Annotated in this window: 41 protein-coding genes, 1 rRNA gene, 1 other RNA gene and 2 riboswitches; of the genes, 29 read left to right on the top strand and 14 right to left on the bottom strand. The window is 52.0% G+C overall.

The genetic code is table 11. The annotated features are described in order from the left end of the window. Positions 1–235: 235 nt before the first annotated feature. On the top strand, positions 236–1,321 hold the full coding sequence (locus tag KI367_RS23520) for a DUF6612 family protein (protein ID WP_212952380.1): 1,086 nt from the start codon (positions 236–238) through the stop codon (positions 1,319–1,321). A gap of 147 nt (positions 1,322–1,468) precedes the next feature. Here the strand turns inward: KI367_RS23520 and tadA are convergent, their stop codons facing one another. Continuing rightward, positions 1,469–1,933, bottom strand: a complete 465-nt coding sequence (tadA, locus tag KI367_RS23515; RefSeq protein ID WP_281422529.1) for a tRNA adenosine(34) deaminase TadA — start codon at positions 1,931–1,933, stop codon at positions 1,469–1,471. Between the two features lie 671 nt (positions 1,934–2,604). Here tadA and KI367_RS23510 point away from each other — a divergent pair. Both KI367_RS23510 and rluF read left to right on the top strand, forming a co-directional pair. Then, positions 2,605–4,926, top strand: coding sequence for a PAS domain S-box protein (locus KI367_RS23510; RefSeq protein WP_212952379.1), 2,322 nt, complete (start codon positions 2,605–2,607; stop codon positions 4,924–4,926). Next, complete coding sequence (gene rluF / locus KI367_RS23505) at positions 4,916–5,620, top strand: 23S rRNA pseudouridine(2604) synthase RluF (RefSeq protein WP_212952378.1); 705 nt, start codon at positions 4,916–4,918, stop codon at positions 5,618–5,620. Before KI367_RS23510 ends, rluF begins: the two co-directional genes overlap by 11 nt. Before the next feature lie 81 nt (positions 5,621–5,701). Here rluF and motB read toward each other — a convergent pair whose 3' ends face one another. Further along, the gene (gene motB, locus KI367_RS23500; protein WP_212952377.1) at positions 5,702–6,511 is read right to left on the bottom strand and encodes a flagellar motor protein MotB; all 810 of its coding nucleotides are present in this window, start codon (positions 6,509–6,511) and stop codon (positions 5,702–5,704) included. Then, on the bottom strand, positions 6,495–7,295 hold the full coding sequence (gene motA / locus KI367_RS23495; protein WP_212952376.1) for a flagellar motor stator protein MotA: 801 nt from the start codon (positions 7,293–7,295) through the stop codon (positions 6,495–6,497). Before motA ends, motB begins: the two co-directional genes overlap by 17 nt. A 336-nt stretch (positions 7,296–7,631) precedes the next feature. Between motA and KI367_RS23490 the strand changes: the two genes are divergently transcribed. Further along, positions 7,632–7,925, top strand: coding sequence for a hypothetical protein (locus KI367_RS23490; protein ID WP_212952375.1), 294 nt, complete (start codon positions 7,632–7,634; stop codon positions 7,923–7,925). Between the two features lie 189 nt (positions 7,926–8,114). Then, the gene (locus KI367_RS23485; RefSeq protein WP_036714747.1) at positions 8,115–8,420 is read left to right on the top strand and encodes a 4a-hydroxytetrahydrobiopterin dehydratase; all 306 of its coding nucleotides are present in this window, start codon (positions 8,115–8,117) and stop codon (positions 8,418–8,420) included. Between the two features lie 93 nt (positions 8,421–8,513). Here the strand turns inward: KI367_RS23485 and KI367_RS23480 are convergent, their stop codons facing one another. The 6 genes from KI367_RS23480 to KI367_RS23455 form a co-directional block, all read right to left on the bottom strand. Beyond that, entirely contained in the window at positions 8,514–8,873 is a 360-nt protein-coding gene (locus KI367_RS23480; protein ID WP_036714745.1) for a c-type cytochrome, read from the bottom strand. Between the two features lie 157 nt (positions 8,874–9,030). After that, on the bottom strand, positions 9,031–9,486 hold the full coding sequence (locus tag KI367_RS23475; protein ID WP_052147348.1) for a GNAT family N-acetyltransferase: 456 nt from the start codon (positions 9,484–9,486) through the stop codon (positions 9,031–9,033). A gap of 205 nt (positions 9,487–9,691) precedes the next feature. Beyond that, positions 9,692–10,183, bottom strand: a complete 492-nt coding sequence (locus KI367_RS23470) for a C40 family peptidase (RefSeq protein WP_212952374.1) — start codon at positions 10,181–10,183, stop codon at positions 9,692–9,694. Positions 10,184–10,186: 3 nt separating this feature from the next. Then, positions 10,187–10,325: riboswitch (cyclic di-AMP (ydaO/yuaA leader) on the bottom strand. A gap of 420 nt (positions 10,326–10,745) precedes the next feature. Further along, complete coding sequence (locus KI367_RS23465) at positions 10,746–11,210, bottom strand: C40 family peptidase (protein ID WP_212952373.1); 465 nt, start codon at positions 11,208–11,210, stop codon at positions 10,746–10,748. A 6-nt stretch (positions 11,211–11,216) separates the two neighbouring features. Then, positions 11,217–11,356: riboswitch (cyclic di-AMP (ydaO/yuaA leader) on the bottom strand. 261 nt (positions 11,357–11,617) lie between these two features. Further along, a complete protein-coding gene (locus KI367_RS23460; RefSeq protein WP_212952372.1) occupies positions 11,618–12,451 on the bottom strand; it encodes a hypothetical protein in 834 nt (277 codons plus the stop codon). An 11-nt stretch (positions 12,452–12,462) separates the two neighbouring features. Continuing rightward, positions 12,463–14,454 carry a M1 family metallopeptidase gene (locus tag KI367_RS23455; protein ID WP_212952371.1) on the bottom strand — a complete coding sequence of 664 codons (1,992 nt, stop codon included), beginning with the start codon at positions 14,452–14,454 and terminating at the stop codon, positions 12,463–12,465. Positions 14,455–14,616: 162 nt separating this feature from the next. On the opposite strand from KI367_RS23455, the gene KI367_RS23450 reads away from it, so the two are divergent. Then, positions 14,617–15,126 (top strand): YwhD family protein, encoded by a 510-nt coding sequence (locus KI367_RS23450; RefSeq protein WP_212952370.1) that lies wholly within the window; start codon positions 14,617–14,619, stop codon positions 15,124–15,126. Positions 15,127–15,243: 117 nt separating this feature from the next. Here the strand turns inward: KI367_RS23450 and KI367_RS23445 are convergent, their stop codons facing one another. The 3 genes from KI367_RS23445 to KI367_RS23435 form a co-directional block, all read right to left on the bottom strand. Further along, positions 15,244–15,888 carry a DNA-3-methyladenine glycosylase gene (locus tag KI367_RS23445; RefSeq protein ID WP_212952369.1) on the bottom strand — a complete coding sequence of 215 codons (645 nt, stop codon included), beginning with the start codon at positions 15,886–15,888 and terminating at the stop codon, positions 15,244–15,246. A 15-nt stretch (positions 15,889–15,903) separates the two neighbouring features. Beyond that, the gene (locus KI367_RS23440) at positions 15,904–16,965 is read right to left on the bottom strand and encodes an endonuclease/exonuclease/phosphatase family protein (RefSeq protein WP_212952368.1); all 1,062 of its coding nucleotides are present in this window, start codon (positions 16,963–16,965) and stop codon (positions 15,904–15,906) included. 157 nt (positions 16,966–17,122) lie between these two features. Then, entirely contained in the window at positions 17,123–19,174 is a 2,052-nt protein-coding gene (locus KI367_RS23435) for a transglycosylase domain-containing protein (protein ID WP_212952367.1), read from the bottom strand. A gap of 327 nt (positions 19,175–19,501) precedes the next feature. Here KI367_RS23435 and speE point away from each other — a divergent pair, with 327 nt between their 5' ends. The 3 genes from speE (at position 19,502) to KI367_RS23420 (ending at position 22,621) form a co-directional block, all read left to right on the top strand. Further along, the gene (gene speE / locus KI367_RS23430) at positions 19,502–20,329 is read left to right on the top strand and encodes a polyamine aminopropyltransferase (protein ID WP_036714870.1); all 828 of its coding nucleotides are present in this window, start codon (positions 19,502–19,504) and stop codon (positions 20,327–20,329) included. A gap of 17 nt (positions 20,330–20,346) precedes the next feature. After that, positions 20,347–21,216: an agmatinase gene (gene speB / locus KI367_RS23425; RefSeq protein ID WP_036714871.1), complete on the top strand. Its 870-nt coding sequence runs from the start codon at positions 20,347–20,349 to the stop codon at positions 21,214–21,216. 214 nt (positions 21,217–21,430) lie between these two features. Beyond that, positions 21,431–22,621 carry a WD40/YVTN/BNR-like repeat-containing protein gene (locus tag KI367_RS23420; protein WP_212952366.1) on the top strand — a complete coding sequence of 397 codons (1,191 nt, stop codon included), beginning with the start codon at positions 21,431–21,433 and terminating at the stop codon, positions 22,619–22,621. A 31-nt stretch (positions 22,622–22,652) separates the two neighbouring features. On the opposite strand, the gene KI367_RS23415 is transcribed toward KI367_RS23420, so the two are convergent. After that, positions 22,653–23,204 (bottom strand): GNAT family N-acetyltransferase, encoded by a 552-nt coding sequence (locus tag KI367_RS23415; RefSeq protein ID WP_212952381.1) that lies wholly within the window; start codon positions 23,202–23,204, stop codon positions 22,653–22,655. Positions 23,205–23,492: 288 nt separating this feature from the next. On the opposite strand from KI367_RS23415, the gene KI367_RS23410 reads away from it, so the two are divergent. The 5 genes from KI367_RS23410 to KI367_RS23390 all read left to right on the top strand — a co-directional run bounded on the left by KI367_RS23410 (position 23,493) and on the right by KI367_RS23390 (position 29,069). Then, on the top strand, positions 23,493–23,918 hold the full coding sequence (locus KI367_RS23410; RefSeq protein WP_212952365.1) for a YwiB family protein: 426 nt from the start codon (positions 23,493–23,495) through the stop codon (positions 23,916–23,918). Next, the gene (gene argS, locus KI367_RS23405) at positions 23,915–25,594 is read left to right on the top strand and encodes an arginine--tRNA ligase (protein WP_212952364.1); all 1,680 of its coding nucleotides are present in this window, start codon (positions 23,915–23,917) and stop codon (positions 25,592–25,594) included. Before KI367_RS23410 ends, argS begins: the two co-directional genes overlap by 4 nt. Positions 25,595–25,841: 247 nt before the next feature. Then, complete coding sequence (locus tag KI367_RS23400; protein ID WP_212952363.1) at positions 25,842–26,507, top strand: response regulator transcription factor; 666 nt, start codon at positions 25,842–25,844, stop codon at positions 26,505–26,507. Continuing rightward, the gene (locus KI367_RS23395; protein ID WP_212952362.1) at positions 26,504–27,904 is read left to right on the top strand and encodes a sensor histidine kinase; all 1,401 of its coding nucleotides are present in this window, start codon (positions 26,504–26,506) and stop codon (positions 27,902–27,904) included. Before KI367_RS23400 ends, KI367_RS23395 begins: the two co-directional genes overlap by 4 nt. A 58-nt stretch (positions 27,905–27,962) precedes the next feature. Beyond that, the gene (locus tag KI367_RS23390; RefSeq protein WP_212952361.1) at positions 27,963–29,069 is read left to right on the top strand and encodes an MmcQ/YjbR family DNA-binding protein; all 1,107 of its coding nucleotides are present in this window, start codon (positions 27,963–27,965) and stop codon (positions 29,067–29,069) included. 114 nt (positions 29,070–29,183) lie between these two features. Here the strand turns inward: KI367_RS23390 and KI367_RS23385 are convergent, their stop codons facing one another. Further along, positions 29,184–30,344: a S8 family peptidase gene (locus KI367_RS23385; RefSeq protein WP_212952360.1), complete on the bottom strand. Its 1,161-nt coding sequence runs from the start codon at positions 30,342–30,344 to the stop codon at positions 29,184–29,186. A 522-nt stretch (positions 30,345–30,866) separates the two neighbouring features. Between KI367_RS23385 and rpoE the strand changes: the two genes are divergently transcribed. The 15 genes from rpoE to KI367_RS23310 all read left to right on the top strand — a co-directional run. Beyond that, positions 30,867–31,424 carry a DNA-directed RNA polymerase subunit delta gene (rpoE, locus tag KI367_RS23380; protein WP_212952359.1) on the top strand — a complete coding sequence of 186 codons (558 nt, stop codon included), beginning with the start codon at positions 30,867–30,869 and terminating at the stop codon, positions 31,422–31,424. A 386-nt stretch (positions 31,425–31,810) separates the two neighbouring features. Further along, positions 31,811–33,415, top strand: a complete 1,605-nt coding sequence (gene pyrG, locus KI367_RS23375; protein WP_036714880.1) for a CTP synthase — start codon at positions 31,811–31,813, stop codon at positions 33,413–33,415. A 178-nt stretch (positions 33,416–33,593) separates the two neighbouring features. After that, the gene (locus KI367_RS23370) at positions 33,594–33,977 is read left to right on the top strand and encodes a response regulator (protein ID WP_212952358.1); all 384 of its coding nucleotides are present in this window, start codon (positions 33,594–33,596) and stop codon (positions 33,975–33,977) included. Positions 33,978–34,153: 176 nt separating this feature from the next. Beyond that, complete coding sequence (gene fba, locus KI367_RS23365) at positions 34,154–35,008, top strand: class II fructose-1,6-bisphosphate aldolase (RefSeq protein WP_036714881.1); 855 nt, start codon at positions 34,154–34,156, stop codon at positions 35,006–35,008. A gap of 211 nt (positions 35,009–35,219) precedes the next feature. Next, on the top strand, positions 35,220–36,473 hold the full coding sequence (murA, locus tag KI367_RS23360) for a UDP-N-acetylglucosamine 1-carboxyvinyltransferase (protein WP_036714882.1): 1,254 nt from the start codon (positions 35,220–35,222) through the stop codon (positions 36,471–36,473). Between the two features lie 179 nt (positions 36,474–36,652). Next, the gene (gene rho, locus KI367_RS23355) at positions 36,653–37,987 is read left to right on the top strand and encodes a transcription termination factor Rho (protein ID WP_036714884.1); all 1,335 of its coding nucleotides are present in this window, start codon (positions 36,653–36,655) and stop codon (positions 37,985–37,987) included. 29 nt (positions 37,988–38,016) lie between these two features. Next, on the top strand, positions 38,017–39,297 hold the full coding sequence (locus tag KI367_RS23350) for a radical SAM family protein (protein WP_212952357.1): 1,281 nt from the start codon (positions 38,017–38,019) through the stop codon (positions 39,295–39,297). A gap of 110 nt (positions 39,298–39,407) precedes the next feature. Next, positions 39,408–39,605, top strand: a complete 198-nt coding sequence (gene rpmE / locus KI367_RS23345) for a 50S ribosomal protein L31 (RefSeq protein ID WP_036714885.1) — start codon at positions 39,408–39,410, stop codon at positions 39,603–39,605. A gap of 206 nt (positions 39,606–39,811) precedes the next feature. Further along, an RNA gene (ffs, locus tag KI367_RS23340) (signal recognition particle sRNA large type) lies at positions 39,812–40,079 on the top strand. 203 nt (positions 40,080–40,282) lie between these two features. After that, positions 40,283–42,025, top strand: coding sequence for a DNA polymerase III subunit gamma/tau (gene dnaX / locus KI367_RS23335; protein WP_212952356.1), 1,743 nt, complete (start codon positions 40,283–40,285; stop codon positions 42,023–42,025). Between the two features lie 54 nt (positions 42,026–42,079). Next, entirely contained in the window at positions 42,080–42,391 is a 312-nt protein-coding gene (locus KI367_RS23330; protein WP_036714889.1) for a YbaB/EbfC family nucleoid-associated protein, read from the top strand. A gap of 28 nt (positions 42,392–42,419) precedes the next feature. Further along, positions 42,420–43,016 (top strand): recombination mediator RecR, encoded by a 597-nt coding sequence (recR, locus tag KI367_RS23325; RefSeq protein WP_036714891.1) that lies wholly within the window; start codon positions 42,420–42,422, stop codon positions 43,014–43,016. Between the two features lie 154 nt (positions 43,017–43,170). After that, positions 43,171–43,455 (top strand): DUF2508 family protein, encoded by a 285-nt coding sequence (locus KI367_RS23320; protein WP_036714892.1) that lies wholly within the window; start codon positions 43,171–43,173, stop codon positions 43,453–43,455. 65 nt (positions 43,456–43,520) lie between these two features. Next, positions 43,521–43,787, top strand: coding sequence for a pro-sigmaK processing inhibitor BofA family protein (locus KI367_RS23315; protein ID WP_036714894.1), 267 nt, complete (start codon positions 43,521–43,523; stop codon positions 43,785–43,787). A 333-nt stretch (positions 43,788–44,120) separates the two neighbouring features. Further along, positions 44,121–44,202 (top strand): 16S ribosomal RNA (locus KI367_RS23310); the annotation flags it as partial.

Genomic DNA, 44,202 nt, shown 5'->3' with positions numbered 1-44,202 from the left:
CACTTTCGCTCACTCCATCTGCAAGGTTTTTTACCGATTTTCCGTGTTTTCTTTGCAGATGAATTCGACAATAGTGCCTCTAAACCCTTGTGAGATAAGGATTTTTTGATTATTCAGCAAGCCCTAATTATTTTCCAATCATAAAATTTCCAAAAAACTGTTCACGTTATCCTGAAAGTGGTTTATGATGAAAAGGTGTGCTATTTTGCCCTAGAGAAAGAGAGGAGAGAAATTAATGAACAAGAAGTTTGCAGTCCTGATGCTTACGCTGATCATGTCCTTGACATTGGTACTTGCGGGATGCAGCACAAGCAAGCAGGACCCGAAAGACGCCATGAAGAGCGCCACCGGGAATGCAATGAAAATGACTTCGTACGAAATGAAGAGCAAGGTGGTTATCAAAGATCTGCAGGTATCCAGCAAGGAAACTGCCGACAATGAAGCTGCCAGCCAAGTCATGAGCATGCTCAAAAACGCCGAATTGACAATCGATGGGGTATATCAAAACGATCCAATGCAAACCGAGATGACCATGGGAATCAATCTGAAGGGCGATATGTCGATGAACTTCAGCATTCCGATGGTAATGACCAAAGAGAAATTGTACGTCAAAATTCCAAGCATTCCGATGCTGCCGCTTCCGGAAGACGTGGTGAACAAATACCTCGTGCTGGACATGAAGGAATTGGCGGAACAAGGCGGAACGACGTTCAATCCGGATTCCCTGGATCAGAAAAAAGCTCAGCAGCTGTCCAATGAAGTGTTGAACGCGTTGTTCGAGGAATACGACGGCAAAAAATACTTCAAAGACATTAACACGAAAGACGCGAACCTGCCTGAAGGCGTAGAAGCAAAACAAGTCGTGCAGTTCAGCGTATCGGACGAAAACGTAAAAGAAGCAGCGGAAATTTTCGTCAACAAAGCACTTCCTAAAATTCTCGACATTATCGCAAAAGACGAATACCGCGAAATGGTTGGCCTGACGAAAGAAGAAATCGAAGAGGCCAAAAAGGATCTGACCTCGGCAAACAAAGACGAAGTGAGCAAAGGTCTGAACGAACTGAAGAACTATCTGAAAATCAACCAGTTCAACATCAACACGGCGATCGACAAGAAGGATTTCCCTTCCTACCAGAACGCTGCCATCAATGTTGAAATGAACGATCCTGAGACAAAAGAAAACATGAAACTGTCGATGGAATTGACGAATCAGTACAGCAAGATCAACGAAAAACAAACGTTCAAAATCGGTATTCCAAAAGAAGGCGACATCATTACGATGGAGCAATTGCAAGAAAAAATGGGCGGAGCCGCATACTAAGCTTCACAAACAAAACCACCCGGTCGGGAACACTTCCCGAACCGGGTGGTTTTTTGCTGTTAGATGGCGGTTTTGCGGAGACGACATGTTTGGAAAGTTAGTGGTATCGTTAGCGTAAGTTAAAAGCGCCTTCGGGCTATTGGTATTTTAAGCCTTCCCCCGCAGTTTGCGGAAAAATTGCGTCAGCATGGTTGCGCATTCCTCCTGCAACACTCCGACCGTGAGCTCCGTGCGGTGATTGAACCGGGGCTCCTGCAATAAATTCATCAGCGTGCCGGCGCAGCCTGCCTTGGGGTCTCCGGTTCCGTAAATGACATGCGGAATGCGGGATTGAACGATCGCCCCGGCGCACATCGGGCAAGGCTCGAGCGTCACATAAAGACGGCAGTCCAGCAATCGCCAAGCGCCGATCGCCTGGCTTGCCTGGCGGATAGCGACGATTTCGGCATGCGCGGTCGCATCTTGGGACGTTTCGCGAAGGTTGTAGCCGCGGCCGATAATTTCATCGCCCCGGACGATGATCGCGCCGATCGGCACTTCTCCGATGGCCTCAGCCTTCTTGGCCTCCGCGATGGCTTCTTTCATCCACCGTTCATGCACAGCTTTATCCACAGATTCATCCACAGAAAGAGGATGATTCAAATGTTCTTCCAAAATATAAATCCCCCTTAAATTCCAATCGCGGTTTATTCAGCGAACAGGCATTCGTTTGTTAACATGCTGTGCATATAATTGTGGATAACTTTTTAATTGCACACAGATTTATCCACAAATTGTTCTTAAACAAATGTGAATATGTGCATAACGTGCATAAGTTATTCATTAGCAGCATGCTCAAGAAAAACTTTCGTTAAAAGTGGTCTGTCTTCTAAGAAGAGCTGCAATAGACTTTTTTCTTAAGATGAAGGAAAGATAACGCTGCAAGAGCCTGCTGCCCTTCATCTCAAGAAAAACTTCAATTAAAAGTGGTGTGTCTTCTAAGAAGTACTGCAATAGACATTTTTCTTAAGATGAAGGAAAGATAACGCTGCAAGAGCCTGCTGCCCTTCATCTCAAGAAAAACTTCAACTAAAGGTGGTCTGTCTTCTAAGAAATACTGCAATAGACGTTTTTCTTATTGTAGTGAACGAGACGCCAAAGATCAATTCCAGGGAGAACGGAAGGGCCGTTGAAGAAAGAAAATACATAAGTTATCCGTCTTTTCAAATGCAAGGGTTTGGGGTTATGATGATAGAGTATTGTCATTTTTCACCAAAGTTTGCTAACTGCCAAGAGGTGATCCTTTGTCCATCAAGTATAAATTAACGCTGGTCATGTCTGGCTCTTTGCTGTTGATATTGCTTCTATATATTCTCCTCAGCTTCTACACGACCCAAGACAATTTGAAAAGGGACAGCGAAAGCAAAATGCTGATTGCCGCCAGGCAAATCGCAGCCTCCATCGAGCAAAGCCAATACAGTTCGAAATACGTGGAGGAGGAAGCCGGAGAGCTGCTTCGCATGGCGTCCATCCTCGCGGCCAAGGAGCTGCCGGCTGATTACCGCAAAATTGAAAACAGCCAGCTCCGGAAACTGAGCAAGGAAATCGGCGTGACCCACATATCCCTTTTGGCCAGGACCGCGGATGACATTGTCGTCGTCAAATCGTCGGATCCGAGCGAGCTTGGGCTATCCACGCGGGATTGGGGTTACTGGTTCACTGCGTTCCAGCAGCTCTTTAATATGCAGAAGGTGACTGTTTCGCAAGGGATGTCCCTGGACAATTTCTGGACGGGCCCATTTGAATATTCGACATCGAACCCTGAATTTATCGATAAATGGGGCTACTATTATGACGGAAAACGCAACTATTTGATCGACCCCTTCATTCGAAGCGACGTCATCAACGATTACGCGAAGTTGGTGAGCCCGGAATCGATCCTCGAAAAAACGAAGCAGGTAAACCAAAATATTCTTGAGATCACATGTATCAATCCCCGTACTTTTGGCAACAAGAATATGACAACCACCGGTTTTGACGGGTATAATATAAAATTGCGCAACCGTCCCATCCAGTATGGGACCTACAACTATGGGGATGTGACAAAAGACAAGGAAGCGGTGTCCAAGGCTGTGGGGACCGGCTCCAATGTCATGTTCGAGGCCAAGATCCACGGCAAAAAGGTGCTGAAAAGCTTTATTCCGGTGTTTAGCCCGGAACAATCAGTGTACATTATTAGCATCGTGATGGACTATGAGATGATTTCGAGCGTATTAAACGATCAGTTGGTGAGTTATATCGCCATTTCTGCTTCGCTCCTTGTCATCATCATTCTTGGAAGCTATGTGCTGGCGGGTTACATCATCCGTCCGATGGAATCGATCCTTGCCAAGGTAAAGGACGTCACGGAGGGGCGGTTTGATACGCCGCTTGCCATTAACAGCAAAGACGAGCTTGGGCTCTTGTCCGACAGGATCAATACCATGACCTCAAGCCTCCATGATTATACGAATCAGCTGAAGCAGGCGGCCGAGGAAAACAAATCGGTCAAAGACCATCTCGAGTCCATTATCCAGCAAATTGCCGATGCGATTCATACGGTAGACTGGTCCGGACGGGTGATCCAGGTCAATAAGGCATTCGAGGATTTGTACGGCTGGAAGAGCCATGAGGTCGTCGGCAAAAGGCTTCAGATCGTCCCCGACTTTTTGGAGGAAGAGGAGACCAAAAACGTTCAGGCGCTCCGAAAAGGGGAACAGCTGCCGCCGACCGAAACCTTGCGCCTCCGAAAGGACGGCTCCCTGGTCGAGGTCAGCATCAGCACGGCACCCGTCAAAGACGAAGATGGGCATATTACGTCCTTTATTAGCGTCTCCCGCGACATGACCGAAAGAAACAAAATGGAGGAGCTTCTGCGGCGTTCCGAAAAGCTGACGACCGTCGGGCAGCTGGCCGCGGGCGTGGCGCATGAAATACGGAACCCGCTGACGACGCTGCGCGGATTTCTGCAGCTTCAGCGCGAAACCAATCAAGTGTCGCCGCAGCATAACGAGATTATGCTGTCGGAGCTCGACCGCATCAATTTGATAGTGAGCGAGTTTTTGATTTTGGCCAAGCCGCAGGCGACCCAGTTCCAGGTGAAAAGCATCCGGAGCATCCTGAGCGACGTCGTGAACCTTCTCGACAGCCAGGCCCATTTGTACGACATCGAATTCAAATTCGAGTTCGAGCCGGAAGACTACAAGGTCCACTGCGAAGAAAACCAGATGAAGCAGGTTTTTATCAATATCATCAAAAACGCGATCGAAGCAATGGAAGACGGCGGCATCATCCGGATCGAATTGTTCCGATTAAGCCGGGAAGAAATCGGGATCACGATCACCGACCAAGGGATCGGCATTCCGAGCCATATCCTGCCTAAGCTCGGCGAGCCGTTTTTTACGAGCAAGGAGAATGGAACGGGCCTCGGCTTGATGATCAGCCAAGGTATTATTGAAGGCCATAAGGGCATGATGGAAATATTCAGCAAGCCGGGAAAAGGCACGCGGGTGGACATCGTGTTGCCTATTGCATGGGAGACGCAAACAGACATAAACCATGAGGGGGAAGAACCCATTGCGAATTAACAAGTTTATCAGCGAAACGGGGTTTTGCTCCCGGCGTGAAGCGGACAAGCTGGTAGAGAGCGGCAAAGTGACGATTAACGGCGAGGTCGCGGTCTTGGGAAGCCAGGCTGAAGAAGGGGACGACGTGCGAATTAACGGACGGCCGCTCGAGGCCAAAAAGAAGCGCCACGTCTATATCGCCTTGCATAAGCCCGTAGGCATCACCAGCACGACAGAGAAGCATATCAAAGGCAACATCGTCGATTTCGTCGGCCATCCGGAACGGATTTTTCCGATCGGAAGATTGGACAAGGATTCGGAAGGACTTATTTTGATGACAAGCGACGGGGATATCGTCAACAAAATTTTGCGCTCTGAAGGCAAACATGAAAAGGAATATATCGTTACGGTAGACAAGCCGGTGACGACCTCGTTTCTGACGGGGATGGCGGGCGGAGTGAAAATATTGGGCGAAATGACGCTGCCCTGCAAAGTGACGCGAATTTCCGACCGGGTATTCAAAATTATTCTGACCGAGGGGAAAAATCGGCAAATCCGCAGAATGTGCAGCAGCTTCGGTTATTCCGTGCGCAAGCTGCAGCGAATCCGGATCATGAACATTCATCTGGGCTCTCTGCCAAAGGGCAAATGGCGCGATTTGACCGAAGCCGAAAAAAAAGAGCTTGGCCGGCTCCTTCATTACGAGCTTCAATAGGCGGCATGCCGCAAATAAACGCAAAAAAGCTGTATGATCGTTATTCAACGAAAATACAGCTTTAGCTTTTTGATGGGCATTCTATGGGTTGGGAACCTGCATTTGCTGCGACTGATCCGTATATTTGCGGATGATCGAAACTTCGACCCGGCGGTTCATCGCCCGGCCCGCAGCCGTATCGTTGGAAGCGATCGGGTGGTATTCCCCGAAGGCTTTCGACGTGAACATGGCCGGATTCAGCTTCGGATTGTTCAGCAAAATTTTCATGAAGTGAAGCGCCCGGTCCGAGCTCAAATCCCAGTTCGAGGCATATTCGCTGTTGGAGATCGGCATATTATCGGTATGCCCCGAGACGATGACGTTATAGCTTGGGAACTGCTGCAGCATATTGCTGATCGCCAATGCCAGTTGCCGCGATTCGGGCTTCACGGCGGCGCTGCCCGAGGCGAAAAGCGCATTGTCGCTGATGGTAATGGTCAGTTCCGATTGATTGAGCTTCGTGTTTAGCAGGTTCGTCAGGCCGTTGTTTTTAATATACTGATCCAGCTGCTTTTTCAACTTCTCCATGTCTTCTTGTTCCTGTTTTGCAAGCTGGGCTTTTCGTCTTTTGCCATCTTCGGTGCTGACGGCGCTGGCTTGGCTGTCCTTTTTGCCTTTGTCCAGGTTTTTGTCGGAAGGCAGCGCCGAGCTGAAATTGAGTACCCCGGTGCCGGTGCTGAGAGCGGTATTAAACGCCTTGCTCATTTCCTCGAACTTTTTGTTGTCCGTCGCGCTCATCGCGTACATGACGATAAACAGGGCGAGCAGCAGGGTCAAAAGGTCGGAGTACGGCAGGAGCCACGATTCGTCGGCATGTTCTTCATGAGGTTCATGTCTAGTCTTTTTGCTCACCTGTAGCATCCTCCTTCTCATTCATTTGAGCACGCTCGGAAGGGGTCAGGAAGACGGAAAGCTTTTGACTGATCGCAATCGTGGATACGCCGGATTGAATGGACAAAAGCCCTTCGATCATCATCAGTTTCAATTCGATTTCCTTTTTGGACAATCGTTTCAGCTTGTTGGCAATCGGATGCCATAATACATAACCCGTGAAAATACCCAGGAGCGTCGCAATAAAGGCAGCGCCGATCGCGTGAGCGAGTTCGCCCATGTTCTCCATCTTGGTCAGGGCCGCGATCAAACCGACGACCGCGCCAAGCACCCCGAGCGACGGAGCGTACATGCCGGCTTGGGAGAATAGCAAAGCGCCGGCCCGATGCCGTTCTTCCGTTGCCGCGATATCTTCCATTAATACGTCGCGCACGAAGTCCTGGTCGTTGCCGTCGATGATCATCCGCATGCCGTTGCGTAGAAACTGGTCGTCAATCTCTTCGACTTTCGTTTCCAGGGCCAGCAGCCCCTCGCGGCGGGTAATGGAGGCCCATTCCATGAACATGGCAATGAGTTCGCGGCGTTCGACCAGCTTTTGCTTAGCGAACACCATTTTGATCAGCTTAGGGAATTTTTTAATCTCTGACATCGGGAAACCAATAAATAACGTAGCAGCCGTGCCCCCGAGAATGATGACGTAAGCGGCGGGGGTAAGAAGGGATACCAAAGGCGCACCTTTGAGTACCATACCGAATAGGACCGCGACCAACCCGAGTATTAGGCCGATAAGTGTTGAAATTTCCATTGCGCACCTCATCCATGAGAAATAAAATTGAATCCTTTCGCGCACCAAGGCTGCATCCTTGCAAGCATGGTGTCTCACCAAAAACGTAATTATAATATTTATCGTCAGGAACGGCTTTTTTTTTAAGGGGGTTTTTCCGTTATAATGAAACATAAGGGTTCATCGGACCTATCCTGGCATGGGAGAATCGTACAGTTGGCAGCGCGGGCCCTACATACAATGAACTAAGAAAAAAGAAAAAGCCGTCCTTCGGAGCCGGTAAAGACGGCGGAGCCGATCCATGGTTCGCCCGATTCGATTCGTTTAGACGACATAGACCAGATGGAGGTAAAGCCGATGGGAGTCAAACATGGGCGTGAATATGACGAAATATTGAAGGATTTAACGGAGGCGGTGGGAGGCATCCCGGACAGCTACCTGTTTTTTGAGATGGATGGCGGCGAATGGCTGCTGCTGAGTCCCGAGGAGAAACTGGAGGTTCATGAGGCGCTTGCGGAAGACCTGTTTTATGCCTTGGGTACCGAGCCGGTCATTGAGGTAGGGGGCGGCGTCGTCATGTACGACAAGGCCAACCACCGGATCAATCTGCTGATCGGGGACGAGGAACTGACTGTAGTCCCACTCATCTAGTCCAAGCGCCGAATGGATTTTTGAATGTCCGCCATGGTAAGATATAACAAGTTCTGGGCCAAGGCGGCCATATTCATATTTATTCAACGATCGGAATACAATGGGAAAAGTCAACAAGAGCATGGATAAGCAGCATCCTTTTTTAAATTTCGATACGAGGGTGTTTGGTTTCAGGGAGGAAATGAGAATATGGTTTACACGCTAGAAGAAGTGGAAGCGCATTTAGCGAAGCTGGAAGGCTGGGAGCTGGAGGAAGGACGCTGGATCGTGCGGAAATTTATTTTTTCCAACTTCATGAAGGGGATTTCGTTCGTCGACGAGGTTGCGGCGATTTCCGAAGCCTTCGATCACCATCCCTTCATCACGATTGACCATAAGAACGTAACGCTGCGGCTGACTTCATGGGATGACGGCGGCATCACCGCGCTCGACATCAAGGAAGCGCATCAGTTTAACGAATTGTTCGAAAAAATGCGCTCAGGCGAGAAACGCTAAAAAATAAGAAAACCGATAGCAAAAAAACACGCTTCGCCAGACCTTGCGGGTCATGCGCGAAGCGTGTTTTTATTCCTTCAAGGAAAACGGCCATTACTTTTTGGCTGCAAGCCACTGGGCTACGTTGGCAATCTCCTCTTTTTGGAGTTTGTCTTTGAAGGAAGGCATGCCGCCTCTGCCCTTGGTAATGATCGTATAAAGTTCTTCAGCAGACATCTGGGAGCCGATTTTTTGCAGGTTCGGTCCCACGCCGCCTTGCAGCTGGTCGCCGTGGCAGCTGATGCAGCCCTGGGCTTTCACAACGGCTTCGGCCGCTGCAGCGTCCATGGTCACTTCAGGCATGGTCGGTTTTTCTTCTTCGGCTACCTGCTCTTTACCCGGCAGCGTAAACATAAGCACAACGGCCATTACGCATGCAATCGTTATCAAACCGCTCATGATCCATTTTTGCATCCGTTTTCGTCCTTTCTATGTAAACTGCAGTTCTCTCATTTCTTCATTATAACGGAACAAGCCGGTACATCAAATAGTTTGTGACAAAAAAGCAAACGAAAGCCAGTTTAAATCCACTAAACGTACACAATTTCGTACCATTTTTCATTGACGTTTTTTAAAGCCCTTGATAGACCATGCAGTAAAAGCGCTCTACGCCTTCAGGCGTCTGTTTTTCGTACGTATCGGTGATCTCGAATCCTGCCTTGACGTAAGCGCGTATCGCCCGCAAATTCCAATCCTGTACCTCCAGATCGATCTCCTGTCCGGGAAAGCGGGTTTTGGCCGTCTCCACGATCGCCTGGATAAAGCCCGGACCCCGTCCCTGGCCGCATAAATCCGGCCGCATGCCTAAACCGAGGCGCACGACGTTGACCATCGGAAACAGCTGCGCGAACCCGCATAGCTGCCCGTCTCCATCCAGCACCGAAACGTATTGCTGCCTCCGCAGATCCGGATCACCAAGCTCGATGCCGAGGGCCTCCATCTGCTCCCAGGGAAGCCAGCCGTAGATGCGGTCGTAAGGGGGGGCGTACATCCAGCCGCAGCAGGCCTCGGCCTGCTCCCGCGTCATGGGCGTAACGGTGTAAGAGTCCTTCGAAACGTTCACAAGAAGCCTCCTTTCGTAAGAGACGTCCGCTGCTAAGTAGCATTTGATGATTCCGTAAAATCTATTCCTCGGGGATCAGGCGCGGGCAAGCGCAAAAAATCCCGTACGGAGATTCGGCAAAAATCTCGGTACGGGCTGTCGTACAAACCGTGCGGATCAGGCAAAAATGTTATTCAACGTCATCATTGTCTGCGGAATCGACGGCAGAGGCTTGATATGTATCCGTGCTCATAATACGTTTCGCGCCAACGTAGCGGTTGACGTAATAGCTGTCGCTAAGCGAACTGACGACAACGCCGCGGGATGTCGAAGCATGTGCGAATTTACCGTCGCCGACGTAAATGCCGACATGGGAAACGCCGGAACCGGATGTATTAAAAAATACGAGGTCTCCTGCTCTCAAATCGCTGCGGGAAACGGAAGTGCCCATCGTAAACTGCGAACCGGACTGGTGAGGCAGGTTGATGCCGAGATGCTTAAATACGTACATCGTAAATCCGGAGCAGTCGAACCCGTTGGTTGTCGTTCCCCCGGATCTGTATTTCGTTCCGAGCACATCATCGATGACTTTGTCCATTTTCGAATCCGCGAAAGCGCTTCCGGCTCCAGCGGTAAATACGATGGCAAAACTCATGACTGCTGCTGCTAGCTTCTTTTTCAAAATTAATACTCCTTCCGGTGCCTGCGAGGTTAGCTTAAGGATTCGGTAGAAGGTCCCCTATGATCCCTCTGTTGCAAGATCAATTCACCCGTAAATGGTTCCCCCGCTTCCCTAGTGTGAGGAAATTCGGCATATGTCTTTTTACACTATATACTTCAGGAGCCGCCTGTTTACAGGCAACGGCTCGACAAAGATTACAAAGTTGTTACTAACGCTGGGATTATTGTAACAAAGGAATGACGTTTTGGCAATTGTTTCTATGCCTAAAACTCAAAAAAATCACCATAATTTCGGGATTTTTGCCAAATTGGCTCCTAAGAAGGACCATTATAAGCGTTTTTTCACTTAGGAAATTGGTTTAATTAACGGAAAGGAAGGGTAAATCATGGTTGAAGGCACGTGGATGAGCGGAGTATTTGAAGATTCGAAAAAAAATTTTTTTGAAAGTTGTTACTTTTTTAGGTTTTCAAACGTCTAATAAGTAACAGGAAACCCGCGAGGGATTTCGGCAAAAATCTCCGCGCGGGCATCATAAGTTTTTCGTATGTTTATGGGTGAGTTTCTAGTTGTAGACGGCCGCTTTGTATTTAGCGGTACTCATGACACGTTTGGCGCCAATGTAGCGATTGGCGAAATAACTGTTGCTGAGCTTGCTGATGGTCACGCCCTTCGAAGAAGACGAATGGGCAAAGTTTCCGTTTCCGACGTAGATTCCGACATGGGATACGCCCGCGCCGCTCGTATTGAAGAATACCAGATCTCCGGCACGCAAATTGCTTTTGGAGACGGCAGTGCCGATTTTGAATTGTGCGCTGGATTGGCGCGGAATGGAAATGCCTAATTTCTGGAATACATAACGCGTAAACCCGGAGCAATCAAATCCTTTGGTCGTCGTTCCTCCGGTTTTGTAGGAAACGCCGATGGTGCTGTTCACGACATGACTCAGAGAAGATTGCGCGAATACGCTGGTTCCCATGGAGAACATAAGCGTCAAACCAAGCGCAGCGGCTGTTAACTTCTTTTTCAAAAACATAAACCCCTTCCATGTTGCCTGCGAGGTTAGCTTAAGGATTCGGTTGAAGGTCGTCCCCTATGATCCCTATGCTGCGAGATCAATTCACCCAAAGTGGTTCCCCCGCTTCCCGGTGCCAAGGAATTCGGCCCTGATCAAGCACCTGAAAGTGACTGATAATGACGATTGATTGGTATCTGTCGTTGAAAATATCGTTACAGCACAATATGAAAAAGTTACAGTAAAAATGACAAAGTTGTTACTAACTGCTTACTCGGATTATTTTAACAGAGGATGACGACTTTGGCAAATCGTTTCGGCATCTAAAAACGACAAAAACCCCGCCCTTTTTGTTTTGAAAGGGGGGGGGTTTCTTATATCAGGGGGTTGAAGTGATGACAAAAAATTAACTTTTTGATCATTTATTTTTCCGCGCCCCGATGCGCTTGGGCGTACCACAGGTCAAACTTGGCCGAAATGCCCCATAATCTCATGATGCAGCTGACGAGGTGGTAGCCCTGCTGGAGGATGAGCGCGATGATCCCTGCCCACATCAAGGAAACTCCCGTACAGAGGCTGAACAAAAGCAGGCTGAGCGAGCCGAGTATCAGCGAAACGCCGATGAGCGGGAACGCGCCGCGCAGGCAGTGCCACAAGGGAGGCAACAAGCCGCCGCCGCCGGTCTTGCCGAACTGCATGAAAAGAATCAGTTGGTGCACGATATATCCGTACAGGAACCATCCCAAAATCCAGGGAAGAACGGACAGGCCCATGGATTGCAGCGGCATCCCGTCCAGAAGCGCCGCATATACCTTAGGTATGACCCAGTAGGCCGGGGCCGCGAGCAGAACCCATTCGATCAAGTGAAACAGAAGGACGGTTTTTCCGTGGCGCTTCATGCCTTGGAAGAAAAACAGCCCGACTTCGCCCTCGCGTTCACGGTGCAGCCCGTAAAAAATTCCGGCATGGATAAAAGGGGTCAGCAGCATGCGCAGGGCAAACATCGAAAGAAGAATCCAAATGTACATATGCACCGTGCCGCTGTCGGAAAGGCTCATTTTGCCTTCGATGTAATAAAGCAGCTGGCTGAGTTCATTGGGCTCGGGGTCCGGATAACGCATCAGCAGCGGAGTGACGGCCGAATGGACCAGCCTGTACAGAAAGTAGCCCCAAATCAGCTGGTACAAAAAGAGAATGATGACGATATAAAATTGATTTTTAAGACTTTTCCAGCCATGCGCAATATGGGATTTCACCGGTTCTCACCTCACCAGGACAGACTTCCAAGCAGCGTCTCGATCAGCTTGGTGATGCTTACGTTCCAGCGGACCAGAACCTTCTTGTCCATATCCGCTTTCAGGTAATTGTTGAAATGCCTGTTCTCGATCACGATCGTGTATTCCGGATCGACCATCGCCCAGGCGAGCGGTGCCTTATACTCCAGCTTGAATTCGGCGCTTTCCGCCGAGCCGTTCCAGACTTTGTTCAGCGTATGCCCGTCCGTGAAGGTGAAGCGTACCGGGACTTGGGGAAAATCTCCGCCTTTTTTCGAGATTTTTACAATCGACTCGTAGACGGGGCCGGAAGCCGCATCCTTCTTGCGGACGGAGATGGAATCGACCGCGAAGTCGGCCATTTGGTTTCCGTAAACGTATTGATCGAAAAAGGACTGCCAGGATTGCCGGGTAACCTGCTCGACCACCTTTTGGAAGTCTGCCGTCGTCGGATGTTTGAAACGGTATTTTTTTGCGTAGGTGCCTAGAATTTTGTTCATCGTTTGCTTCCCGACTTGCTGTTCCATCGCCTTTAGCAGGAGTTTGCCGCGGTAATAGACGTTCAGGGCATATTGATCCTGCGAGCCGTATTTCCATGCTTCCTGCGTCAGCGACATCGGGGACGCGATCAGGGATGACTGGATAGGCAAATTCGGAATGACGCCGTATTCCTGCTCCATCAGCTTATCTTCGGCATAGGAGGTGAATCCTTCGTCCAGCCAAGCTTCTTCGAACTCGTTGCTCGCAAGCATGCCGTAAAAATACTGATGCCCGATTTCGTGGATGACCGTCCGTTCCAGGTCGTAGCCGGGAGAGTCGTCTTTGGCCCCGAAGGCGGTGATCAGCGTCGGATACTCCATGCCTCCGGCCCCGTTCCCCGATTCCGGCGGCACGACGATCGACAGGGTGGAGTACGGATACCGGCCGTACCATTTGCTGAAATATTTGAGCGCGGCTTTGGCGGCAAAAAAGTATCTTTGTTTCAAGTCTTTATGGGCGGGGTCCAAATACAGCTTGATGCGCACGCCCGGGACCTCGGGAGACGAGAACGGCTCTTCGGCGACGATAAAATTCGGCGACGCGGCCCAGGCAAAATCATGGACATCGTCGGCATAAAACTGATAAATTTTTTCTTTCCCCCGGATCTGCGCGGGTTGCACGGGAAAGCCGGTGGCGGCGACGATATAGTCGTCCGGCACGTGAATGCGGACGCTGTAGATGCCGAAGTCGGAGTAGAATTCGGAATTGCCGTGATATTGATGCAGGTTCCATCCTTCCGCCTTGCGACCTCTTGTCCCCTCGGGCTCATAGACGCTGATTTTCGGGAACCATTGCCCGGCCATGACGAAATCATCGTCCGCGGTGCCCATCCGGGCGAATATTTTGGGAAGCTTGACCTCAAAACGCATGCGGATCGTAATGCTTTCGCCGCCCTTGACCGGTTTCGGAAGCCGGACCTTCACGAGGGTCTTGTCCTTGACGTTGCCGTCATCGGGCTGAACGTATTGCATGCGGTGCATCAGCGAAAGGCCATCGGCGGTTTTCATCTCGGTGATGCTCATTGAACCGAAGCCGTCCGCAGGCATCGTGTCATTCCGGAGCTTTCCCCCGGATTCTTTCATAAACGTGGAGTCCATCGAAGAGAAGGCGTTCGGGTACAAATGGAAGTACAGCTCGTTCACCGTCTTTTTGCCGGGGTGGATCCAGGTCAGCGTCTCGGTTCCCTTGATGATGCGGTTTTCGGCATTAAGCGTCGTATCGATATGGTATTCCACGACCCGATCGCTGAGGATTTCAGCCGTCGGCTTCTGTACGCTTTCCTGCTGGGCGATCGGCGTGGACGCCTTGGGAGGCTTGGCCTGATCCGGAGCGTAGGAAGGCTGCGATTCCGGTGCATCCCGAAGAAGGAGCGCCCCTGTTCCCGCAAGCAATAGACAGAGGGCAATGAACGATGAAATAACGATTTTGGCGCGTGCTGGAGCCATATACGAATACCTCCCGTTGACAAGCATCTAAAGCATGTATATGTTGGCTTTCCAGCGATTATTAGTTAAAATAAAATTAAGTTGCTTGACCAAGAGGCATACAAAGCAGGACGCCTGCCCTGAAACCGGGACAGCGCGTTTTCAATAGGAGGAACACGAAACGTGGAAAACAAGGAGCAAGTAGGCAAGAAGCAGATTGCCCTGAACATCGTCAGCGGCAAAAGCAAGCATAAAATCGGTTTTGGCGCAGGCTCCATCGACCTCAACAACATTTCCCCGGTCATCATTGACCGCGGCACGGCTACGATCGATATCGGCGCCATGCATGCGAAGAGCAAACCGGAACGCCGCATCCGCTTTTCGACCAACCGTGAAGACGTGCCGAATGGACGCCAGGTGTGGATCGTTTGGGTGGCGGTCGACCGCGACGAGTCGGGGCAATATTATGCGGGCGCGACGGCCAGCGAAATGTGGATCGACGAGGAAGCGCGCAGAGGCTGGAAAATTCTTGCCGATCACGTCAATCGCATGGATGCCGCGTTGAAACGCAAATTCATGCTGGACGAACTGGGCGCGGAAGAGAAGAAGCTGCTGAAGGATCTGCTGGTCTCCCATAACGAGGAATGGTGGGACAGATCGCCGGAAGAGCTGAAGCAGGCGCTTGACGTTTAATCGCGGCTATCCCGTTTACTGCCGCAATCAAATAAAAGGGTCTGCCGGCGCTTGTTGAACAACAAGCAGCTGGCAGACCCTTTTTGCTTTTTTTTCAAACCGCACGACAATACCTCATCACCCTCTCCAAGGCATGGGATGCTTGTCTTTCACGGATACGTACGGATTCCCGTCGATGTAAAAACGCCAAGGCTTAAGCGCATATTCCCCGGCGTAATCGATGTTGATCCTCGGGCACTGGACGATCGGAAGTTCATCTGCCGCATCTCCGGACTCCAATCGCAGAACGCCGCCTGCTCGTACCAGCGGGTATCCGTTCAGGCTCCTGTCGATCCGCAGCGCGCGGCACAGCTTGCCGGGCCCATTGCTGAGATTGGCCGCTTTTCCGGAGAACCGGCCGCGGTGTCGAAGCATCAGCTCTTGATCGCTTTCGCTCAGCGGCTCTACCGCGCGTATCAATACCGCTTGCGGGTCATCCATCTCCCCGACGACGACATTGAGGCAGGAATACATGCCGTATATCAAATAGACATAGGCGATCCCGCCGGCCGCGAACATGACCTCCGTCCGGTTGGTGCGGCGGTTGCCGAACGCATGGCTGCCCCGGTCTTCCGCTCCGCCGTAGCTTTCCGTCTCGACGATGCGGCAGCGGATTTCGCCCTCCTCCGTAACCCGCACCAGCGTTTGGCCGAGCAGGAGCGGGGCCGCTGCTAGCGCCGTCCGCGCCAGCAGCGAAGGGGAGATCAGTTTCGGTTCCCGCATGGCAAGCCTCCCTCCTTATTTTAAAACAAACTCGGCCTTCACCGGGTTATGGTCGCTGTGTTCATGTTTGAGGTCATGGCCCTCCACATGAAGGATCTCGATGTTCGGGGACACCAGAAAGCCGTCGATGACCGCACGGAAATTCAGGCCTTCCTTAAAGGGAAGGTCGACCGTCCGCACCGACGGGACCTTGTTGTCCACGGCCCACTGGAATCCTTCCGGCTTGAAATCTTCCGGGAACGGCTGAAGCCACTCGGGCCAATCCTGGGTCGTTTTGAAGGCTTTCGGATCGGTTCCGGGCAGCGAATGGTTCCAGTCGCCTCCAACGATCAGATAATTTCCCAATGCCGTTTCCTTCTGGATATAAGCCTTCAAATAATGAAGCTGCTGTTTGCGGATGCTTCCGCCCTTATCGAACGCGGACAGATGAAGATTGACCAGAACAAGCTCTTTGCCGTTTTTTACGGGAATCCGGTTTTCGATGAAGGCGCGGTCCAGATCGAATTGCTGCCGGGGCCATTTTTCTTCTCCGGGCAGTTGGTACCGCACGGCGCCGCTGCTGTTGAATTTGGAGAGCGTCAGCATTCCGCCCCGGACGTGGCCCATCGGGTGCAGGACGGGAACGGGAACCCAAGGCATTTTGTAATTGTCGGCATAGGAGAAGCCGTATCCCGGCAGAAAAACCTTCAAGGAATCTACCTCGTTAATACGGTAGCTGCGGGTAGAGTCGATATCCACTTCCTGAATAAAAATAATATCGGAACGCAGACCGCTTAAAAATGTTCCGATGCCCCTCAAGTTCAACTCCGTTTGCCTTTTGCTGCTTGAACGCGATCCCGTCCCGCCATCCATGAAGAAATCCTGATCCCGATCCAGCCCGCCGTAACCGATATTAAAGGTCGTGACGGTAAAAGCGTCTCCGGCTTTCATCACACGATCCGGGTTGCCTTCCATAACGATCGGCTCGGTTTCCCGCGGCCTGTAGTCCGTCACGGTCACGTACAGCAAAAAAACGCCGGCGAACAAAAAGAGCGCAATCGCGGCGCCACCGAATGCCCACGACACTTTTCTAACCATCTATTGACTCCTTCATATATCAGACTATTCGAAATTCCCGAGCAAATTTCTTCCATGCAGTCCTACTGTATCATGCGGAAGCTTGGGGAATCCAGAAGAAAAGGCCCGCCTCTCCGGGACTGCTTTCGACCGGGAGAGGAGGCCTTTATCGTCATTGTCAATCCGTCAGCCAGCGTTTAATGGTTTTCCACCAGGAACGTTTTTCCGGCGTGCCGCCTTTGGCGGCGGGCTGTTCGGGATCTCCGCCGTGCGCGGCGCAGTATTCGGTCGGCTCGGTACCCGCAACGAATACCTCCAGCTTTTTGTCCGGGCAATCGGCGGTGGCCAGCTTTCCCGTTTCCCGGTCGACGTATACGGTAACGACGCCGCTTGGAATGCTGAATATTTTCGGAGGCACGCTTTCGAGCGCTTTTTCCGTAAACCGGGCAAATATCGGCGCTGCGCGGTGGCCGTCCAGCGTGGTAATGGTTCGTCCCTTGTCATAACCTACCCAGACGGCCGTGGCCAGCTCCGGCGTATAGCCGACCATCCAGGCGTCGGTATCGGTCGTGCCCGTTTTGCCGGCGACCGGACGTTTGATCAGGGAGGAGACGCGGCTTCCCGTTCCCCCGGATTCGAACACGCTCTCCATCAGATGGGTTAAAACGTAAGCAGCCGCTGGCTCCACCACCTGTTCGCCTGCGTTTTCGGGGGCTTGATACAGCACTTCCCCGGCCGCATCCGTAATTTTCAGCACGGCGACGGGCGGCATCCGTTTGCCGCCGTTGCCGATGACGGCGAAAGCGGAGGCCATCTCGAACGGACTGATGGGCGAAGTCCCGAGCGCCAGCGAAGGAACCGGCTTCAACGGGCTGACGATGCCCAGCCTTTTCGCCATATCGATGACGTTGTCCGCGCCGACCTTCAGGAGCGTATTGACGGCATAAATATTGTCCGAGGCGGCGATCGCCTGCTGCATGTCGATTTCGCCCAAATACTTTTCCCCGAAGTTGCTCGGCCGGTAGGTCTTCCGGTTGTTGTCGTAGCGGAACAGGGTCGGCTCGCTTTTAAACGTGCTCAGGCCGGTCATCGTTTTCGAAGACAGCGCCGTCAGATACATGATCGGTTTAAAGGATGAGCCCGGCTGGCGCGTTTTGGAGAGTGCATGGTTAAACTGGCTTGTTTTATAGTTTTTTCCTCCGACCATCGCCTTGACGTAACCTGTGCGCGGATCGATGGCTACGAGTGCCGTTTCCAGCTCGCTGTTTGGATCCATGCCCCGGGCCACCGCCTCTTCGGCTGCCGCTTGCGCATGGGGATCCAGCGTCGTATAGATGTTCAGGCCGCCATGGTCCAGCTGCTCCTCGCTGATGCCCAGCTGGCTGGTGACGAGGTTCCGGATATAATCCCGGAAAAAGGGGGCGGACACCCGGGCCTGCTGCTGCCCCTGAGGCTTCAAATGAAGCTTCTCGGCGGCGGCCTCTTCGGCTTCCTGCCGCGTAATCTGGCCGGTTTCCACCATCGTCCCGAGCACGATCTTTTGCCGCATTTTGGCATGGTCCATATGCTTAAAAGGCGAATAGTAGGTCGGACCTTTCGGAATGCCGGCGAGCATCGCGCTTTCGGCCAGGTCGAGTTCGGCGGCCGGCTTGCCGAAATACATCTGCGAAGCGGCTTCGATGCCGTATGCGCCATGGCCGTAATAAATTTCATTTAAATACATTTGCAGAATTTCGTTTTTGCTGTATTTCATCTCCAGCTGCGCGGTATACATCGCTTCTTTTATTTTTCGGGTCCACGTTTTGGCATGGGACAGATACAGGTTGCGGGCAAGCTGCTGCGTCAGCGTGCTCGCTCCTTGGGCCCGCTGCATCTCTTTCAAATTGACAAGCATGGCCCGGCCCATGCCTTTGACGTCGAACCCGATATGGTCGAAAAATTTCCGGTCCTCAACGGCCAGCGTCGCTTTCACAAGGAGCGGGGATATCCGCTCGAGCGGGACGGGTTCATAGCTCCGGCCGCTCGCCGAAAAGGTGGCCAAAATATTGCCCTGGCTGTCCAGGAGGCGGGAATTGCGGTCGGTGTCGGCGACGGGAAGGCTTTTATGATACAAAAACCCAAGCAAGATGCCTACGGCAAGGAGAACGGCCAGAGTTATGGCCAGCATCAGCTTGATCAACGCGGCAAACCGGCTTTTGCGTCTGGGCTTGGAGTGATGGTGCTGCGGCATGGCGTTTCTTCCCTTCCAGTTATATACATTCATTATGGGAAAGGAGGGGCAGGGATATTCATTTTCCTTTCATAAACAGGCCGGAAAAAGGACAAGATGAACCGGGGATGACGGGTACATTCCTGGGGGCCGGACAGGCCGAAAAGGTGTGAAAAACTGTATCTTTACAGTCATTTCTCCCATCGCGTATAATTCAAAAGATGTGTTTGCGCATCCATAGTTTGGTACAATAAATAAAGCGGGGATTCAGCCTGACCGGAAAGCTCCGGACGAGGGATCAACCGAAGCGAAGTCCCCTATATTCTAGCGGAAAGAAGGTAGTTGTCGATGGAATTGTGGTTTACGGAAAAGCAAACCCCCGCTTTTGGGATTACAGCTAAAATCAAACAAACGTATGTTAACGAAAAAACCGACTTTCAGGATCTGGCCATGGTCGAGACTGAAGAGTTTGGAAATATGCTTTTGCTTGACGGCATGGTGATGACAACGGAAAAAGACGAGTTCGTCTACCATGAAATGGTGGCCCATCCCGTACTGAACACGCACCCGAATCCGAAACACGTGCTGGTGGTCGGCGGCGGCGACGGCGGCGTGATCCGCGAAATCATCAAACACCCGGAAGTGGAAAAGGCGGTACTCGTCGACATTGACGGCAAAGTGATCGAATATTCGAAAAAATACCTCCCTTCCATCGCCGGCAAGCTGGACGACCCCCGGGTCGAAGTGCACGTGAACGACGGTTTCATGCATATTCATGAGCACAAAAACGAATACGACGTCATCATGGTCGATTCCACGGAACCCGTCGGACCGGCAGCGCCGCTGTTCGAGCGCGGTTTCTACCAGGGCATCTACGAGGCGTTGAAGGACGACGGCATGTTCGTGGCGCAAACGGACAATCCTTGGTTCAAAGCCGACCTGATCCAAAAGGTCAACCGCGACGTCAAGGAAATTTTCCCGATCGTGCGCGTATACGGGGCCAACATCCCGACGTACCCAAGCGGCCTGTGGACCTTTACGATGGGCAGCAAAAAGTACGATCCGCTCGAAGTGAACGAAGCGGACATTCCGGAAATGGACACCAAATATTACACCCCACGTCTTCATAAAGCGGCTTTCGTGCTGCCTAAATTCGTGGAGGACTTGACGAAATAAGGAGGCACCTTAGCACGATGAAACTTGATCAGGCATACTCAGGCAACGTGTTTATTCTCAGTTCCGACGATTACGAAAATTCCAAGGCCGTCATTTACGGCATGCCGATGGATTACACGGTCAGCTTCCGCCCGGGCTCGCGTTTCGGCCCTGCCCATATCCGCCAGGCATCCGTGGGCCTCGAGGAGTACAGTCCTTATTTGGACAAAAGCATCGAAGACATGACCTATTTCGATGCGGGCGACTTGCTCCTGCCTTTCGGCAATGCATCGCGCAGCTTGGACATCATCCGCGATTACGTGGGCAAGCTGCTGGATGACGGCAAATTCCCGATCGGACTCGGCGGCGAGCATCTCGTCACCTGGCCGGTGATTGAGCAAATGTACGCGAAGTATCCGGATCTGATCCTGATCCATATCGACGCGCATGCCGACCTGCGCGAGCAATACGAAGGCGAGCCGCTTTCGCATTCCACGCCGGTCCGCAAGGCCGCTGCCCTGATGGGCGGCAAAAACATTTACCAATTCGGCATCCGCTCCGGATCGCGCGAGGAATTCAAATTCGGCCGCGAAAACATCAACTTCTACCCGTTTGACGTAGCCGCTCCGCTGAAAGAAGCGCTGCCTCAAATGGGCAAACGTCCGGTGTACGTGACGATCGACATCGACGTGCTGGATCCGTCCGCGGCTCCAGGCACGGGTACCGCGGAAGCAGGGGGCATCACCTCCAAAGAGCTTCTGGAGGCTGTCCATCTCATCGCCCGGTCCGACGTGAACGTGGTCGGCTGCGATCTGGTCGAAGTGGCGCCGATCTATGACCATTCCGAACAGACGCAAATCGTGGCTGCCAAGCTTATTCGCGAAATGCTGCTTGGCTTTGTGAAATAACGCATCCATTTCATTGGATTTCGTCCATCATCTGCATGCAAAGCATCTTCTGAAGGATGCCGGGAACCTTAACGCATAAGGTTGACCCAGGCTGAACTGAAGGAGATGCTTTTTTTCTTTTGGGCTCTTAGGGACGGAAAACCGGAAAATGTTGCGGCTGACGTGTAAATCGGGTCGTTAACGGGTAAGTTCAACGTATACGGAGGTGTTGTGCATGAGATGGAAACCATGGATGGGGCGCGCTTTGGCTGCTGCCGCGGCATGCCTGCTGCTGCCGTTAGGCTTGGGCTTATCCCCGGGCGCCGCGGCGGCCGCCCCGCCGACAGCGGCGTCATGCGGCAGCGGGGATCATGGCCTATTGCAGGACCTGCAGAAGAAGCATTCGGAGGCGGGCCGGGAGCCGCTGCATTTTACGGATATCCAGTTCCTCAGCCGGAGCACGGGAAGAGCGGCCGGCACCGGTTTTATCCTGGGCACGTCGGATGCCGGATGCCACTGGCAGACCGTTTACGAAGGGCCGTGGCAGTTTGGGCAGATCGATTTTACGGATAACGTTCACGGCTGGGCTTTAGCTTCGCTGCCGTCGAATCCAGCGCCCGTTTTGCTTCGAACGGCCGATGGAGGCAGCCATTGGAAGGGCGTATATACGGGCAAGCTTCATTTTGAACGGATTCAATTCCTGAGCGCCAAGACGGGATTCGGTTATACGGCCACAGGCGCGTATCGGACGGATAACGGCGGCAACGGATGGGTGAAGGTCCCGACGCCGGCAAATACGCGTTATTCCGTTTTTAACGATACAAAAACCGGCTATGCGCTTACGGTCGAACCCGGACAGGGTTACCGCATTTACCAAACCCGGGACGGGGGCCGCAGCTGGGCCGCGAAGCTGAAGGTAAAAGCCGCGTCCACGGCAGGGGGCCAAATCTACAGCAAGGATAATCAAGTATGGGCGATCCTATATGGGGATTCCGGGATGTCCCAAGTCTCGTATTCCCTATACGGCAGGACGGATCAAGGATCGCACTGGAAGCGGGTGATCGCTCAGGATACGGCCGGCGGCGGCCCTGCACCGGGAAGCGGGAAGGCCACCGTTTCGAGCGGTCCTGCCCAGCCTGGCGGGCATCCGGGCAATATGCAGCTTTACGGCAAAGAAACCGCGATTCTTGCGGGCGGGTCCCCGGCCGGCGGCATGGTCTCGATCGGCGTTACGTATGACGGCGGGAACACGTGGAAAAACATCAAACCGTCCGTGAACGGATTTGATGCACGGATTTCTTTCGTCAACGCCAAAACAGGCTGGATGGCGGTCACCAGCGCAACGAAAGCCTCGATTTATTCCACGCAGGACGGAGGGGCGACCTGGAGCCGCAAGTTTGCGTTTCGAGAAGCGCTGCAGCCGTAAAAAACGATGAAAGGATAGGTCCGACAGCGGCCTATCCTTTGTATTTTCCCTGCCGTTCTTCCCATTCCTCGCGGAGCATGCCCATCCGGATCGAATCGTAAAAAACGCCGTTGTAGAGCCTGCATTTCCGCAGCCTGGCTTCCATCGTAAACCCGAGTTTTTCGCCGACCCGGATCATCCGGTGGTTGCCCGACCAGGTGGTGAAGCCAACGCGGACCAGCGGCAGGGAGCCGAACAATTTGTTGATCCACAACGCAAGCGCCCTTGTGCCGTAACCCCCGCTCCAATAGTCGGGATGGTAGATGACGATCCCCATTTCCAGCCAGTAGGAGGGCTTGTGCTCCCAATAATAACTGACCGTTCCGATCAGTTCGCCGTTGACTTCGATCGCCCAGAAGTCGTCCCGATGGACGAGATTGTCCTTGTTGGCTGCGTATTTTTCGAAAGACATGGCGGTATGCTCGTAATAAGGGGCATCCCACTTTTTCCATTCGGGGGCTTCCTCTTTGGCCGAAAGCTCCCATAGCCGCGGCAGATCCCTTTCCGTCACAGGCCGGATCCGCAAGTTATCGTTTTCGTATATCGTCAAAGCTTGCCTCCTCATCAGCGGTTTTGCCGTCAAAACCTTCAAATTCCTTTCCTCCATGATTTCGCCGCAGCCCATGCGGTTTCCTTTTCATATCAATCTTCCAACTTCCCTCGGAACCAAAAACGCGAAAGAATAGAAAGAACGGAAGGCGTGAAAGCTGTATAATAACGAAGGGAAGCCGGGCGCGGTTAAGTCGTCTGCAATTGCTTCTGCCTGTTGAATTGAGCCCCTGAACTGGATATAGTATTACAATAGAAAGAAACAGAATGGAGCCGTAACGTGATGCAAGAAGCGAAAAGAGCGCGCATTCGCCTGCAGAGCAAGCAGGACGGGGACCTCGTGGTGCAAGAGGCGGTGGCCGAAGTGTTTGAACGCGGCGGGGCGCTCTATCTTAAATATGAGGAGCCGGAGGCCGATTTGAAGGGACGGAAGACGAGGACCCTCCTGAAAATTGCCCGGGACAGCATAAAAATGATCCGGCACGGCGCGGTGGAATCGGAGCAAACGTTTCAGGAAGGCGCCGCGATGCCCGGTTTTTATAGGTCTCCGTATACCTCGTTCAATCTTTCGACACGGACAAACTTGCTTGAGATCCGGTGGGATCGCGGGTTTTCGGGAACGGTTTCCTGGACGTACGATTTGTACGTGCATGAGGAATGTACGGGACATTTTGATATTAGTTTGCATATACAGGAGGACACGCAATGACAACCAATCCATTAGAACATATCAACCAGCTGGTGACCGAAGCGCTCGCCGAGGCCGTCGTAGCGGCTGGCATCGCAACCCGCGAGGAACTGCCCGCGTTTACGCTCGAGGTACCGAAGGACAAATCGCACGGGGATTTGGCAACGAATGCCGCGATGCAGCTGACCCGGATCGCGAAAAAGAACCCGCGCCAGATCGCCGAGGCGATCCTGGAGCATTTTGACATGAACAAAGCTTCCATTGAAAAAGCCGACATCGCCGGACCGGGCTTCATCAACTTCACGCTGAACAAAAGTTACCTGTACCCGGTGATCCAGCAGGTTCATGAGCAAGGGGAAAATTACGGCCGGATCGCGCTGGGACAAGGCCAGAAAATCCAGGTGGAGTTCGTCAGCGCCAATCCGACCGGAAGCCTGCATTTGGGGCATGCGCGGGGCGCGGCCGTCGGTGATGCCCTGTGCAACGTGCTTGATTTTGCCGGCTATGAAGTGACCCGCGAATATTACATCAACGACGCGGGCAACCAGGTGGAGAACCTGTCCAAATCGATCGAAGCCCGCTACCTGCAGGAGCTTGGCCAAGACGCCGAGATGCCGGAGGACGGTTACCATGGGGAAGACATCAAAGGTTTCGCCAAGGAACTCGTCGCCGAGAAAGGCGATTCCCTGCTCTCCATGGACCCGGGAGAACGCGCGGCGTATTTCCGCAAATACGGGCTCGAAAAGGAATTGAACAAAATCAAACGCGACCTGAACCGGTTCCGGGTGCATTTCGACGAATGGTTCAGCGAAACCTCCCTTTACGAAAAAGGGTTGGTCGAGGAATCCCTGAACGAATTGAAAGCCAAGGGACAGGTGTACGAACAGGACGGGGCGACTTGGCTCCGCACGACCGATTACGGCGACGACAAGGATCGCGTATTGGTGAAAAATGACGGCACCTACACCTATTTGACGCCGGACATCGCTTATCACCGCAACAAATTCGAGCGCGGGTACGACCGCCTGATCAACATTTGGGGAGCCGACCATCACGGATATATTCCGCGGATGAAGGCGGCGATGGAAGCGATCGGTTACGATCCGGAACGGCTGACGGTATTGATCGCCCAAATGGTCAGCTTGTTCCAAAACGGGGAAAAAGTGAAAATGTCCAAACGGACGGGCAAAGCGGTGACGATGGAGGACCTGATGGAAGAAGTCGGCGTCGATGCCATCCGTTACTTCTTCACGATGCGCAGCATGGACTCCCATCTGGATTTTGACATGGATCTGGCGATTTCGACGTCCAATGAAAATCCGGTGTTTTACGTGCAATACGCCCATGCCCGGATCTGCAGCATCTACCGCCAGGCAGAGGAGCAGGGGATTACGCTGCTGCCGCTTGCCGAAGTGGATCTCAGCCTGTTGAATACCGAGCATGAATATGATTTGCTCCGCAAAATCGGCGAGCTCCCCGAGGAGATTGCCGTCGCCGCGGCGAACTATGCGCCGCACCGCATGATCCGCTACGTGTATGATCTTGCGTCCCTGTTCCACAGCTATTACAGAGCGCAGCGCGTCATTACCGAAGACGCCGCCCAGACGCAGGCTCGATTCGCCCTGCTGGGAGCCGTCCGCACGGTCATTGCCAACGTGCTGAAGCTGGTCGGCGTAAGCGCGCCGGAACAAATGTAAGGAGCTTGCGGGAGGATCAACCGATCTTCCGGTAAGGAAGTTATCAGCTATACAAAAAGCCCCCAGCCGCGGGCCCAGGAATGTTTTGCGACATCGGGTGCCCGCGGCAAAGGGGATTTTTTTATTTTCGCGAACTAAGGCATCCGCTTGGTAGAAATATAGAGGAAAAAAACCTTTATTGTAGAATAACGACCAAATACGCCCGTCTGAATGCGTTCGAAAAACATGGGGAGAAGGGGATTGGAACGTGGCGACTATATTGGTAGTGGAAGATGAAAAACCGATCAATGACTTGATAACGATGAATTTAAAGCTCGTCGGGCATCGATTTTTTAAGGCTTTCAGCGGAATGGAAGTGCCGGCTATTTTGGAACGGGAGAAGATCGATCTGATTTTATTGGACGTGATGCTGCCTGGATTGGACGGCTTTTCGCTGATGAGGCAAATTCGGAACCTGAATATTCCGGTTATATTTATTACGGCTAAAGACTCTTTGGCTGACCGCATCGCCGGTTTTGAACTGGGCGCGGATGATTATATCATCAAACCCTTTGAAATTTTGGAGTTGCTGGCCCGGATCCATGTAGTGCTGCGCCGGAGCACCAAGGAGCAAACGGCAATTATCATCGATGATGTCGAGATCCGGCCATTGGAGCGGCAGGTGTACAAACTGGGCTGTGCCGTTGAATTGACCGTAAGGGAGTTTGAACTGCTTGACGTATTGCTTCAAAACCGAAATATTGCCCTATCCCGGGAAAAACTGCTGGAGCTGGCCTGGGGATATGATTATGAGGGAGAAACCCGAACGGTTGATGTTCATATCCGGCAGCTGCGCAAAAAGTTGGGATGGGAAGAGCGGATCAAGACCGTTTTCAAGCTTGGATACCGTCTGGAAATGCCGGGTGAACCATGAGATTTTGGCAGAAGACGCTGTTGGTCGTGCTGATTTTGTTTATCGTTGCCCTTGATGCCAGCGTGATTATGATGATGCATAAAAGCTGGAAGCTTAACATGGATAGGGAGATGCAGAGATCTTCCAATGAGCAGGCATTCATCGCCAACAACATCTATGACAATTTAAACTCGATCAAGTCGAGGGGCATGACCGTGAAAGAGGACGTATTATTCGACGTGGCTCGTTCCTATGCGGAATATTATCAGAAGCAAAATATTTTCCTGCAATTATGGGATCGGGATCGGCTTGTGTATGATGGCGATGTAGCTGCCGGGAGGCAGCAAGGTTCGGGACAAACACATACGGAAGAACAAAAGGTTCATGAAATGGTAACCTCGGGCGAGCTGCCCGCTCCGTATCAAGAATTGAAGCTGGTGTATAAACGGAATATCGAAGAACTGTATACCAGCCAAAAGGAATTGAACCGTTATTTTGTTTACGTCAATGTCATTGCCGGCCCGATTCTTGCCTTCTTGTTATATGTTCTGATCCGCCAATTAACCAGACCTTTACGGCAGCTGTCCAAGACGACCCAAACGATCGCCGGCGGGAATTATAACGAACGCGTGGCATTGAAAAGGAATGACGAGTTCGGGGAACTTGCGCAAAATTTCAACCGGATGGCGGAAGCGGTCGAGAGGCACGTCACGGAGCTTTCTGCGATGGCGGAGGAAAAACAGCGCATCGTTGATAATCTGGCCCATGAATTGCGCACTCCTTTGACAAGCATGCAGGGTTTTGCGCAGTATTTGAATTCAGCCCATATCAGCGAGGAGGAACGGATCACGGCGAGCGGGCACATCTGGAGCGAGACGCTCCGTTTGAAAAATTTGGCCTTCAAGCTGTTGGACTTGTCCGTTTTGCGCCACCAGTCGGTAGAACGTATCCGTTTATCGGTGGATAAGCTGTTTCAATCTGTCCGGCAGATGGAACAGGAGAATCTAGAGCAAGCCGGCGTAAAGCTTGTTCTGAATAACGGCATAGAGAGCATATGGGGAGACCCGGACCTGCTTTCGTCGTTTCTGGTCAATTGCATCGACAATGCCATTCATGCGTCGGCGGAAGGCTCCGAAATCCGTTTGTCGGCTTATAAACAAGATTCAGCGGCGGTGCTGGAAGTTCAGGATTTTGGCAAGGGAATGAGTGAAAGTCAGGCTCTGCGGGCATTTGAGCCGTTTTACCGGGCAGACAAGGCCCGCTCGAGGGAACATGGGGGAGCCGGGTTGGGATTATCGATCTGCAAACAAATAGCCGAGGCGCATCAGGCGCCATTATCCCTCGAATCCCGGGAAAATGAGGGGACCTGTATCCGCATCTTTTTACAACTCCATAACAACGAAGGCCTTACTCGATAACATCCTTGGTTTAAAGTATGGATTGGCCGGGCCTGGTCCATAAATGGAGGTTATGCAGATGAAAAACAAAACAAAAAATATTTTGACGGCACTTGCCTTTTGCGCCGTTTCCGGCGGTTTGCTTGCATTCAACGCGTATGCAGTCCCGAATATAGCCACGTTAACACAAAGCGAACCCGTTGCTCAACAGTCGTTTACAGCATCGGCAGCGCAAGAGAAGCCGGTTGCAATTACGCTGGCAAGCAGCAAGGTTCCGGTGTTAAATGTAGAAGGGAAAGTTCCGGTCTCGACCGTGGAAGAGGAGCTGGAACGAACGATGACGGCTGAAGAGATGCAGCAAATATACAATTACATCGACAACAGCAAAGAGGTAGCGGAGAGTAGGAAAATGAGCGATCAAGAGGTCAATCGGAGAAAAGCGTTGGAAGATCGATATGTCTATGACGGCGTCCGCCCCCAAAACAAGCTGCCTCTGAAACCAGGCGTTTCGAGCTTCTACTTTGACATAGGGAAAGATATTTGGATTTACCCTGACCGAGAGCTGACTGACGAAGAGCTGCTGCAGTCTATTGACTGGTCCTACCGAGTTGTCTTTGCTCAGTCCAAGAGGCTTCAAAGGCAGCAGCCAGATGCGAAAGATATAGTAAAAGCAGAGGCATTGGCGATGGCCCGCGAAAGCGTAAGCAAGCTGTTTGGTGTCGATGTGTCCAAAATGGAAGCGAATGTGGCATTTGATAAATTTGGCCCTGAACAAAAGGGAATATGGTACGTCCATTTTCAGCCTTATAAAGTCCGCACACTGGAAGCAAACGGAAGTGCTTTTATGATGTATGATGTCATGATTGATGCATTGAGCGGGACAGTGATCGATACCACGATTTTTAATTCGGCTTATAAAAGAACGCCGGTTACATCCGCCATGAATAAGCAGATCAGACAAGATCCAAGCTGGATTGAAGCGGCCAAAGCCATTGTCGTCAAAAAACAGGGAGACACGCGCCCCATTCAAAAATCAACCATTATACAAGATCAAGTATACGATCAGCGCGGCGTTGTTGCCGTTTCCATCGCAATGAAGGACGGCAGCTCCTATATCGTGGAATTGCGATATCCGGAAAAAATGTTGCGATGCCTGATTTACGAACCTGCGGCAAAGGGGAAATAATCTGGGCGGAATCAAATGTAGGAAGGCTGTCCTTGGGCCCGGTTAATGGGCCCAAGGACAGCCTTCTTTTCGCATCAATAAAAATGGCTGCGCGTTTATTTTCGTTTTTTCGTTTTATGATTTGGGTTTTTTTCTTTTCATGCCTTCCCGCAGCAGCTTCAGCGCGTTGACCTCTGCCCCTCCGGCAGGACGGCGCTGCCCTTTTCGGGTTTTTAACGGGGTGGCCGTCAGCTGCAGCAGCTCTTTGATTTCATCCGGCTGAAGATCGGGATTTTGCGCAAGCAAAAGCGCGATTGCCCCGCTCACATGGGACGTGGCCATCGACGTACCGCTCATCTCATGGTATTTGCCTTGCGTCCAGGAAGAAATGATTTTATCTCCCGGGGCATAAATATCAATGAACTCGCCTCTGTTGCTGAAGCTGGCGATCCGCCGATGGCGGTCGGTTGCCCCGACAGAGATGGTTTGCGGATATTTGGCGGGATAGTCGATATTGCGCCGTTTTCCGTCATTGCCGGAAGAAGCGACGATCGATATGCCGGCTGCGTGGGCTTTATTAACGACCTCCAGCAATGCTTTGCTGCGCGTTTTCATGCCGAAGCTCATATTGATGATATGCATGCGGTTTCGGATGCACCAGTCGATGCCCTGGATGATATCGGACACGTAGGCCGAGCCGTTATGATCAAAAGCTTTGACCGGATATATGGTAGCCCGGGGCGCGACGCCGATCATGCCTTCCGTGCCGTTGGCTGCCGCGATGGTGCCGGCAATATGGGTTCCGTGCCCGTTGTCGTCGAACGGAAGCATATGCCTGTTCAGCAGATTAATGCCTTTGGCGAGCGACCCGCGAAGGTCCGGATGGTAGTAATCCGCGCCGGTGTCGATCACGCCGATTTTGATCCGGTACCCGGTGGAGGTTGACCAGGCCTTTGGAGCCTGGATTTGTTTGACGCCATAAGGAATGCCGGGGCCTTGGCTGGTTTTGCTTGCCAGCGTATGCACCTGGACCAGGCTGTCTTCCTCGATCACAATGTCGTTTTTGAAAGGATCCAGATGTCTTCCGCTGCCGGACAGGGGTGCCATAACCGATTTAAGCGTGCGGGATGTTGGCAGGTCTGGCCAATCGGGGTGAAGGGCTTTTAACTCCTGCAGTGTTTGTTCAAATTGATCGTAGTGCCGGGGATCGACGAACCTGATGATCCGTTTGGCTCCGGACGGTGCGGGACTCTCCATGTCTTCAAGCAGCATCTGTATCAATCCGGTGTAGTCCATATTGGGCAGTCCCCCTCATAATGAACCCTGCTTTTGCATTGTATGTGGGAGGCTGCTGCTGCGAGTGGGAACTTGCCCTTGTTCCGGCACAAGATTCGATATAAATTTTCATGGGTCGATGTCTTTTTGGGGTGAGTTGAGCACAGCTTTTTCGGTGCCGTGCTCTTTTTTGAGGTAAGTATTTACTTGATGCGTTTTTTTGTGGAATTAGGCCCCGCCCGAATGGCAAAACCAACCTGCGGACATAAAATATATGGGAGAGACTTCAAGGGCTCTTTCAAAATTTCCCGGCAGGGGAAGCCATGTCCGGGCGGATACAGTCAAAGGGCAGGGGGAACCCTGCCTTTTTCATTCCCGAAAAGAGGCCCCCGGGTTTCCCGCATAAAAACTTGCAATTTATTTATAAATAGGTTTTACTTAGTTTTGATAATGGATATGTTGTTATAAAGCAGATGTTATACGGGTGAACAACGCCAATAAATCCGTATAAGTTGAACATTGCGTGAGAGGAAGTGTCCGTTAGTGAGTAACTCACTCCAATTAAAGATGGACCCTGAAAAAATCAGGGAAATGCCATTGGTGGATTTGGCCTTTGCGGTGTTGAAGGCGGCGAATACGCCATTTTATTACCTTGACCTGATGAAAGAGGTTGCCAAGCTTCGCGGCTTGACGGAAGAAGAAATCAAAGAAACCGTTGCGCAGCTATATACAGAAATCAATATCGACGGCCGGTTCGCGTGCGTCGGCACCAACCTTTGGGGACTTAAACGCTGGTATCCGATCGACCGCTCGGAGGATCCGATCTCGAGCTCGAAGCGTCCGCGCATTATCAACGATGACGACGACGAGGATGAGGACGACGAATTCATCGATGAGGACGACAGCTTCAATCCGGACGACACCGAAGAAGATTTCGACCGCATCGACGAGGACCATGACGATATTTACTCCGACGACGATTCCGAAGACGAAATCGAAGACGAGGACATCATCGAGGACGAAGATCTGGACGAAGAAGAAGATCTGGACGAAGAGGACGAGGATTTGGCCGACGATTCCGACGATGACGATAAATATTAATCCGTTTGCCATTCTCTCTTGACAGAGGACAAGGCAACGAGTAAACTATTGCATGGGCTTATGATTGAGATTTAAATATGCGTAAAATAATAAAAAGTGCCCCGTCCTACGGGTGTCACTTTTTTTGTTTTTTTGGGGCAAAACGGGCTGCATTTCAGGCTGTTTTGCTTCTGTAGAATGGACTCGCTCGTTAAAAGTTCACTCTATATAGATGCCGGATTACCTCATTGTGCCATTTGATTTCAAATGGCGCATTGTTGTTCAAGCGGACGGTAAAGCAATATCACCGGCGCGGCCGTTTTTCGGGTGGAATTCATGAAAAAGGGTTACGCTAAACATCATATGTCGCCTGAATTTACTGGAACTTTAATAGGAGGGTTTTTATAGTGACAAAGTATATTTTTGTGACGGGCGGGGTAGTGTCGTCCCTGGGTAAAGGGATTACGGCGGCTTCTCTGGGCAGACTGCTGAAAAACAGAGGATTAAAGGTTACGATCCAGAAATTCGATCCTTATTTGAACGTGGATCCGGGCACCATGAGTCCTTATCAGCATGGCGAAGTGTTCGTTACCGACGACGGAGCCGAAACGGACCTCGATTTGGGGCATTATGAGCGATTTATTGACATCAACCTGTCCAAGAACAGCAACGTCACCACAGGCAAGGTATATTCGTCCGTCATCAGCAAGGAACGCCGCGGCGAATATTTGGGCGGTACCGTTCAGGTTATCCCGCATATCACCAATGAAATCAAGGAGCGCGTATTCCGTGCGGGCCGCGAAGCCGGCTCGGACGTCGTCATTACGGAGATCGGCGGTACGGTAGGCGACATCGAAAGCTTGCCGTTCCTGGAAGCCATCCGTCAGATCAAAAGCGAAATCGGCCGCGAGAACGTGATGTACATCCATGTGACGCTGATTCCTTACATTAAAGCGGCGGGCGAAGTGAAAACGAAACCGACGCAGCACAGCGTGAAGGAGCTTCGCAGCATCGGGATCCAGCCGAACGTGATCGTTTGCCGCACCGAGCATGAATTGTCCGCCGACATGAAGGCCAAAATCGCCCTCTTCTGCGACATCGACGAAAGCGCGGTCGTGGAATGCCGCGATGCGTCCACGCTGTACGAGGTTCCATTGAATCTGCGCGACGAAGGTTTGGACGAGATCGTCGTCAACTACTTGAAGCTGACGACGCCGAAACCGGACATGACCGAATGGGAAAGCCTCGTCGACCGGATCAACAAGCTGGAAAAAACGGTCGAAATCGCGATCGTCGGCAAATACGTCGCTCTTCACGACGCTTATTTGAGCGTGGTCGAATCGCTCTCCCATGCCGGATTTGAGGCAAACGCCGACGTGAAAATCCGCTGGGTCAACGCAGAGGAAGTGACCGACCAGAACGTGGACGAGCTGCTGGGCGGAATCGGCGGCATTCTCGTGCCGGGCGGTTTCGGCGACCGCGGCATCGAAGGCAAGGTTTCGGCCATCCGTTATGCGCGCGAGAAGCAAATTCCGTTCTTCGGCATCTGCCTCGGCATGCAGGTTTCGGTTATCGAATATGCCCGTTCCATCCTCGGAATGGATGACGCGAACAGCTCCGAGATCAATCCGGCCACCCCGTATCCGGTCATCGACCTGCTGCCTGAGCAAAAGGATATCGAGGACCTGGGCGGCACGATGCGCCTTGGCTTGTATCCGTGCAAGCTGGCCGAAGGCTCGCTGGCGATGAAATGCTACAATGACGAGCTTGTGTACGAAAGACACCGCCACCGGTACGAGTTCAACAACCAATACCGCGAGGCGATCGAAAAAGCAGGCCTGCGCATTTCCGGTACCTCCCCGGACGGCCGCCTGGTCGAAATCGTGGAGCTTCCGGAACATCCATGGTTTTTGGCCGTACAGTTCCATCCGGAGTTCACGTCCCGGCCAAACCGTCCGCAGCCGCTTTTCCGCGAATTCGTCAAAGCGTCGATTAACCATAAAACAATCTAATATGTATTTGAAAAAAGGGACCTTTTGTTACAGGTCCTTTTTTCATTTTTGCGTAGAGGAAGGAATTCGTAACTAGAGAGCGAATAACCTTAACTGGATATATTTCGCAACGATTAACCAATAAATGTTAAAATTCAAGGATAGGCAGGGTTAGGCTGATGTTGGGAGGTTTGCTGAAGTGGATAAGAAGAAAGTATTGATTGTCGATGACCAGAACGGAATACGCATCCTGTTAATGGAAGTGTTCAGCAGCGAAGGTTATACGACATATCAGGCGGCCAACGGTAAAATCGCGTTAGAGATCGTGGAAAAGGATGCGCCCGATTTGGTCCTGCTCGATATGAAGATCCCGGGGATGGACGGACTCGAAATTTTGAAGCATATTAAGGAAATGAACCCAGCCATCAAAGTGATCATGATGACCGCCTACGGCGAGCTCGATATGATCAAGGAAGCGACCGAGCTGGGAGCCTTGATGCATTTTACAAAGCCGTTTGACATCGATGAAATGCGGGTTGCGGTGAACATGCAGCTGAAACACAACCCTGTTCAATCCGGATGACGGGAGAGGATTCTGCTTAGGCAGAATTCTTTTTTTTGCCTTCGCCTATCAAGGGGAAAAGCTTATTTTTAAATGCTTGTTTAGCATTTGGAACATGATGTGGTATAATAATCCCGAATAAGAGAAGTCGGCTTTAAACCCATAGACAAAACGATGACTTTAGGAGGATTGAAACCATGCCATTGGTATCGATGACTGACATGTTAAACAAGGCGCTTGCAGGGAAATACGCGGTAGGTCAATTCAACATCAACAACCTTGAATGGACCCAGGCGATCCTTCTCGCTGCCGAAGAAGAAAAATCTCCTGTGATTCTCGGCGTATCCGAAGGTGCAGCCCGTCATATGAGCGGTTTCTATACGGTAGTGAAAATGGTGGAAGGCCTTATCCATGACCTGAAAATTACGGTTCCCGTAGCGATCCACCTGGACCATGGTTCCAGTTTCGAAAAATGTAAAGAAGCGATCGACGCCGGATTTACGTCCGTTATGATCGACGATTCCCACAGCCCGATCGACCACAACATCGAAACGACGAAAAAAGTGGTTGAATATGCGCATGCCAAAGGCGTTTCCGTTGAAGCCGAAGTAGGCACTGTCGGCGGACAAGAAGACGACGTGATCGGCGGCATCATGTATGCCAAGCTGGAAGACTGCATCCGCATCGTCAAAGAAACAGGCATCGATACCCTTGCGCCTGCGCTCGGTTCCGTACACGGCCCTTACCAAGGCGAACCGAACCTCGGGTTCAAAGAAATGGAAGAAATCAAAAATGCGACGCAAATTCCGCTCGTTCTTCATGGCGGTACCGGCATTCCTACGCATGACATCCAAAAAGCCATCTCTTTGGGCACATCCAAAATCAACGTAAACACCGAAAACCAAATCGAATTCACGAAAGCCGTTCGCGAAGTGCTTGCCGCAAAACCGGACGTATACGATCCTCGTAAGTACATCGTGCCTGGACGCGACGCCATCAAAGCAACCGTCATCGGTAAAATCCGCGAGTTCGGCTCGAACAACAAAGCGTAACCTGCGTTTTTCGTTGTTTCTGTGCTTTGCCGCACAAGAGAGCTTACGTGTTGTTTGAAATGAAGATGGACAGCCCCTGGCCAGGGGCTGTCCTATTGAATAGGTTGAAATGGAGAGCACACCGCTTAGCCGGTGTTTTTCCATTTCATCAACCAAAATGAACACCAAACGATTTTGCTGCTGCGAAGTAAGTGGGGGGAACCTAAAACGTATGGAAAAATTGATGATAAGTGGTGGACGCCCACTTCATGGCGCCGTGACGATTAGCGGAGCCAAAAACAGCGCCATTGCCCTGATTCCTGCCGCGATTTTGGCCGAGTCCGAAGTCGTGCTCGACAATCTGCCTCTTCTGAGCGACGTGGCGGTATATGCCGAGATTTTGGAGGAGCTGGGCGCAAAAGTAACCTGGAAGGAAAGCCAAATGGTCATCGACCCTTCCGATATCAAGTCGATTCCTATGCCAAACGGCCCCGTCAAAAAGTTAAGAGCTTCTTATTACATGATGGGAGCCATGCTTGGCCGTTTCAAAGAAGCGGTCATCGGTCTTCCCGGGGGATGCAACTTCGAACCCCGCCCGATCGACCAGCATATCAAAGGATTTGAAGCATTGGGCGCAACCGTGACCAATGAACATGGGGCGATTCACCTTCATGCAAAGGAATTGAAGGGCGCCAAAATTTATTTGGACGTATCCAGCGTGGGTGCGACGATTAACATTATGCTGGCGGCTGCCAAAGCCAAAGGCTCCACAATTATCGAAAATGCGGCCAAAGAGCCTGAGATTATAGATGTAGCAACGCTTCTTAATTCCATGGGCGCCGTTATCAAAGGCGCAGGAACCGAAACCATTCGCATCGAAGGCGTCTCCGAACTGCACGGCTGCCGCCATTCCATCATCCCGGACCGGATTCAGGCAGGCACGTACATGATCGCGGCTGCCGCCACGCGCGGGGATGTGCTGATCGACAACATCATTCCCAAACACCTTGAAGCGCTGACGGCCAAGCTGATCGAAATGGGGGTCGGGATCGAGGAACTGGATGAAAGCATCCGCGTCATCGGTCAGCCCAGCTATGGCCATGTCGACGTGAAAGCACTGATTTATCCAGGATTTGCTACAGATTTACAATCGCCGATGACCAGCTTGCTGACGCAGGCCGAAGGTGTAAGCGTACTGAGCGATTTCGTCTACAGCAACCGGTTCAAACATGTGCCGGAACTCGTCCGGATGGGCGCGAAGATCCGGGTGGAGGGCCGTTCGGCCATTATCGAGCGAAGCCGTCTGAACGCGGCCAAAGTCAAGGCGACGGACCTGCGCGCCGGAGCGGCGCTGGTGATCGCCGGCCTGACGGTCGAAGAAGGGGTCACCGAAGTGACGGGCGTCGAGTTCATCGACCGGGGATACGACCATTTGGTCACCAATCTCCGGATGTTAGGTGCGGATGTATGGCGTGAAAAGGAATAAATGGCATACGGAAGGGGATTTTGCGTTTTTCGCGAATTCCATTAGGGTATAACGTTTTTGCGAAAAAATTGCATATCTCCTTCCCATTTGGGTAATGCTATCTTAATAAGGATTTTCATAGACTGATAGAACAATATTTCGTACGACAGGACTTATAAAATTGAATAGGTGGTTATTACATGGATTTGCAAATTGCCGATTTGGAAGAAATGAAGCTGACCGATCTGTACAAGCTTGCAAAGAAGTACCAGATCCCGTATTACGGCCAGCTGAAGAAAAAAGAGCTGATTTTTGCCATTTTGAGAGCACAGGCAGAGCACAGCGGACTCATGTTCATGGAAGGGGTTCTGGAAATCCTCCCGGAAGGATACGGGTTCCTCAGACCGATCAACTATTTGCCGAGCACCGAGGATATTTACATTTCGGCCTCGCAGATCCGCAAATTCGATCTTAGAACAGGAGACCTGGTCTCAGGGAAATGCCGGGCGCCTAAAGAAAATGAACGTTACTTCGGCCTGCTGCAGGTCAATGCAGTCAATGGAGAAAACCCGGAAACAGCCGCGGAACGTCTTCACTTCCCTGCACTCACACCTCTTTTTCCGCAAAAGAAGCTCGTGCTTGAAACATCCCCTAACCATTTGTCTACACGGATTATGGACTTGCTCGCTCCCGTCGGTTTGGGACAGCGCGGTTTGATCGTCGCACCTCCGAAAGCAGGTAAAACGCTCCTCTTAAAGGAAATTGCCAACAGCATCTCGACCAACAATCCCGAAATCGAACTGTTTGTACTGCTCATCGATGAACGTCCCGAGGAAGTGACGGATATGCAGCGTTCCGTTAAAGGTGAGGTGGTTGCTTCGACGTTCGACGAACTCCCGGAGAACCATATCAAAGTGGCGGAGCTTGTGCTTGAGCGTGCGCTGCGACTGGTGGAGCATAAGAAGGATGTCGTTATTTTGATGGACAGCATTACCCGCTTGGCGCGTGCCTATAACCTGGTTATTCCGCCATCCGGACGCACGCTGAGTGGCGGTATCGATCCGGCGGCATTTCATCGTCCCAAACGCTTTTTCGGTTCCGCGCGGAACGTGGAGGAAGGCGGCAGCCTGACCATTTTGGCGACGGCGCTGATCGATACCGGTTCGCGGATGGACGACATCATTTACGAGGAATTTAAAGGAACGGGCAACATGGAGCTGCATCTCGACCGCAAATTGGCGGAACGCCGCATTTTCCCTGCGATCGACATCCGCCGTTCGGGCACGCGCCGCGAAGAGGTGCTGCTGACGAAGGAAGAGCTGGATACGATTTGGGCGATCCGCAAAAACATGAATGAATCGGCCGACTTTGTGGAAGGATTCCTGAAAAAGCTCCGGGACTGTAAAACGAATGCGGAATTTTTGGCATCCTTCGACGTCAGCGGCGTGAGCAACGGCAAAAGCTCGGGCAGCAGCCATGGCGGAGGAAACCGGAGAAGCTCTAGACCTGCTGCGGCTTCGGTGCCGCTCACATAAATACTTTTACGAACAAAGAGGAGAACACCATGTACCTGGTATATGCAGATGAGAAAGGCAATGTATACGACCATCCTTCGCTTTACGGGCTTGCCCGCAGCGGCGACATGATCGTGGAAATTTTGGAGGATGAGCTGATCCCGCTGCCGGAAGGAGCCACGCTGGTCGGCTTGCCGAATACGCGGGCCATCGGCATGGACCCGGAGACCGGGGAAATGATGCCTCTGCCCGGGGGAGGCCAAGCCGTAGGGGCTCTCCTGCCGCAAGGGTATACCCGGCTGTGCCTGCCCGGCTACGTGAAGACGGATAAAGACTATAAGCTGCCGCTGTTCGGATATTCCGCCGTGGTGTGGAAGGACGGGGGGTTCTATACGACCGCGCGCCTCACCGACGACCCGGAAAAGTGGAATCCGCTGAACTGCGATCTCGATGAGCTCAAGCTGGGCGTTAAAAACCTTAGACAGAAATATCCGGAAAACCGGCTGTACGAGCATTTGTCCAACTGCGCGCTGGGATACGAATGCCTGACCGCTTCCAATACGTTTTTGAACCGCTGGGAAGGCGCCGTTCCGGTGTCTTATTCCTGCAACGCGGGTTGTTTCGGATGCATCTCCGAACAGCCGGACGACAGCGGTTTTGTGGCTCCGCAGACGCGCATGAACTTCAAACCGAAGGTAGAGGAGCTCGTCCAGATCATGCTGGAGCACCTGAAGACGCCGGAATCGATTATCAGCTTCGGGCAGGGCTGCGAAGGCGAGCCGTCCACCCAGGCAAAGATCATTATCGAGGCGATCCGCGAGGTCCGCTCCATCACCGATATGGGGTATATCAATATCAATACGAACGCGGGTTTGACGGATTTTATCCGCGGCATCGTCGATGCAGGACTCGACCTGATGCGGGTCAGCACGATCAGCGCGCTGGACGATCATTACAACGCATATTACAAACCGCGCAAATACACGCTGGCGAATGTGGAAAAATCGTTGAAATACGCTTCCGACCAAGGCGTGTACACATCGATCAACTACCTTATCTTCCCGGGCGTGACCGATCGCGAGGAGGAAATCGAGGCCATGATCGAATTCGCCCGCCGCACGGGGCTGAAGCTGATTCAAATGCGCAATTTGAACATCGATCCGGAGAGTTACCTGGAGCTGATTCCGCCTGCCAAAGGGGAAATCCTCGGCATGAAACAGATGATCGAGATTTTCCAGGCCGAGCTGCCTGACGTTGTCATCGGTTCGTATACCCATGTGCCTCCCGAAGGCATGAGAAGGCCGAAAAAGCCAGTTTTGGCGCGGGACTAACAGATTCTAACATTTCGTTGATTATTGCGTTTGTCCCTGTTATAATATAAGTATTGTGTCATTATAACTCTGTGTACGCATGAGACTCAGGGCAAAAAGAGGTGAAAGACATGAAACAAGAGGTTCAACCAAAATACCACGTAACGACCGTAACATGTGCTTGCGGCAATACGTTCGAAACGGGTTCCGTTAAAGAGGATCTGCGCGTTGAGATTTGCTCCAACTGCCATCCGTTCTTTACAGGCAAACAGAAATTCGTGGATGCCGGCGGCCGTGTTGATAGATTTAAAAAGAAATACGGTATCTAATACGCATACAACCAATCCCTTGTCCGCACCGCGGGCGAGGGATTTTTTCTATTGCGAATCGGCGCTTCGAACGGAGTAGATCATGACCGCGGCAGTATTTTTGAAGCGTGCCGATTAGCTGCGTCCAATGAATTTTCGACGGTTGTTTTGTGCCAACTTTTGCTGCGGGTTGCACTTTGCCCTGAAATGAACTATACTAATCCTTGCCGTGCTAGACGGGGAGGTAGCGGTGCCCTGTAACTCGCAATCCGCTGTAGCGAGGTTGAATTCCTGTTAGAGGTTTTGTTGATGTGAGGTTTGGTCCCTGCGTGCGATGTTGACGGTTGGGTCCTCCGCAATGAGCACTTGTGAACCTGGTCAGGTCCGGAAGGAAGCAGCCATAAGCAAGCCCGCTCTTGTGCCGGAGGGTGGCCTAGCCCGAGTCGTTGCTCAGGGGAGCCGCTTGGATCACAATAATCAATAACAGGTGCACGGTATTACATATCGTGAACCGGTAAGCATCTTTGCATTTGCAAGGATGCTTTTTTGTTTGGGTTCTTTTATCACAATTCTGGGCTCAATGTCAAAAAAAGCGAATTCATCAAAATCGGTTAGACGTTTTGTATGGCGCCGGATTATAGTATAATGATGAAGCGACGAACATGCACGCAAGTGGAAGTTGAAAGAGGGTATAGCAAGTGAAACATATAGCGCTCTACCGTGCCTGGAGGCCGCAGTCGTTTCAGGACATGGTTGGACAACAGCATATTATTCAGACGCTGCAGAACGCCATCCGCGAGCAGCGGGTTTCCCATGCTTACCTGTTCAGCGGTCCGCGCGGAACCGGTAAGACCACGACCGCCAAGGTGCTTGCCAAAGCAGTCAACTGCGAACGCGGTCCGGCCCCGGAGCCGTGCAACGAATGCGAATCCTGCCGGAGAATAACGGCGGGGGCGGTCATGGACGTACAGGAAATTGACGCCGCCTCGAACCGTGGCGTCGAAGAAATCCGTGATCTGCGCGAGAAAGTAAAATATGCACCGACCGAAGTTCGGCAAAAGGTGTACATTATTGACGAAGTGCATATGCTGACGACAGAAGCGTTTAACGCGCTGTTAAAGACATTGGAGGAGCCGCCTCCGCACGTCATGTTTATATTGGCGACGACGGAGCCCCACAAGCTGCCGGCTACCATCATTTCGCGCTGTCAGCGTTTCGATTTCCGCAGGGTATCCCTGGAGGAACAAACGCAGCGGCTTGCGCAAATCGCCAAAGAAGAAGGAATGGAAGCCGAAACCGAGGCCCTTCAGTATATAGCCCGCTTATCCGATGGCGGCATGCGGGATGCGCTCAGCATTTTGGATCAGATTGCATCTTTTACGGGCGGTCATGTATCCTATGAACAAGTGCTGAGCATGACCGGCGGCATCGCCTCCGAACAGTTCGGCAGACTTGCCGGCGCGATTCAAAAAGGCGATGCGGGTCTAGTGCTGCAGATCGTGGAAGAATTCATGCAGGAAGGCAAAAGCGCCGACAAATGCATGGAAAACCTGCTGTACTACTTCCGCGACCTGCTCATGATCCAAATGATTCCGAACGTTACCCAGCTGACGGACCGGGTGCTTCATCCGGAGGAATATAAAGAAATGGCTGCTTCTTTTACGAGGCAGCAGCTGTTTCATATGATCGATACCTTGAACCGCTATCAAAGCGAGATGAAATATTCTTCGCAGCCGCAAACCTTGTTTGAGGTGGCGCTGCTCAAGCTTTGCGGCATTCCGCAGGGAAGCGCGGCCGAATTCGATCAGCCGCAGGCCCGGCAGACGTCCGCAGCGCCCGCGGATTCATCCGAAGTGAACCAGCTGAAGCGCCAAGTAGCTGCGCTGGAGAAGAAGCTGGAGAAGCTTATTCAGGGCGGTTCCGTGCCATCCGGCGCTGCTTCGGGGGCCCCTGCGCGTGCGTCCCAGCCTGCTCCGCGGATGTCGTCCGCGGCCAAAATCCCGGCCAATTTGGATCAGTTCCTGGCCCGCAAGAGCAGCCCGGAATTTGTGGAAGTGCAGCGGCAATGGGGACAGGTCCTCCAGGGCGTCAAGGACGAGAAGGTAACCGTCCACGCCTGGTTTATGGACGGAGATCCGGTATCCGTGTTGGAGGATGCGGTGTTGGTGGCTTTTAAAAACAACATTCACCGCGAAACGACGGAGAAGCCCGCGAACAAGCAGGTGATCGAAGGCGTGCTCCACGACAAGCTCGGCAAGCCTTACCATCTGGTGACGATGATGCAGAGGGATTGGGCTGCGGCCATTGAGGGCGCCGGCACCCAGCAGAAAGAGGAACTGAAGCTGGAACACGAGCATGAGGGCAAGGATCCGAACGAAAAGCCATGGATTGATGAGGCGCTCCAGATGTTTGGAGAAGATCTCGTGATCATAAAAGATTAACCCGCGCATGATGCGCGCCAATACCCCAATCATTTTAAAGAGGAGACGATACGTATGAATAATATGAACCAAATGATGAAACAGGTTAAAAAAATGCAGGAGCAAATGCTGAAGGCCCAAGAAGCCCTTGCCGAGAAAAAGGTTGAAGGCAGCTCCGGCGGCGGCGTGGTTACGGTGGAAGTGAACGGCCATAAAAAGGTGCTTTCCATCACCATCAAACCGGAAGCCGTTGATCCGGACGACGTTGAAATGCTGCAGGACCTTGTGCTGACAGCCGTTAACGACGCATTGACCAAAGCGGACGATATCGCCAACGCCGATATGAGCAAATTCACCGGCGGCATGAAAATTCCTGGATTGTTCTAATTGAAGGCAGAAGGAGAGGCCTAACGTTTTGTATTATCCCGAACCGATCGCCAAGCTGATCGACGCATTCACGCGATTGCCGGGCATCGGGCCGAAGACTGCGGCCCGCCTGGCGTTTCACGTGCTTAATATGAAGGAAGACGACGTCATCGATTTTGCCAAGGCACTCGTCAGTGTGAAGCGCAATCTCCACTACTGCTCTGTCTGCTGCAACATTACGGACACCGACCCTTGCCGGATTTGCCAGGATAAGACCCGGGATTCGTCCGTCATCTGCGTGGTGCAGGATCCGAAGGACCTTGTGGCCATGGAACGGACCAAAGAGTTTAACGGGTATTATCACGTCTTGCAGGGCGCCATCTCGCCGATGGAGGGAGTGGGCCCGGATGACATCCGGCTGAAAGAGCTGTTGACGCGCCTCAGCGATGAACGCGTGAAGGAGCTTATTTTGGCGACGAATCCGAATATTGAAGGCGAAGCGACCGCAATGTACATATCGCGGCTCGTTCGTCCCTTTGACCTTGTCGTTACGCGAATTGCCCATGGCCTGCCGGTGGGCGGGGATTTGGAATACGCCGACGAAGTCACCCTATCCAAGGCGCTGGAGGGCCGGCGTCAATTGTAATCGATGTTTCAATGGAACTGCACGTTTAAAGGAAGTCCCGGGCCGGGGCTTCCTTTTTTGGTTCTAAGTTTGTCCTTCGTCCCGTATGAATGAAAATGGAGAGCGGTTAGGCGGTTGGATCACTATTCATTTTTATGGATTGGGGGCTTGGGTGATGGCGTGGTTCCGGAACAAAAACCCGAAAGTGCCTGCATGGCAGCTGAAGCAGAAGCAGGATGAAGAATTGGCGGTGTTTATGGATGTGCGCAAGGCGCAGAGGGAGTGGGAGCAGGCGAGGCTCTTTTTTGAAGAAGCGGAAGGCGAGGAACAGATCGATTACGCGATCTACATGCTGGAAGCGGCGGAGCTCAAGTACCAGATGCATTTAAGGGCCGCTAAACGGATGGGGTTGAATCGCATTCAGCTTCCGGCACAGCAAAGGGCGGAGGCAGAGGCATAGCAGGCGTAAAAACCATTCACTGAATTTGGCATCGCCGTTTCTGTAAAACCAAGGAGGGAAAAAGAATGAAGCTGGTCGTCATGGGAATAATGACGGTATCGTTGTTGCTGCTCCTGTTGATCGTGTTCCGGAAAAAAATCGGCTTCGGGTGGCTGACAATGTTCGGAACGCATCTGGTGCTCGCGTCGCTGGGCTTGTATCTGGTGAATTACTCGGGTCTGATCCCGGAGGTGTACATCCCGTTGAATCCGACTACGGTGGGAACGGTGATGGTTTTGGGGCTGCCGGGAGTGGCACTTTTGTTCGGTTTAAAAATATCTTTGATGGGGTAGTTGACGGACCTCTATGTTCTGTGGTACATTATATCTCGCCCCTTTCAAAAAGGTACAAGCTTACTGAACGGTAAGCAAGGTAAAAAACTTTTTAAAAAAAGTACTTGACGAAATGATGGGCAGCATGATATATTATAAGAGTTGCTGCTGAGATAGAAGATAGCGACGAAAACGAAAGAATTTGATCTTTGAAAACTGAACAACGAGTGAGATATGAGGTTTTGGCAACGAAACCGAAACGCGAGATCATCGGGTTCATGACAAGTGTCCGAATCGATGGTCGAGCATAAATGAGAATTAAATTCTCGTCAGATTCAAAATGAGTCACAAACTTTCATGGAGAGTTTGATCCTGGCTCAGGACGAACGCTGGCGGCGTGCCTAATACATGCAAGTCGAGCGGACCTTAGCGATCT

This window comes from Paenibacillus cookii, from assembly GCF_018333375.1.
Taxonomy (GTDB): Bacteria; Bacillota; Bacilli; order Paenibacillales; family Paenibacillaceae; genus Paenibacillus_AQ; species Paenibacillus_AQ cookii.
This window is presented reverse-complemented; position numbering and strand designations above follow the sequence as displayed.

What these genes read in the sequence shown, in the direction of transcription:
- KI367_RS23455 (WP_212952371.1), bottom strand. Translation starts at nt 14,454, where the DNA reads ATGGCTCCAGCACGCGCCAAAATCGTTATTTCATCGTTCATTGCCCTC.
- KI367_RS23520 (WP_212952380.1), top strand. Translation starts at nt 236, where the DNA reads ATGAACAAGAAGTTTGCAGTCCTGATGCTTACGCTGATCATGTCCTTG.
- KI367_RS23440 (WP_212952368.1), bottom strand. Translation starts at nt 16,965, where the DNA reads ATGGTTAGAAAAGTGTCGTGGGCATTCGGTGGCGCCGCGATTGCGCTC.
- KI367_RS23315 (WP_036714894.1), top strand. Translation starts at nt 43,521, where the DNA reads ATGAAGCTGGTCGTCATGGGAATAATGACGGTATCGTTGTTGCTGCTC.
- KI367_RS23390 (WP_212952361.1), top strand. Translation starts at nt 27,963, where the DNA reads ATGAAAAACAAAACAAAAAATATTTTGACGGCACTTGCCTTTTGCGCC.
- murA (WP_036714882.1), top strand. Translation starts at nt 35,220, where the DNA reads ATGGAAAAATTGATGATAAGTGGTGGACGCCCACTTCATGGCGCCGTG.
- argS (WP_212952364.1), top strand. Translation starts at nt 23,915, where the DNA reads ATGACAACCAATCCATTAGAACATATCAACCAGCTGGTGACCGAAGCG.
- speB (WP_036714871.1), top strand. Translation starts at nt 20,347, where the DNA reads ATGAAACTTGATCAGGCATACTCAGGCAACGTGTTTATTCTCAGTTCC.
- KI367_RS23420 (WP_212952366.1), top strand. Translation starts at nt 21,431, where the DNA reads ATGAGATGGAAACCATGGATGGGGCGCGCTTTGGCTGCTGCCGCGGCA.
- KI367_RS23475 (WP_052147348.1), bottom strand. Translation starts at nt 9,486, where the DNA reads ATGACGCGGGAGCAGGCCGAGGCCTGCTGCGGCTGGATGTACGCCCCC.
- KI367_RS23485 (WP_036714747.1), top strand. Translation starts at nt 8,115, where the DNA reads ATGGTTTACACGCTAGAAGAAGTGGAAGCGCATTTAGCGAAGCTGGAA.
- KI367_RS23320 (WP_036714892.1), top strand. Translation starts at nt 43,171, where the DNA reads ATGGCGTGGTTCCGGAACAAAAACCCGAAAGTGCCTGCATGGCAGCTG.
- rho (WP_036714884.1), top strand. Translation starts at nt 36,653, where the DNA reads ATGGATTTGCAAATTGCCGATTTGGAAGAAATGAAGCTGACCGATCTG.
- KI367_RS23385 (WP_212952360.1), bottom strand. Translation starts at nt 30,344, where the DNA reads ATGGACTACACCGGATTGATACAGATGCTGCTTGAAGACATGGAGAGT.
- KI367_RS23330 (WP_036714889.1), top strand. Translation starts at nt 42,080, where the DNA reads ATGAATAATATGAACCAAATGATGAAACAGGTTAAAAAAATGCAGGAG.
- fba (WP_036714881.1), top strand. Translation starts at nt 34,154, where the DNA reads ATGCCATTGGTATCGATGACTGACATGTTAAACAAGGCGCTTGCAGGG.
- motA (WP_212952376.1), bottom strand. Translation starts at nt 7,295, where the DNA reads ATGGAAATTTCAACACTTATCGGCCTAATACTCGGGTTGGTCGCGGTC.
- KI367_RS23480 (WP_036714745.1), bottom strand. Translation starts at nt 8,873, where the DNA reads ATGCAAAAATGGATCATGAGCGGTTTGATAACGATTGCATGCGTAATG.
- speE (WP_036714870.1), top strand. Translation starts at nt 19,502, where the DNA reads ATGGAATTGTGGTTTACGGAAAAGCAAACCCCCGCTTTTGGGATTACA.
- KI367_RS23445 (WP_212952369.1), bottom strand. Translation starts at nt 15,888, where the DNA reads ATGCGGGAACCGAAACTGATCTCCCCTTCGCTGCTGGCGCGGACGGCG.
- KI367_RS23490 (WP_212952375.1), top strand. Translation starts at nt 7,632, where the DNA reads ATGGGAGTCAAACATGGGCGTGAATATGACGAAATATTGAAGGATTTA.
- KI367_RS23350 (WP_212952357.1), top strand. Translation starts at nt 38,017, where the DNA reads ATGTACCTGGTATATGCAGATGAGAAAGGCAATGTATACGACCATCCT.
- KI367_RS23435 (WP_212952367.1), bottom strand. Translation starts at nt 19,174, where the DNA reads ATGCCGCAGCACCATCACTCCAAGCCCAGACGCAAAAGCCGGTTTGCC.
- KI367_RS23395 (WP_212952362.1), top strand. Translation starts at nt 26,504, where the DNA reads ATGAGATTTTGGCAGAAGACGCTGTTGGTCGTGCTGATTTTGTTTATC.
- rpmE (WP_036714885.1), top strand. Translation starts at nt 39,408, where the DNA reads ATGAAACAAGAGGTTCAACCAAAATACCACGTAACGACCGTAACATGT.
- KI367_RS23410 (WP_212952365.1), top strand. Translation starts at nt 23,493, where the DNA reads ATGCAAGAAGCGAAAAGAGCGCGCATTCGCCTGCAGAGCAAGCAGGAC.